This window comes from Microbacterium sp. NPDC058269 (assembly GCF_042881445.1).
Lineage (GTDB): Bacteria > Actinomycetota > Actinomycetes > Actinomycetales > Microbacteriaceae > Microbacterium.
The window spans coordinates 456,656-510,622 of record NZ_JBHVXT010000002.1 but is presented as its reverse complement, the minus strand read 5'-3'; the positions used below and the strand labels follow the sequence as shown (position 1 = coordinate 510,622).

Genomic DNA, 53,967 nt, shown 5'->3' with positions numbered 1-53,967 from the left:
GCGTCGCTGCGGTGGCCATGCGGGCGAGACTACCCGAGGGCCGGCGCGAACGCCGCGCACCTCGTCGGGATCTGACGACTCCGGCTAGCGGGAGACCGCCGCGGCCGCCGTGCGCTCGTCGTGGGCCCGGCTCCAGTTCACCAGCGGATGCAGCAGGGAGATCAGGCGTTGCCCCGACTCGGTGAGCGCGTAGCTGATGGTCACCGGGGTGGTCGGCTGCACGTCGCGCACGACGAGGCCCTCTCGCTCGAGTTCCTTGAGTCGCGCCGAGAGCAGCCGGTCGGAGATCCCGTCGATGAGGGCGTGGTACTCCGAGAACCGACGCGCGCCGCGGGCTCCGGCGAACAGGATCGCCGCGTTCCACTTGCGCCCGGCGAGTTCTGCCGATGCCTGGAACCGACGGCACTCCTCCTCGTCGATGTGGACGATCTCATCACGCATGAGGCTCCTAACCTTTCGTAAGCAGCTTACCGCCTGTTCGCATGAGGAGGGCGATCCTCGGAAGCTGGACTCAGACGCACGAGCGTCGACGCGAGCAGGAAGGCAGCCACCGTGGACAGGATCGGCATACTCGGAGCAGGCAGGGTAGGGACCGCGATCGCGCGCTCGGCGATCGCGGCCGGATACGACGTCGCCATCGCGGCTTCCGGCGCTGCGGCAGACATCGAGTTGCTCGTCGAAGTCGTGGCCCCCGGCGCGAAAGCCATGTCGGCATCGGACGCGGCCGCACACGGCGAAGTCGTCGTCGTCGCGGTGCCGTTGCACAAGTTCCGCTCCATCCCGCCGACCCTCCTCGACGGCAAGGTCGTCGTCGACACGATGAACCACTGGGAACCGACCGACGGGCACCTCGACGACGTCGCCGGCAGCCCGCAGGGAAGCAGCACCATCGTGCAGGAGCACTTCGCCGGCGCTCGCGTGGTGAAGACGCTGAACCACATCGGCTATCACTTCCTCGAGGTCGACGCCCGAGCCGAAGGCCACCCCGAGCGCCGCGCCCTCGGCATCGCCGGCGACGACGAACAGGCTGTGCAGACCGTCGCCGAGATGATCGACCGACTCGGCTTCGACCCCGTCGTCACGGGCGCACTCCACACGGGAACGGCGTTCCAGCCGGGGACCCCGATCTTCGGCGGACACCACGACGCCGATGCGCTCGGAGCCGAGGCCGCCCGACACCTCGACACCACATCCCTCACCGGCGCGACTCGCGCTTGACACCTCGACCAGACCCCGAAGGAGTTCCCATGCAGATCGGCGCCTACAGTTTCGGCGATACCCCCCTGAACGATGACGGCACCCCGCGCTCGACCGCGGAAGCCATCCGGAACCTGCACGAGGCGATCGTGCACTCCGATGCGGTCGGCCTCGATTACTTCGCGATCGGCGAGCACCACACCGTCAGCATGCCGGCCTCCTCCCCCGGCACGGTCATCGCCGCTGCAGCCGCGGCGACGAAGCGGATCGTCCTCGGGAGCGGTGCGAGCATCATCGGCACCGACGATCCGGTGCGCGTGTTCCAGCAGTTCGCGATCGCGGACGCCGTCTCCGGAGGCGGTCGTGTCGAGATCACCGCGGGGCGCGGGTCGTCCGTCGAGACGTTCCCCCTGTTCGGGTACGACCTCCGCGACTACGACGACCTCTACGCCCAGAAGCTCGATCTGCTGATGACTATCAACGAGAGCACCACGGAGGGGGTCACGTGGGCCGGCACCGTACGTCCCACGCTCGACGATCTCGCCGTCGTCCCGCGCCCGGTGCACGGCAAGCTGCCGATCTGGCTCGCGACCGGGGGGAACGCGTCATCCTCCGTCCGCGCCGGACGCCTGGGCCTGCCGATCGCGTACGGCATCATCGGCGGCGAGCCGCACCGGTTCGCGCCCCTCGCCGACCTCTACCGCCGCTCGGCCGCGCAGGCGGGTCACACCGGCGACGACGTGAAGGTGTCGGTCGGCGCTCTCGGGCTGATCGCTCCCACCAAGAAGGAGGCGATGGAGCGCTTCTACCCCGGGTGGCACAACCTGAACGTCGAGATGGGCCGACTCCGCGGATGGGCGCCACCTCAGCGGCGAGCCTTCGAGGCGCAGGCCCAGCCCGGCGGTGCCTTCTACGTGGGCGACCCCGACGAGATCGCGAACCGTATCGTGCACCTGCAGCAGCACATGGGGCACATGCGCCACTTCCTCCAGATGGACATCGGTGGCCTCCCCCAGGAGCACTTCCTCGAGTCGCTCACCCTGCTCGCGACCGAGGTCGCGCCACGTGTGGAGCGGCTGTTGGCCTGAGTTCCCGCCGCAATGGGATCCAGCCGGACCGGAGCCCATCCATACGCAGAAAACCCCCGCCTGAGCGGGGGTTTTTCTGCGGAGACGAGGGGATTTGAACCCCTGGTCCCCGTGAGGGGACTCCACCTTAGCAGGGTGGTGCACTCGGCCGGACTATGCGACGTCTCCAGGCATCCGACCCGAAAGCACGGATGCACCTAGCCATCATAACGGGTCGGACGAGTGGTGACGAACCGGCACCCATGACTCCCCTTCCGACCGACGCGCACCCGGGCTGCACGAGGAAGCGCACTCACGCTGGGATACTTGCCGCACATCGTGGGCACCCCGCGTCCACCGCACGGAAGAGGACCGACCATGCCCCGGACAGACACCGTGAACACGGAGCACGCCGACGCCCCCTCGCCTCGCGGACGCGACGGCCAGGCCCGCGGCTACGCCGTCATCCTCGGCCTGCTCGTCGTCTCGTACGGTTTCTGCGCGGCGCAGCCGAGCACCGACCCGAGCCCCTGGGCATTCCTCGCCATGCTGGCGACGGTCGCGATGGTGTTCTATGTGACCCGCGCCCGACACCTCGTGCAGCGCGTGTCGTGGGTGGTGCTCTCGGTCGCCGGTGCCGCCGCGGTCGTCGCTGCCCTCTTCGGCGTCGAGGGCCCGGTGCTGGCGATCCCGCTGTCCGCCGCGTCGATGGTCGCGCTGCTCGTCGCTCCGTGGGCGATCATCGCGCACCAGGTCAATCGGCGCGGCCTCGACCTGGAGGCGCTGCTGGCGGCGATCACCGCCTACATCCTGGTCGGGATGTTCTTCGCCTTCGTCTACAACCTGATCTCGCAGATCTCCCCCACTCCGATGTTCGGCGAGGAGCGCCTCGACACCCTCGGAAACCAGCTGTTCTTCTCCTTCACGGCGCTGACCACGACCGGGTACGGCAACCTGGTTCCGGTCGGCACCGTCGGGCAGGGGATCGCCATCGCCGAGGGGATCACCGGACAGCTGTTCCTGATCACGGCGGTCGCGCGGATCATGCGGGGTGCGAGCGCGAAGCGGGCTGGTGCACTCGACGCCTGATCCCCCGCTCCCCGGCATCGCCCGAAAGGGGTGATGCACCCGCCGTGATCGTGCTGCGGGGTGCGACGATGAGCGGTGCGACGCCGCCCGCACCCGGCCCGGGGTTCCTCCTCGGGGCTCCCGGCCCCGCGCCGTCGACCGACGGGTGCGAGGTGCGACATGGTGGAGAACGACATCGCCGAAGAGCGCGACGAGTTCGCCGCGCCGGATGCGGTCGCACCGGAGTTCGTCGTCCGGCGAAGTCGCGGACGTGACGCCCGTGCCCGGGCCCCTCGGTCGCGTCAGGGCCCCTGGCATCCCGGAGCGGGCCGTGCCGATCCGGTCGCGTTGCTCGACGAGCAGGCCACCAGGAGGGACCCCGACATCGTTCCGTTGAGATATGAGCGGATGTCGGTCTCGCCGTTCGCCTTCTTCCGCGGTGCGGCCCTGCTGATGGCCTCCGACCTCGCCACCGCACCGCGGACCGATATCACCGTGCAGCTGTGCGGTGATGCGCACCTGTCGAACTTCGGACTGTTCGGTACTCCGGAGCGCCGCCTCATCTTCGATATGAACGACTTCGACGAGACGTTTCCCGGCCCGTTCGAATGGGACCTGAAGCGTCTGGCGACGAGCTTCGCGGTGGCCGGACGCCATCGCGGCTTCACGACGGAGGAGATCAGCGCCTGTGTGCGCGCCGCGGTCGTCGGATACCGGAAGGCGATGCGACGCGCCGCCGACGCGCACGTCCTCGACGCCTGGTACGACCATTTCGATGCCGACAGCGCCCGCCGACGGATCCGCGCGGAGCGAGATCGGCGACGCGCGGACGACGAGACGGTCGCGCGGCTGGACGCCGCCGTGAAGAAGGCCCGTAAGCGCGACCGTATGCGATCGTTCGCGAAACTCGTGCACGTCGTCGACGGCCGACTGCGCATCATCGCGAACCCGCCCCTGGTCACCCCGGTCGAAGACCTGGTGCCGGAGGTCGGCACCCAGCTCGACGACCTCGCCATCATGCGCGAGCTCCTGGCCTCGTACCAGGACACTCTGCCGGGCGACCGGCATCCGATCTCCGAGTACCGCTACCGGCACATGGCGAGGAGCGTCGGCGGAATCGGCAGCGTCGGCACACGCGCCTGGGTCATCCTCCTCAGCGGCAGGGACGACAGCGATCCCCTGCTGCTTCAGGCGAAGACCGCGCAGCCATCCGTGCTCGAGCGGTTCCTCGGACCAGGAGGACAGGACAGCGAGGGAGAGCGGGTCGTGCGGGGGCAGCGGCTCATGCAGGCGGCCAGCGACATCTTCCTCGGCTGGCAGCGCGTGACCGGCGCCGACGGCATCACCCGCGACTTCTACGTGCGCCAGCTGCACGATTGGAAGGGCGGGATCGATCCCGACACCATGACCCCGCGCGGGGCGGCCCTCTACGCGCGCATCTGCGGCGAGACCCTCGCCCGCGCACACGCCAGAGGCGGAGATCGTCTCGAGATCGCGGGCTACCTCGGTCGAGGTCGAGCCTTCGAGGAGGCGATCTGCGCCTTCGCCGACACCTACGCCGACCAGAACGATCAGGACCTCGCGACGTTCCGCGACGCTCTCACCTCCGGGCGGCTGCCGTCCATGAGTACCACCCCGTCGACGGAGTCGTCGTGAAGCGCTGGGGTGTCATCGCCGTCCTCGGCTCTGCGCAGTTCGTGATGGTGCTCGACGGTACCGTGATGAACGTATCGATCTCGACGGTGGTGTCCGACCTCGACACCACCGTCGCCGCGATGCAGGGCGCCATCACCTTCTACACCCTCACGATGGCCGCGTTCATGCTGCTGGGGGCGAAGCTGGGGGATGTGTGGGGGCGCCGCAGGGCATTCGTGATCGGATCGTGCGTGTACGGGGTGGGCTCGCTGATCACGGCCGTCAGCCCGAACGTGCAGTTCCTCTTCCTCGGCTGGTCGATCGTCGAGGGGCTGGGCGCCGTTCTCGTCATCCCGGCGATCGCGGCCCTCGTCGCTGACAACTACCGCGGCCGCGAGCGCATCACGGCGTTCGCGATCATCGGCGCGGTCTCCGGTGCGGCGGTGGCGGCGGGGCCCCTGATCGGCGGATTCGTCACGACGTACTTCGACTGGCGCTACGTGTTCGCCGCCGAGGTGCTCATCATGATCGGCGTCGTGCTGTGCGCCCGGATCGTCACCGATCCGACACCGAGGCAGAGCGTTCGCATCGACCTCCTCAGCGTCGTACTCTCCTCGGTCGGTCTGGTGGCCGTCGTGTTCGGGATGCTGCAGAGCAAGACGTGGGGGTGGGTGCTTCCGCTGAACCCGCCCACGATCGGGGGTGTCGTCGTCGCGCCTCTCGGCATCTCTCCCGCCGCCTGGTTCATCGTGCTCGGCGTCGTTCTTCTCGCGCTGTTCTTCTCCCGCCAGCGCCTCCTCGAACGCCTCGGGCGCTCGCCGCTGATCCACGTCGGCATGTTCTCGATCACGTCGCTGCGCAGCGGCCTCTCCGTGCTCGGAGCGCAGTACACCGTGACGGCCGGACTCTTCTTCATGGTGCCGGTGTATCTGCAGATGACCCTCGGACTCGACGCCCTGGAGACCGGCATCCGGATCTTCCCCCTCTCGATCGCGCTCGTGCTGTTCTCGATCGTCGGCACCCGGCTCTCGCGCGCGCTCTCCCCGCGGACGATCGTTCGCATCGGGCAGGTGACCCTCGTCGTCAGTGCCCTCATCCTGCTCGGATCGGCGACCAGCGATCTGCGCAGCGGGTTCTTCGCGACCGGGATCTTCCTCGCCGGAGCTGCCCTCGGACTGCTGGCCTCGCAGCTGGGGAATGTGAACATGTCGAGCGTGACCGAGAAGGAGACCAGCGAGGTGGGCGGGCTGCAGGGCGTGTTCCAGAACCTCGGCTCGTCGCTGGGGACGGCGTTGATCGGTTCGATCCTCATCGGCGCCCTCTCGACCTCGTTCGCCTCGGGGGTCGCGGCGAGCGACCTGCCCGACACCACGAAGGCGACGGTGGCGAGCGAGACCCAGCACGGGGTCACGATCGTCCCCGCGGCCGACGTGGCCGCCATCGCGGAAGACGCCGGACTGAGCGACGCCGACGCCGACACCCTCGCCACGGTGTATCGCGACTCGCAGCTGTCCTCGCTGCGGATCGCGTTCTTCGGGCTGATCCTCATCAGCCTCCTGTCGCTGTTCTTCTCGAAGGGGATTCCCCGCGCGAGCGATGCCCGTCGTCGGCGTGCCGAGACGGCCGGGTGACCGGAGGCGGAGCGAGGGCCGAGGCCGCACGTCCGCGTCCGAATCCTCGCGGACGTCTCCCCCATCGACGAGGATGAGGAGCATGACGACCGTCTCCGCGCCGCGCATCGAGCACCACCGGGATCCGCTCGGCATCGGTGAGAGCCGCCCCCGCCTGAGCTGGATCACCACGGACGCCCCCGACGGCTGGCACCAGGAGCGCTATGCGGTCACCGTGGTGCGCGAGGAGGGCGAGGAGACCGTCGAGGTGGCGTCCGCCGCGCAGGTGCTGGTTCCGTGGCCGAGCCGTGCGCTCGACTCGCGCGAGCGGGTCGGTGTGCGCGTGGCGGTGCGGGGCCGCGACGGCGGCTGGTCGGCGGAGAGCCCGGAGACCTGGCTCGAGGCGGGCCTCCTCGACGTCGACGACTGGTCAGCGCGGCCGGTCGGGCTCGACCTCGACGAGGATCCGGAGAGCGACGCCCGCCGCGCCACCCTGGTTCGTCGGAGCTTCCGGGTCGACGGCGAGATCGCCCGCGCCCGCCTCTACGCCACCGCGCACGGCCTGTACGAAGCCGAGATCAACGGCGCGCGCGTCGGCTCCGACACGCTCTCGCCGGGGTGGACGGTCTACCGTGAGCGTCTGCGCTCCTACACCTACGACGTGACGGATCTGCTCGTCGACGGCGAGAACGCACTCGGGGCCTGGCTCGGCGACGGCTGGTACCGCGGCCGTCTGGGCTGGCGCGGCGGCCACCGCAACGTGTTCGGAAGCGATCTGTCGTTCCTCGGTCAGCTCGAGCTCACCTACGTCGACGGACGACGCGAGACCATCGCGACCGATGGCAGGTGGAAGGGCGCGCTCTCCCCCATCCTCAGAGCCGGCATCTACGACGGTGAGGACCACGACGCGCGCCAGGAGCACTCCGGCTGGACGACCGCGGCGTTCGACGACGCCGGATGGTGGCCGGTCGCCGTGCGCGAGCGCGACCCGCGCACCCTCGTCGCCCCGACCGCCCCGCCCGTGCGGGTGACGGAGGAGGTCGCACCGATCGCCGTGCTCACCTCGCCGAGTTGCGCGCGCATCCTCGACTTCGGGCAGAACCTCGTCGGAAGGGTCCGCATCCGCGTCACGGGGCCCCGCGGAGCCACGGTCACGCTGCGCACCGCGGAGGTCCTGCAGGAGGGCGAGATCTACACCCGCCCGTTGCGCAGCGCCCGCTCGAGCGACGCCTACACGCTCGCCGGACGCCCGGACGGCGAGGAGTGGGAGCCGCGATTCACGTTCCACGGCTTCCGATACGCCGAGGTCTCCGGCTGGCCGGGAGACCTCGATGCGGATGCCGCCGTCGGCGCTCTCGTCGCGCGTGTGCTGCACACCGACCTCGAGCGCACCGGATGGTTCGAGTGCTCCGATCCCCTGGTCGAGCAACTGCACCGCAACGTCGTCTGGGGCATGCGAGGGAACTTCGTCGACATCCCCACCGACTGCCCGCAGCGCGACGAGCGCGTGGGGTGGACGGGCGACGTGCAGGTGTTCGGCCCGACCGCGTCGACGCTGTTCGACGTCTCGGGGATGCTGTCGGGGTGGCTCCGTGACGTCGAGGCCGACCAGCTGCCCGATGGCACGGTGCCGTGGTTCGTGCCGGTGATCCCCTCGCACAAGGTGTGGTCCCCGATCCGCGCGGGCGCGGCCTGGGGCGACGTCGCCACGCTGCTGCCCTGGACCCTGTACCAGCGCTTCGGAGATGAGGGCGTTCTGGCGACGCAGTTCGAGAGCGCACGTCGGTGGGTCGACAAGGTGGAATCGCTGGCCGGACCCGACCGCCTGTGGAACGAGGGGTTCCAGCTCGGCGACTGGCTCGACCCCGCCGCTCCCCCGCAGGATCCCGCCGATGCCCGCACCGACCGGTACCTCGTCGCCACGGCCTACTTCGCCCGGTCGGCGAGAGCGGTCGCCGACATGGCTCGCGTCCTCGGGCGCCCTGCCGACGCGACTCGTTACGACACGCTCGCCACCGAGGTCGCCGCCGCGTTCCGGGGTGCGTATGTGAAGCCCGACGGCACGATGACCTCGGACGCTCAGACCGCTTACGCCCTGGCCATCGTCTTCGACCTGCTCGCCGACGAGACGCAGCGTGCGGTCGCGGGGACGCGCCTCGCCGCGCTCGTGCATGCCGCCGACAACCGCATCGCGACCGGCTTCGTGGGCACGCCGCTCGTCTGCGACGCGCTCACCCTCACCGGCCACACGGATGCCGCCTACGACCTTCTTCTCGAGCGGGGCTGCCCGTCGTGGCTGTACCAGGTCGTGCAGGGCGCGACCACGATCTGGGAGAGGTGGGATGCGATGCTTCCCGACGGCACCGTGAATCCCGGGACCATGACCTCGTTCAACCACTACGCACTGGGAGCGGTCGCCGACTGGCTGCACCGCAGCGTCGCCGGGCTCGCACCCGCGGAGCCGGGGTATCGTCGCATCCGCTTCGCCCCGCGTCCCGGCGGCGGGCTCACCCATGCCTCGGCGACCCAGCGCACACCCTACGGCGACGCCTCGATCGCGTGGCGCGTCGACGAGGACGAGCTGCACGTCGACCTCGTGGTCCCGGTCGGCGCGACGGCAGAACTCGACCTGCCCGGCCCGGTCCCTGAGGAGCTCGGGCACGGCGCGCACACGCGCGCCGTGCCTCTGCATCCGTGACGGATCAGCCGGCGGCGGGACCACCCGCGTTGGCCGCGGCGATCAGCTGCTCGATCTGCTCGAAGTCGACGGGGAGCCCGGGGAACCCGGCGAGACGTCCGATCGGGAAGGACGCCATCATCTTCTGCATCGCCTCGTCGTTCGGCATCATCGACGCGGCAGCCGCATCGCCGCCCGGCCCGCCCATCAAGCCGCCGAGCGCCTGCTGCACGATGGGGCCGGCGATCGGGTGCGAGATCAGGTCGCCGATGGAGGAGTTCATCGTGAGATCCTGGTGCACCTCGTCGCCCGAGATGTCGACGGACGCGGTCGAGCGGAGGTCACGGCTGGAGGCGGCCACATCGATCGTGTACTCGCCGCCCTCGACCACCCAGCGGTCGACGCGGATGTCCCAGTAGGCGAGGTCCTCACGACGCACGACGAGGTCGACCGTGCGGGTCTCCCCCGCGGCGAGCGCGACCGAGGCGAACGCCTTGAGTTCGCGGGGGGCGCGCTGCACGATCGACGTCGTCGGGGTGACGTAGACCTGCACGACCTCGCGGCCATCGCGGTCGCCGGAGTTGGTGACGTCGACGCGTACGACGATGTCACCGTCCGCTCCGGCCTCTGCCGACGCACTGCCGTACTCGAAGGTCGTGTACGAGAGTCCGTGGCCGAACGGGAAGGCCACGTCGAGATCCTTCGCGTCGTACCAGCGGTAGCCGACCAGCAGGCCCTCGCCGTAGCGCACATGTCCGAACTCGCCGGGGAAGTTGCCGAAGGAGGGGTTGTCCTCGAGCCGCACCGGCACGGTCTCGGTGAGCTTGCCCGAGGGGTTCACCGCGCCGTAGAGCACGTCGGCCACAGCGCTGCCGCCGGCCTGGCCGAGCAGCCAGCTCTCGACGATCGCCGGCACGCGGTCGGCGAAGGGCAGGGCGACTACACCGCCGTTGGACAGGACGACGACCACGCGAGGGTTCACCTCGAGCACGGCATCGAGCACGGCGAGCTGCTCGGCGGGGAGGTCGATGTGATCGCGGTCGAAACCCTCCGACTCCTCCGCGGCGGGGAGGCCGAGGAACAGCACGGCCACGTCCGCCGCGCCTGCGACGCCGACGGCCTCTGCCCGCAGGTCGTCGGCGGTCCGACCGGAAGTCGCGATGGTGCCGCCGTCGACGGCGAAGCCCGCAGCGTAGGAGACGTTCTCGCCACTGACTGCCCGCAGTTCATCGAGCGCGTTGTCGACGCGGGTGGGGTTGATCAGCGAAGACCCGGCTCCCTGGAACCGCGGTTCGGTCGCGAACGCACCGATCACGGCGACCTTCTGGTCGGCGGCGAGCGGCAGCAGAGCACCCTCGTTCTTCAGCAGCACGATCGAGCGGCCGGCCGCCTCCCGGGCGAGTGCATGGTGCGCCTCGACATCGAGCGGACCTGCCACGGTCGGACGCTGACCGGCCTTGCGCACGAGGTCGATGGCGCGGTTCGCCGCCGTGTCGAGCACGCTCTCCGCGAGCGTTCCCGCCCGCACGGCAGCGACGAGCTGCGCATCCGTGCGTCCACCCGAGGCCGGCATCTCCAGGTCGAGACCTGCGGCGACACCCACGACGCGGTCGTTCACGGCGCCCCAGTCGGAGACGACGAGGCCGTCGAAGCCCCAGTCGTCGCGCAGCACGCTGGTGAGCAGCCAGGGGTCCTCCGAGGTCCAGACGCCGTTGAGCTTGTTGTACGAGCACATGACGGTCCACGGCGAGGCGTCCTTCACGACGCGCTCGAACCCGCGCAGGTAGATCTCACGCAGCGGGCGGGGGTCGACGTCGGAGCTCGCACGCATGCGGTCGAACTCCTGGTTGTTCGCGGCGAAGTGCTTGAGCGAGGTGCCGACGCCCTTCGACTGGATGCCGCGGACCGAGGCGGCGCCGAGGATGCCGGAGACGATCGGGTCTTCCGAGAAGTACTCGAAGTTGCGGCCGCACAGCGGCGAACGCTTGATGTTGATGCCGGGGCCGAGCACGACGGCGACGTTCTCGATCGCGGCTTCCACGCCGATCGCGGCACCCACCCGCTCGATGATCTCCGGGTCCCACGACGATCCGATGCCCACCGCGGGCGGGAAGCAGGTGGCGGGGACGCTGCTGGCGAGACCGAGGTGGTCGGTGGCTCCCGACTGTTTGCGCAGACCGTGCGGACCGTCGGTCATCATCACCGACGGGATGCCTACGCGATCGATGGCCTTCGTGGTCCAGAAGTCCGCACCGCTGGTGAGCGACGCCTTCTCCTCGAGGGTGAGGTCGGAAGCCGAGTTCTCGGTCATGGTGTTCCTTTCGCGGGCGACGTCGATGTCCTTGCGAAAACCATATGCCCTTCAGTATTAGATTTCAAACGACATTCAGGATTAGGGTCGAGGCATGGCAACACGAGGTTCTTATGCGAAAGGTGTGGCGCGACGGGAAGAGATCCTCGAGAGCGCCCTCGACGTGATCGGGCGCAAGGGGTATCAGAACGCCTCGCTCAAGGAGATCGCCGAGGTCGTCGGCGTCACCCCCGCCGCCCTTCTGCACTACTTCGGCTCGAAGGAGGAGCTCTTCACCGAGGTGCTCCGCAAACGCGATGAGCACGACGGCCTCGATCCCGCAGGACTCAGCGACGCCGAGGCCCGGACCGCGTTCATCGATGTGATCCGCCACAACACCGAGGTCCCGGGTCTCGTCGCCCTGTTCTCACGCCTCTCGGTGGATGCCGCCGATCCGGAGCATCCGGCCCACGGCTACTTCCTCGACCGCAGCGCGCGCCTGCGCGAATCCATCGCCGACAGCTTCGGCACCGACGACCGGCGTTCCACCCTCGACCCCGACACTCTCGCGCGCGTGATCCAGGCAGCCTCCGACGGGCTTCAGCTGCAGTGGATGATCGATCCGACCGTCGATATGCCTGGCATCATGGGGGCTCTCATCGACGCCCTGTATCTGCCCGCATCTGCGGAGTGAAGTCTCCGTAGCTCATCGCCAGATGCCTCCAGTTGGCGAGTGCGCCCGCACGATTCACCTCAGCGGACGTTGCCGTTGGAGCAGGTCTGCTGCGCGGCGGAGTTGCCCTTGATCGAATCGGGGAGAGCCACGACGTTGTCGGGGGTCGCCGCGGGATCCGGCGTCGCCGCCGGATCGGTCGCCGGCTGCTCGACAGGTGCCGTCGGCTCCTGCACGACCACGCCGTCGTTCTTGTTGTTCTCGTGCGTGATCTGCAACTGGGCGTTCGCAGCGAGCGCGTCCCACAGCGCCGAGGCAGCGGTGTAGTTGGGGACCACCTTGTTGGGGTTCGCCGAGTCGGTGCCGTTCGGGTACTGCACGAAGACGATGTCCTCGAACGGTACCGACTTCACCGCGAGGGCGATCTGCACGAGCGTCATCGGGTTCGTGAGGGACTCGCTCGGTTCGAGGTTCTGGATCGCGGTGTTCGCGAGCTTCAGCATGACGGGGACGTTGCCGAGCACTTCGCCGCTGATCATCTTGCGGGCGAGGCTCGACATGTACTGCTGCTGGTTTCCGATGCGGCCCAGGTCGCTGCCGTCGCCGACGCCATGTCGCGTGCGCAGGAACTGGAGTGCCTGCAGTCCCTCGACCGTGTGCGTGCCCGCGGGCATGTCGAGACCCGTGTAACGGTCCCTGATCGGGTTGGCGAGGCAGACGTCGACGCCGCCGATCGCGTTGGTGATCTCGATCACACCGCCGAAGGTGACGCCGGCCGCGAACTGGATCTCCTGGTCGGTGAGTTCGGAGATGGTCTTCACGACGCAGTTCAGGCCGCCGTCCGTGTACGCCGTGTTGAGCGGCTGCTTGCTCATCGCGGAGGTCGCGTTGCCGTTCTTGTCGGTGCAGGCCGGGATCGGAACCATGAGGTCGCGAGGGAAGCTGACGACCGTGATGCGGCGCGGCTCCTGCGAGACATGGACGAGCAGGTTCACGTCGTTGAGCGTGCCCTCGGCGTCGGAACCGGAGCAGCGTGCCCCGAAGAGGTCCTTGTACTTCTCTTCGCAGGTGTCGACACCCGTGAGCACCATGTTGAAGCCGCCCTTGTACTCGCCGATGTCCGGCGGGATGGGCTCCTGTCCTTCGATCTCGACCGCATTCGCCGTGACCGTGCTGGTGAGATCGTAGAAGACGTAGGCGCCGACGCCGAGGCCGCTCACCAGGACCACGGCGAGACCGATCGCGATGAACTTCAAGAGTTGGCCGACGGTACCAGGAGTGCCCAGCTGACCGTGGCGCGCGATCGTGTGACGGCGTCGGGTGTTCTGGCTCACTCGGGTCCTTTCGGATTCAGCGACGGTGCGGGGGCACACCGTGCTCAAATGCGGAGGGTGTGGGATTCGAACCCACGAGACATCTCTGCCCACTGGTTTTCAAGACCAGCTCCATCGGCCGCTCGGACAACCCTCCCGACAGACGCTTCTGTCGACCAGGCGTGAGTCTAGCCGAGTTCTATTCTCCTGCGCTGACCTGGGCGGGGGCTGGAAGCGTGTCGAGTGCTCGTGCCAGGCCACCATCGGCGACATCGGCGGTGACCTCGCCGGCGGCCTCCTTCACCACGTCGGGCGCCTGCCCCATCGCCACGGCGCGACCCCCGAGAGAGCGGGCCCAGCCGAACATCCCGATGTCGTTGCGACCGTCGCCGGCGACGAGGATGCGTCCCTCCTCGAGCCCGAGCTCGGTGCGCACCTGCTCCAGGGCCGTGCCCTTGTCCACGCCCTGGGGCGCGATGTCGAGCCACGCCGTCCAGCCGATCGCGTACGACACCTCGTTGAGTCCGGCATCCGCCACCAGACGGTGGAAGTCGTCTTCATCGTGACCGGGAGAGACGACCACGATGCGCGACACGGGAAGCTCACCGAGTTCCTCGAAGTCGACCTGTCGCCCGCCGTCGAGCGTCCAGTCGTCGAGCTGCTCGGTGAAAAGCCGCTGCCCGGAGGCGAGCTCGACCATGTACCTGGCGTCGGGGAGACGCTCGCGCAGCAGGCCGAGAACCGGGGTCGGGTCGAACGTCTCCACGTTCCAGCGCTCCCAGTCGTCGCCCGCGCGGCGCATCGTCACGGCACCGTTGGAGCACACCACGTAGTCCGCGGTCAGCCCGAGCTCTTCGACGTAGCGCCGGGTCGCCATCCAGCTGCGTCCGGTCGCGATGGTGACCACATGCCCGCCGTCACGGATCCGGGCGATGGCTTCGGGAACACCGGGGCTCATCGTCTCGTCCTGCAGCAGGATCGTCCCGTCGACGTCGAGGCCGACCAGCCAGGGGCCCGTCATCGAGCGGACCTCCCGTCGGCGAGGGGCTCGATCACTTCGAGGCCGCCGAGGTAGGGGCGCAGGACCTCGGGGACGCGCACGGAGCCGTCGGCCTGCTGGTGCGTCTCGAGCAGGGCGACGATCCAGCGAGTCGTGGCGAGCGTGCCGTTCAGCGTGGCGACATGCTGCGTCTTCGCGGCGCCGGATGTCGCCGTATCCGTCGCGTCGACGGCCGGACGGAACCGCACGTCGAGGCGGCGCGCCTGGTAGGTCGTGCAGTTCGACGTCGAGGTGAGCTCGCGGAACGCGCCCTGGGTCGGCACCCAGGCCTCGATGTCGTACTTGCGGGCGGCACTGGAGCCGAGATCTCCCGCGGCGACGTCGATGACGCGGTACGCCAGGCCGAGCGAGGTCAGCATCTCCTCCTGCAGGGCGACCAGGCGCAGGTGCTCGGCTTCGGCCTCTTCTGCGGTCGTGTAGACGAACATCTCGAGCTTGTTGAACTGGTGCACCCGGATGATGCCGCGGGTGTCCTTGCCGTGCGAGCCTGCTTCGCGCCTGTAGCAGGTCGACCAGCCGGCGTAGCGGAGGGCGCCGTCGGCCAGGTCGACGATCTCATCTTTGTGGTACCCGGCGAGCGCGACCTCGCTGGTGCCCACCAGGTACAGGTCGTCGTCCTTGTCGAGGTGGTAGACCTCGTCGGCGTGCTCTCCGAGGAAGCCGGTGCCCTGCATGATCTCGGGGCGCACGAGCGTCGGGGTGATCAGGGGAACGAACCCGTTCTGCAGCGCCTTGTCGAGCGCGAGGTTCATCAGCGCGATCTCGAGGCGTGCGCCGATGCCGCGCAGGAAGTAGAAGCGCGCGCCCGAGACCTTGGCGCCGCGTTCCATGTCGATCGCTCCGAGGAGCTCGCCGAGCTCGAGGTGGTCCTTCGGTTCGAAGTCGAATGCCGGTACGGCACCGACGCGGCGCAGCTCGACGAAGTCGGCTTCGCCGCCCGCAGGCACGCCGTCGATCACGACGTTCTCGATCCGCGCGAGCGCGGCGGCCGCAGCTTCGGCAGCCTCGTTCGCCGCGTGCTGGGCCTGCTTGACCCGCTCGGCGAGGTCTTTCGCCTGTGCGACCAGGGCGGCCTTCTCGTCTTTGGGCGCCTTGGCGACGAGCTTGCCGAAGGCGTTCTGCTCGGCGCGCAGCTCTTCGAAGGCGGAGAGCGCGGACCTGCGCGATCGATCGGCATCGAGAGCGACGTCGACGGTGCTCTGGTCGTTCCCACGAGCAGCCTGCGAACGGCGGACGATCTCCGGATTGTCGCGGAGGAGTGCGAGGTCGATCATCCACCAAGTCTACGGTGAACGCCCCGACGTGCCGGCGGCGTCACCAGGGCGGAGTCGCCCTTCCGGATGAGGAGACCCGGACACTTCGCGGATTAGAGTAGCGCCATGGCATCCAGCGCACCCGTCCAGCGACAGGCAGCGCTCGTCTACAACCCCATCAAGGTCGACGGCAAGCATCTTCGAGCGCGGGTGCGCGACCTCTCACGCGAAGCCGGGTGGGAGCATCCGGCCTTCTACCCGACGACGATCGAGGATGCCGGGCAGCATGCCACGGCGCAGGCTCTCGAACGCGGGGTCGATGTCGTGCTGGTCGCAGGCGGCGACGGCACGGTGCGCGCGGTGTCCGAGGCGATCGCGAACAGTGGAGTGCCGTTGGCGATCCTGCCGAGCGGCACCGGGAACCTACTCGCCCGCAATCTCGGACTGCCCCTCGGCGACCCGACGGAGATGATCCGTGCAGCGCTGGGCGACTTCCGGCATCCGATCGACATCGGGTGGGCCCGCCTCACCCGCCAGGACGGTCAGGAGGCCGAGCACGCCTTCGTGGTACTGGCGGGTATGGGGCTCGATGCCGACATGATCGCGAACACTCGCTCCGACCTGAAGAAGTCCGTGGGGTGGATCGCGTACGTCGACGGCGCCGCGCGCTCATTGCCGCGCGCGAAGCCGTTCCGCGCGGTCTATCAGGTGGATGAGGGACGCCTGCACTCGCACCGCGCGTACAGCCTGCTCTTCGCGAACTGCGGCACCCTCCCCGCCGGCATCGCCCTGATCCCCGACGCGTCGATCACCGATGCCGCACTCGATGTCGCCGTCATCCAGCCGACCGGCATGTTCGGATGGTTCGGGGTCTGGCGGAAGATCTGGTGGGACAACTCCGTGCTGCACCGCTTCCGTGCCGGGCGCCGCGTGCTCGAGCACCGCGGCAAGAACGCCTCAGTGCACTACTTCCACGGCGCAGCCGCCGAGGCAGCAGCCCCCGACCCGATCCCGATCGAGCTCGACGGCGACGAGTTCGGCGAGGCCGTGCGCATCACCTGCTGGGCTGATCCGGGAGCTCTGCTGCTGGCGCTGCCCTCCGGCCACCCGGTGCACATGCTCTGACAGCCGGGGCTCCCCGGCCTCAGCGGACCTCGACCGTGCCGTCGAGGCCGCCGCCGACGAGGGTGAGAGCGAAGGTCGCGTCGTCGTCGACCGTGTCGTCGCCGAAGGAGAGCAGGGTCGCACGCGGCGCCATGTCCATCGTGCACACCTGCTCCGCGTCGGTCACGAACGTCGCCGTCCCGGCGTTGCCCGATCCCTCGAGCGACTCGACGACCGGCGCGCAGGACGAGGATCCCCAGGTGAGCAGAACGAGACCGCCGTCGTCGAACCAGCCGGCGGAGGGCAGGTACTCGGTCGCGCTTCCGGGCGTACCCGTGGCGGCGGGGTCACCGTCGAGGTCCACGTCATCGGTGATCTCGCCGTACGTGACGTTCAGGGTGATGTCGGCGGTGGGATCCACTCCTTCGGGAAAGGCTCCGATGCTCGCCCGAGGAGCGAGATCCTTGGTGCAGGGCTTCGCTGACTCACCCTCCGGGTCGACGAGGGTGACCGTGACGGTCTGTCCCTCGGCGGTGACCTGGTCGACCTGCGGCACACACGTGGATGAGCCGACCGTGACGACGGCGAACATGCGCCCGTCGTCGAGCAGCGCAGCCTCGATGTCGTTCTGGTCGTCGACGCCGCCCGCGCTCGGCGCAGGAGAGCTGGTCGGCGACTGCGCACCGGGCCCGGCGGTGCACCCCACGATGAGGAGGGCCGCGGCGGCGACACCGATGACGGAGGCGAGGGGACGAAGCGCGGAGGTCATGCTCACAGGGTAGCCCCCGCGAAGTTCGAGCGGATAGCCCGCATCACCTACTGCAGAGCGGAGGTGAGGCGGGCGAGGTTGTCGAGCACGGTCGAACGCAACGGCTGCTGCATCCATTCCTCCAGAGTCAGCTCACGACTGAGGGACCGGTACTTGTCTTCGACCTCGCGCATCTCGGCGACGAACTCTTCGCCGCGCACGAGCATCGAGACCTCGAGGTTCAGACCGAACGAGCGCATGTCCATGTTGCTCGACCCGACCACCGCGACCTCGTCGTCGATCGTCAGCGTCTTGGTGTGCAGGATGTAGGGCTTCCGGTACATCCAGATGCGCACCCCGGCTTTGAGCAGCACTTCGTAGTAGCTGCGCTGGGCGTGATAGACCATCGCCTGGTCGCCCTCTTCCGACACGAACAGCTCGACGTGCACACCGCGGTCGACCGCTGCCGTGACGGCGAGCAGTAGCGCCTCGTCGGGGACGAAGTACGGGCTGACGATCATGATCTTCTTCTTGGCCGCGTAGAGCAGCGCGAGGAAGAGGCGGAGATTGTTCTCGACTTCGAATCCCGGTCCGGACGGCACGACCTGGCAGTCGAGATCGCCGGAGCCGATATTCGCGTGGGCGATGTCGATGCCCTCGAGCACCGTGTCGGTCTCGCTGTACCAGTCGGCGACGAAGATCGCGTTGACGCTCAGCACCACGGGGCCGTCGAGGCGGACCATCAGATCGACCCAGTGCAGACCGCGCTTGATGTTCTTCGGCAGGTTGTAGGTCGAGTCGGTGATGTTCTGCGAACCGAGGAAGGCGATGTTGCCATCGACGACGAGGAGCTTGCGGTGATTGCGCAGATCGGGGCGCTGCATCTTGCCCTTGAGCGGCTGCACCGGGAGCATCAGATGCCAGTCGGCCCCCATCGCGTTGAGCCGCGCGATGGTCTGCTTGTAGCGGGGCTTGCCGCGGTTCGCCCAGTGGTCGAGCAGCACGCGGACCTCGACGCCTCGCGCGCAGACCTCTTCAAGCGCTCGGAAGAAGTTGTCGGTCGAGGTGTCCGACTGCAGGATGTAGAACTCGACGTGCACATACTCCTGCGCCGTGCGGATGGCCTCTGCCATCTCGTCGAGCGACTCCTGGTAGTCGGCGATGAGGTGGGCGCCGTTGTCGCCGGAGAGCGGCAGGGCGCCGAGCTTCTGGTTCATCTGCACGATCGGACCGAACCAGGCGGGAGCGTTCGGGCGGAGCGTGCCGAAGTGCAGATGCTCACTGGTCTCGGCGATGTACTCGTTGATCTGATCCTGCTTGCGCCGACGTGCCCGCGGCAGACGCGGGTTGCCGATCACGAGGAACAGGAAGACGCCGACGAACGGGATGAAGAAGACGGCCAGCAGCCATGCCATCGCGGCGGTGGGGCGGCGGTTGCGCGGGATGACGATGATCGCCGTGACGCGGATGATGATGTCGAGCACCAGGAGGAAGGCGGCGATCCACCATCCCCAGGACTCCGCAGTCATCGTGCCCCCTTGCCACCGCAGTGACCATCACAGCCGGTGCGCACCTGAGCAGGTGCGCTGGCTTCACAGTAGCCGATGGGTCGGACTCAGGCGCGCGGCGGAAGGCCCCGCGCGGCGCGCTCCTCGGCCTCGATCTGCGCGTGCACCTTGCGCTCGGTCCGGTCGAAACGGAGGATGCCGCGGACCACGAGGAAGAACACGACGCTCACCCCGACGGTCGGCAGAAGCGACCATGCCGCGGCGAGCCAGAAGTTGTCCATCACCCCATGGTACGCGAGCCACTGTTCGTGCACATTCCGGGTCTCTCAGAATCTGCGTCCACAGCGTCCGTTTCGGTCCCGGACGAGCCCCGCACTCGACGACACTCTCGGAATGACAACAGTTCTCCGTGCCACCGATTCCGCCGCCTTCCTCGGCATCGTGCCGTCTCTCGCGGGCTTCACTCCTCGTCGGAGCATCGTGCTCCTCCCGTTCCGGGGCACCCGCACCGACGGGGCGATGCGTCTGGACCTGCCCCACGAGGAGACCGACCTCGAGCTCTATGCCGATGCGGCGGTCGGACTCGTCGCCCGGGTGTCCGGGACGGATGCCGTCGCCCTCGTCGTGTACACCGACGAGGAGTCGCACCCCACGCGAGACGGTCTGATCCTCCCCCATGCGGTCGCCGTGGACGAGCTGCTGGGATGTGCGGAGGATGCGGGGCTCCGCGTGGTCGACGCTCTCTGCGTGACTCCGTCCGGATGGTCGAGCTACATCGACGACGCGCCCGAGCTCGGACCGCTGGCGGAGATCTGCACTCCTCCCGATCTGCCGCCGATGGCTGATGTCTCCGGGGACCAGAACGTGGGAGCAGACCTCCCGAACGTCGACCTCGCCGAGAAGGAGCGTGTGGGGAGCGCATCGATCGAACTCGCCGCGCTGCTCGATCGGAAAGGCAGAGGTCGGCTGACCGCTCGGCAGAATCCGCAGCTCATCGCCGCCCTCGTCCTGCTCGACGATGTTCCGGCCTTCTTCGAGTCGGTGCTGGCGGCCCCCGACGATCTCCCGCCGTTCGCGACGGCCGCGCTGCTGTGGTGCCTGGAACGTCCGCTGCTGCGCGACGTCGCCATCGCGCAGTGGGCGACCGACCTGGCGGGTGGCATCCGCACGCTCGATGCTCAGACCGCGTTCGCCGAGTCGGGAGTCATGGTCCCCGACGAGGTGGGCGAGGTGTTCCTCGGTCGCGGTCCCGCGCCTGACACCGAGCGCCTGCGATGTGCTCTCTCCGCCGTGCGCGAGGCCGCCGCACGGGCCCCACGGCACGCGCGACCCGCGCCGCTCACCGTCGCGGCGTGGTTGTCCTGGGCTCTGGGACGCGCCAGCCACGCGGGCCGATACCTCGAACTGGTGCGCGAGATCGACCCTCGCTATTCCCTCGCCGCGCTCCTGGAGACCATGATCGGCGGGGCGATGCTCCCGGAATGGGCGTTCCGACGTCGCCCGGCGGAATGAGCGCCGGGCGGATCGGACTACTTGACCAGGGGGAAGAGAATGGTCTCGCGGATGCCCAGGCCGGTGATGGCCATCAGCAGGCGGTCGATGCCCATGCCCATTCCGCCGGACGGCGGCATGCCGTGCTCGAGTGCCCGCAGGAACTCCTCATCGACAGGCATCGCCTCGACATCGCCGCGCGCGGCGAGCTTGGCCTGCTCGACAAAGCGCTCGCGCTGGATCACGGGGTCGACGAGCTCGGAGTATCCCGTCGCCAGCTCGAAACCGCGGATGTACAGATCCCACTTCTCCACGACACCCACGACCGAGCGGTGCTCACGGACCAGCGGCGACGTGTCGACCGGGAAGTCCATCACGAACGTCGGACGGACGAGGTCGCCCTTCACGAAGTGCTCCCACAGCTCCTCGACGAGCTTGCCGTGGGTGGCCTGCGGAGGCAGGTCGACATCATTCGCCTCGGCGAACGCGATCAGGTCGTCGACCGAGTCCTGCGGCGTCACGGTGCGACCGGATGCGGCGGACAGCGACTCATACATCGAGATGCGGTCCCACTCGCCGCCGAGCTCGTACTCGGTGCCGTCGGCCCAGGTCACAGTGGTGGAGCCGGCGACAGCGATCGCCGCGTTCTGCACGAGCTCCTGGGTGAGGGCGGCCATCTGGTTGTAGTCGCCGTATGCCTGGTAGGCCTCGAGCATCGCGAACTCGGGGCTGTGCGTGGAGTCGGCACCCTCGTTGCGGAAGTTGCGGTTGATCTCGTAGACCCGCTCGATACCGCCGACGACCGCCCGCTTGAGATACAGCTCCGGTGCGATGCGCAGGTACAGCTCGGTGTCGAACGCATTCGAGTGGGTGATGAACGGACGAGCGGAGGCCCCGCCGTGCTGCACCTGCAGCATCGGGGTTTCCACCTCGAGGTAGTCGTGACTCGTGAACGTCGAACGCAGGCTCGCGTTCACAGCGGCGCGAGCGCGGACAGTGTTTCGAGCCTGCTCCCGCACGATCAGGTCGAGGTAACGGCTGCGCACACGCCCCTCTTCGCTGAGCTCGGAGTACGCGTTGGGGAGCGGCAGGATCGCCTTCGCCGCGATGGTCCAGTCGTCGGCCATGATCGACAGCTCGCCGCGGCGGCTGGAGATGACCTCACCGTGCACGAAGACGTGGTCCCCCAGGTCGACGTACTCCTTCCAGTCCGCCAGCGACTCCTCGCCGACGTTGGCGAGAGAGATCATGGCCTGGATGCGCGATCCGTCGCCTGCCTGCAGCGTCGCGAAGCAGAGCTTGCCGGTGTTGCGGCTGAACACCACACGGCCCGCGACCCCGACGATGACACCGGTCTCGGCCCCCGCTTCGAGCTCGCCGTACTCGGCACGCAGCGCGGGAATCGTGTGCGTCACGGGCACGCCGACGGGGAATGCCCCGCCGCCCGCGTCGGCACGCCTCTCGATCAGACGCTCGCGCTTGGCGAGACGCACGGCCTTCTGCTCGTGGACGTCCTCTTCGAGAGAAGGGTCGGTCGAGGCCGATTCGGGCGCGGAGGACGCGTCAGTCATGTGGGGGGCTCCTTGGAAGTCCCTCCCAGTTTACCGAGGCGGCGCGCCGCCCTCGGGCGCATGCTGGGTAGCCTCGAAGAATGGCCCACACACGGATCCTCCGCGCGTTCGCTGCACTCTTCTTCTCGATGGTGGCCGTCCACACCCCGGTCGCCGCCCTCGCCGCGTCCGACGAGTCCGCACCGGCCGCAGCCACGACCGATGTCGATGACTTCTCCTACAGCTCATGGGATGCCGTATACGAGATCGGTCTCGACGATGAGGGCCGTGCCCGCATGCATGTGACCGAGACCCTCGTGGCACGCTTCCCGGACGTCGACCAGAACCACGGCATCGTCCGCGGACTCGCAACCTCGTATGAGGGCGCCAGCACGGAGACGACGATCCTGTCGGTCACCGATGAGAACGGCGCGGACGTTGCCTACGAGACGGATGAGGAGGACGGCCTCCTCTACGTGCTCACGGGCAATGACGACGACTTCGTGCAGGGGCTCACCACCTACGTGATCGAGTATGAGATGCGCGATGTGGTCCTCGCGACGGAACCCTCAGCCGGATCGTCCGCTCCCCCGGTCGACGAGTTCTACTGGGACCTGCTCCCCCTCGACAGCACGCAGCCCATCGACCGCTTCCGTGCCGACGTCACGTTCGACCCCGCGATGAGCGCTGCGCTCGACGGAGCCACCCGCTGCTACACCGGACCTTCCGGCTCGAGAGACGAGTGCCAGCTGGACGGCCCCACCGCCTACGGTGGTTCGGCGACCTTCCACGTCGAGTCGGGAGCGCGCCCGGCCGGCGACGGGGTGACCGTCGCCATCGGCTTCGACCCGGGCACCGTGACGCAGCCCCTCGCCCGCACGCCGGATCCGGCCGCCGACATCACCCCGATCGTCGCGGCGGCCGGAGCACTCGGACTCTCCGTCGGCAGCTGGGTGGCCGTGTCGACCTTCGTGCGCAGACGGCGGACCGCCACGGGTATCGTGGTCGCCCAGTACGACGTGCCGGATTCGCTGCCGCCGTTGCTCGCCGCCGCGATCGTTCCCGGCGCCAAGGATGTGATCCCCGCCGAGATCGTGCACCTCGCCGTCCGCGGGACGTTGCGCATCGAAGAGGGAACCGAAGAGGAACAACCGCGGTTGCGGCGTCGTGCCGGAGCGCGCGTCCCCGACCAATTGGACATCGACGCCCTCGAAACTCTCTTCATGGACGCGGACGACGACGACACGGTCGACCTCCCCACCGCCGACGAAGGTTTCGCCGCTCGTATGACCGCGCTCCAGCAGCGCGGAACGGACGAGGCGCAGAGCCGCGGCCTGACCGAGAAGGTCCGCAGCCGGGGCGCCGTGATCCTGCAGTGGTGTGCGATCGGCATCGCGATCGCGGGCCTGGCTTTCGGGATCTGGAGCGCGGCCAGCGGACGCCTCTCCGCGATCCCCGCGCTCGTCGTCATCTCCTTCGGCGCCTTCCTCGTGCTGCTCTCCAGCCTCTATGCGTTCTCGAAGCACATGGTTCTCACCGCCGAAGGCGCTCGCACCTACGAGTACCTCCAGGGGGTGAAGGAGTTCATCCGCGTCGCGGACGCTGATCGCCTGCGCATGCTGCAGTCGTACAGCGGGGCAGAGCGTCGCGCAGACGGCGCCGCCGACGTGATCCACGTATACGAGAGACTGCTCCCCTACGCCATCCTGTTCGGCCTGGAGGACGAATGGGGTGACGTGCTCGAGAAGGCCTACGCGAACGCACAGCGGGGCGCGTCCTGGATCGGCGATCCCGCATCGTTCGCGCTTCGGGCTCAGCTCGCCACCTTCGTGGCGACATCCCACTCGTCCGCGACCTACTCGGCCCCCTCCGCGGGTTCCTCGTCGAGTGCCGGCGGGTCGTTCGGCGGCGGGTTCTCCGGCGGCGGCGGAGGAGGAGGGTTCTCCGGCGGGCGCTGAGCCCACGGCAGCCGGGCGCGCAGCGCGGGCCGACGACAGAACCCCTCAGATCAGCGGCGGCACGTCGGAGGCCTCGCGCAGAGCGCGCTCGACGGTCGACTGCACCAGCGCCGAGAGGTAGCCACCGGGGTTCTCCACACCGATCTCTCGCAGTCGTGCGGTCGACTGTCCGATGATCGACCGCGAGAACTCCGTGGCCGTCGCGATAGCATCCGAGTACGCCGGACGATCCGCCTCGGCGATCACGACCGGTTCGCACCCCATCTCCACGGCGAGCGCCTGCGCGATCGGGAGCACGGCCGCCGGGGCGGTCACCGCGGCGAACCCGGCCTGCAACTGTCGGAGATCGATCGAGGTCCCGGTGAAGGTGATCGCCGGGTGAACGGCGAGGGGAATCGCGCCGCGTTCGGCCGCCGGGCGCAGCACCTCGATTCCGTACGCCGGATCGGTGTGGAGCACGAGCTGACCGATCTGCCAGCCGCCCACCTCTGCGATGCCGGCGACCAGGGAAGGCAGCTGCTCGGAGGGAACGGCGATGATCACCAGCTCGGCGCGACGCACCACCTCCAGGGCATCGAGCACCGGCACATCCGGCAGCACGGCGGAGGCACGCTCGTCATCGGATCCGCTGGTGATCCCGATCACGGCATGCCCTGCACCGCCGAGCGCCGCACCGACGACCGGCCCGACCCGGCCTGCCCCGATGATGCCGACGCCGAGGCGGCCGTCACGCGCCATCGTCGCGCCGTCTCCGACGGAGCTGCGGCGGTGCGGGCGGAGCGTCCGGAGCCACCGGAGGGACGGTCGGCGGCACCGGAGGAGCCACAGGGACCTGATCCGACGGCGCAGGCGCAGGAGCAACAGGCGGCGCCGCGGGCATGACCGGAGGCACAGGAGGAGCCGCCGGCGGAGCAGGAGGCAGCACCGGAGCGCTCGCCGGCGGAGCAGGCGGAAGCACGGGAGGCGCAGGCGGAAGCACGGGAGGTGCAGCCGGAGCCATCTGCCCTGAGACCGGGAAGACCGGCGGCGGTCCGGTGTACGCCGGCGGGGCCGGAGGCGCTGGCGACGGCACCTCGGCCGTGTGCGCGCTCCATCGGTGGGTGGTGTCGCGGGACGCCGCCTCCGCAGCGGCCCGGCTGACATCGTTGATCAGCGCCAGCGCGTCGGTGCGTTCCAGACCCGACAGGTATCCGGTGATGGGACCCGGAACGGTGTGCACCTGAGCGCCGGAGACGCGTTGCTTCCGATCGATCGGCCCCTGGCTGAGTGATACGCCCTGCAGACGCGCCAGCGGGAACACCGCGAGCTTGCGCCAGACGTTCCCGCGTCGCAACAGCAGACCGAAGTCGGCGACCAGGTAGCCGTGGCGCTTCCAGGAGAACGGACGCCGCCACCACGCGCGACGCGGCATCCTGCGATAGGTGTCTCCGTCCGTGGGGCCGACGACTCCCTGGTCCCAGAGGAACGGGATGCTCTCCGCCGGCACGTCCGGAAGCACCAGGGCGAGCACGCGTTCGACGTCGGCGCGCTTGCCGACGGGCAGCACGACGTTGAACTGCTGCCCGCTTCCTGAAGACTGCTGGGCCGCGCTCTTGCCGCTCATGCGGTTGATCTTGATCGTCCACCAGCCGAACGGACGCCACAGCAGGGACTGCGACACCTCCACCGCGAAGATGCGTCCTGGTGGGAGCGTCTCGGTCACGGTCGTGAGCAGACCGTAGGTGATGCGCACCCCGTCCGGAGTCGGAGCGATCGAGTAGCGAAGGGACTTCGAGATCTGCGCCCAGGTGATACCGACCACGGCGATGACCATGGGTACCCCCATGCCGAGGCCCAGTCCGAGGATCACGACCCCGCCGTCCGTGATGCCATCGGCCAGCATGCCGATCAACGCGCTGCCGATCGCGATCGCGAAGATCGCTCCGAAGAACACGAACCACAACAGACCTGAGATCAGCTGCGACCCCACCAGCCGTCCGGTCGGGATCTTGACGACGCTCTCGGGAACGACATCGGCGAGATCGACGCCCGCGATGAGGCCGTTGACGCCGGCGTTCATCGAACCGACCAGCTGCGCACGTGCGGATGTCGGCGCCGCAACTGCCGCCGCCGGGTTCAGCGCGGCGTCGCGCGCCGCACGGGCCCCGGACGCCAGACGCAGGATGTCGGCGCGCACCGACTCGGCGCGCGGAGTCGCGAGGTACTCGAGCTCGACATTCGCGTCGTTTCCGGCGCCGACCACCTCGAGCTTCGCCAGACCGATGATGCGCGCGGGGAACGGACGGGTGAGGTTGACGCCCTGAACGCGGTCGAGCGGTGCGCGGCGGTGGGAGCGGAAGATGATGCCCTTGCGGACCTCGACGTGGTCGCCGGTGATCCGGAACTGCTGGAAGCGCCAGACGAACCAGAAGATCATCACCAGCACGATCACGAGCCCCAGCACGCTGAGCAGCGCGACCAGGATCAGATTGTTCGAGAGTACCCAGTCGACAGGATCGGCGCCGGCGTAGTCGCCGTAGTGCGCCTCTTCGGGAGTGAACAACGCCACGGCCCAGGCGATGAGGCGGTCCCGCATGTTCGCGATGACGATACCCGCGATGATGATCAGTGCCAGCCCGCCCTTGAAGAGCGGGGTGAGCGGGTGCATCCGGTGCCACTCGCCGTTCGCGAGCGTCGTGGAGTCCTCGCCGACGGAGACCTGAGCGCTCGGCGCGAGAGGCGGCTGCTGCTCGCTCACAGGCCGGTCCGGCGGGTCTCGGCGACCTGGATGAGGGTGTCGCGCAGCGCCTCGGCCGCGTCCTGGGTCAGTCCGGGGATCTGCACGCCGGTCGTGGCCGCAGCCGTGACCATCTTGAGCTGGGCGATGCCGAACGCCCGATCGAGCGGGCCCTGCGTGATGTCGACCAGCTGCATGCGACCGTAGGGCACGGCGATCATGCGCTGCCAGAGGATCCCCTTGCGGAAGACGATGTCGTCGGCGCGGAGCATGTAGCCGATCGCTCGCGCCTGGCGCGGAAGGATGATGAGCGCGAACACGGTGATGAGAAGGATGATCCCGGCGGGGATCCACACCCACTGCTGGTGCAGCACGACGTTCAGCACGATGGCGGCAACGGCGACGATCACGATGAAGATCACGTTCTGCACGATCTGCGAGACGACATAGCGCGGTGAGATCTGGTGCCACGTGCCGTCGAGCTCGAGGCGGGCCTCGTTGCGCGCCGTGCGCAGTTGTGTGTACGTCCCCTGGTCGAGGGCGTCGAGGTCAGTGCCCTCCGCCGGGTTCAGTGGCGCGGTCTCTGGGTTCTGAGTCATCAGGATCCTTCGGCAGGGTGCAGAACTGCTCGGCGACGAGCGCGGCGATCACGAGGACGATCGCGCTTCCGATCAGGGCCAGCATGGCCACAGTCGACCCTACCTGCGGAACGACGGGACGCGACAGGAGGAACACGAGCAACCCCGCTCCGAACCCCGCCATGATGGCGCCGAGCAGGCTCGAGGCGCGTGCGAGGGTCGCCGCTCTGAGCGCACGGAACGGATCGATGCGGATGCCCGAGCGCACGCTGCGTCGCACCGGCCAGGCGACGCCGAGCGATGCGGCGGCGATCAGCAGCAGCAGCACGGGCAGCAGGAGAGAGGGAGTGAACGTGACGCGCCCCGACGCCGTCAGCAGGTGCTCGAGCAGGAAGCCTCCACCGCCGGCGAGCAGCGCGAGGACGACGAGCACGCCTGCAGACGTGTGCCTCATCCCTCACCCCGGGCCCGGAGCTCGGCAGCGAGGTCGGCGACCCTGCCCCGACCGAGAAGCACCGCGTCGTGGTCGACATCCAGCCAGGGGTCGAGCACGAAGAGACGCTCGGCGGCACGCGGGTGCGGCAGCTGCAGACGCGGTTCATCGGAGACGACGTCGCCGTACGCGATGAGGTCGAGGTCGAGGGTGCGGTCACCCCAACGCTCACGGCGTTCCCGACCGTTCTCGTCCTCGATGGCGTGCAGCATCCCGAGCAGGATCTCGGGGGCGAGGCGCGTGGTGACCAGTGCCACGGCATTGACGTATCCCGGCGCCTCGGGGTCGGGGCCGTCGAGGCGAAGCGCGACGGTCTCGAACAACTGGGAGAGTCGAACGTCGCTGACCAACGGCAGCCGGGCGATCCTCTCGGCGGCAGCCCTGATGGTGTCGTGGCGATCCCCGAGGTTCGCGCCCAGAGCGACGACTGCTGTGGTCTCCGGCCGCCCGGGGCGTGGCCCGGGCATCTCGGGCGGGTTCGCGAGGTTGCGGCTCATACGGTCGTGTCCTCCAGCGCGTCAGGCGTCCGACGGCGATGCACGGTGACCGCCACATCGGCGAAGTTCAGGGGAATCGGGGCGTGCGGCTTGTGCACGGTCACGACGACGTCCTGCACTCGTCGGTCCTCGAGACCGACCACGGCGATGCGTTCCGCGAGCGTCTCGATCAGATTCACCGGCTCCCCGGCCACGACGGCAGCCACCTTCTCGGCCAGCTCGCCGTAGTGCACCGTGTCCGTCACATCGTCAGAGGCGGCGGCCCGCGCGAGCGACAGCCCCAGACGGAGGTCGATCGTGAACTCCTGACCGTCCCGGCGCTCGTGGTCGAAGACACCGTGATGACCGAACACGGTCAGACCTGTGAGGACGATCTCGTCGAGGGGCTCCATGCCTCTAGCGTACGGGGCCGCCCCGTCACGCCCTCAGCCCTCCCAGGCGCGCGCGATCGCGAGCGCGTCACGCGTGGCCGCCACGTCGTGCACACGCACGGCCCAGACGCCTGCCCTGAGTGCGAGAGCACTCGTGACGGCAGTGGCCAGGTCGCGTCGAGACTCCGACACCTCGTCGTCGGAACCGGTCTCCTGACGCAGCGCCTCGGCGAGGAACCGTTTGCGCGAAGTACCTATGAGCACCCGCGGGCCCAGGGCGACGATCTCGTCGAGCCCCCGCAGCACGTCCCAGTTCTGTGCGCCCGCCTTGGCGAATCCGATGCCCGGATCGATGATCAGACGCGACGGCGCGATTCCGGACGCCGCGGCCTCCCCGATGCGCTCCTGCAGCTCGCCGGCGACCTCGCGCGCGACGCGGCGGTACTCGGCGTTGGCGTACATGTCAGCGGAGAAGCCGCGCCAGTGCCCGATCACGAAATCGGCTCCGGATTCCGCGACCGCGGCCCGCATGTCGGGGTCGGCCAGTCCTCCGGAGACGTCGTTCACGACCCTGGCGCCTGCCCGCACGGCAGCAGCAGCAGTCGAGGCGCTGAGCGTGTCGATGCTGACGGGGATTCCTGCCGCGGCCAGCTGCTCGACCACGGGGATCACCCGCTGCTGCTCGACCACGTCACCGACGCGGTCGGCGCCCGGCCTGGTCGACTCTCCGCCCACGTCGAGGACTGCTGCTCCTTCCGTCCGCAGCCGCATTCCATGGGCGACAGCCCGATCGATGTCGAGATAGCGACCGCCGTCGCTGAAGGAATCGGGAGTGATGTTGAGGATGCCCCAGATGCCGGTCATCCGTGCGTCACCCCGGAGCCTGCCGCCCCGATCAGGGTGATCAGCTCCGCCCTGGCGACGGCGTCCGTGTACTCGCCGCGCGCCGCGATCGTGAGGGTCGATGCCTCGGTCTGCCGGCCGCCGCGCATCGTGACGCACCCGTGGGAGGCATCGAGCACGACCAGCACGCCCCGGGTGTCGAGGTGCTCCGCGATGGTGTCGGCGATCTGCTCGCCGAGGCGCTCCTGCACCTGGGGGCGCGCAGCGAGGATCTCGACGACGCGCACGAGCGCTCCGAGCCCCACGACCTGCTCGCCGGGGAGGTAGGCGATGTGCGCATGCCCGGCGAACGGCAGCAGGTGATGCTCGCAGACGGAACGGAAGCGGATGTCGCGCAGCAGCACCGCACCGGAGGGCAGGGTGTCGGGGGCGGGACCGCGCGAGACGCTGATGGTGCGAGCGAGCGGCTCGGCCGGGTCTTCACCGACGCCCGAGAAGAACTCGGAATACAGCTCTGCCATGCGCGACGGGGTCTGCTTCAGCCCCGGTCGGTCCGGGTCCTCGCCGATCGCCTCGAGCAGCTCTCTCGTGAGCCGTTCGACACGCTGCCTGTCTACCGTCACGTCACGCCGTCGCGGGCCGCGGGTTCCCGGCTCCCGCCGAACCCTGCTGCGTGCGCGGCGCGCTGGCCGGAGCCTCGACGGATGCCGCGAGCGAGACGTCCTTCTTCGGCACCTCGATCGGAGGGCGCTCGGACACCGGGCGTCTTTCGCTCGAAAGCCACAGCGGGCGCTCGGGGAGCTTCTTGATCTCGGTGAAGATCTCCGCGATCTGGTTGTGGTCGAGGGTCTCCTCCTCGAGCAGCGCGAGGGCGAGCTTGTCGAGGATGTCGCGGTTCGCGCTGATGACCTCGTACGCCTCGTTGTGGGCCTGTTCGATGAGCGCGCGGACCTGGGTGTCGACCCGCTCGGCGATCGTCTCGGAGTACTCACGGCCTCGACCCATGTCGCGGCCGGCGAAGGGCTCGCCGCCTTCCGTCCCCAGCTTGACCGGACCGAGTTCGGCGGTCATGCCGTACTCGATGACCATCTTGCGGGCGATCGAGGTGGCCTTCTCGATGTCGTTCGAGGCCCCGGTGGTCGGATCGTGGAACACGATCTCCTCCGCGACGCGGCCACCCATCGCGTAGGTCAACTGGTCCTGGAGCTCGTTGCGGGTGACGGAGTACTTGTCGTCCAGCGGCAGCACCATCGTGTAGCCGAGGGCCTTGCCGCGCGGCAGGATCGTGATCTTGGTCACGGGGTCGGTGTAGTTCATCGCAGCGGCGGCGAGCGCGTGACCGCCCTCGTGGTACGCCGTGATCAGCTTCTCCTTGTCCCGCATCACGCGGGTGCGGCGCTGCGGGCCGGCGATCACACGGTCGATGGCCTCATCGAGGGCACGGTTGTCGACCAGTTGCGCGTTCGAGCGCGCGGTGAGCAGAGCGGCTTCGTTGAGCACGTTCGCGAGGTCGGCACCCGTGAATCCGGGGGTCTTGCGGGCGACGACCTCGAGGTCGACGCTCTTCGCCAGGGGCTTGCCCTTGCTGTGCACCTCGAGGATCTTCTGACGACCCTTGAGGTCGGGCGCGTCGACGCCGATCTGACGGTCGAAGCGACCGGGGCGCAGCAGTGCGGGGTCGAGGATGTCCGGGCGGTTGGTCGCCGCGATCACGATGACGTTCGCGTTCGGGTCGAAGCCGTCCATCTCCACCAGCATCTGGTTGAGGGTCTGCTCGCGCTCGTCGTTGCCGCCGCCCATGCCGGCGCCACGGTGACGACCGACGGCGTCGATCTCATCGATGAAGATGATGGCCGGAGCGTTCTCCTTGGCCTGGCCGAAGAGGTCGCGCACGCGCGAGGCACCGACGCCGACGAACATCTCGACGAAGTCGGAACCGGAGATCGAGTAGAAGGGGGCTCCGGCCTCGCCGGCGACGGCGCGGGCGAGGAGCGTCTTGCCGGTTCCGGGAGGGCCGTACAGCAGCACGCCCTTCGGGATGCGGGCTCCGATGGCCTGGAACTTCGCGGGGTCCTGGAGGAACTCCTTGATCTCATGGAGCTCTTCGATGGCCTCGTCGGCACCGGCCACGTCGGCGAAGGTGACGGTGGGGGTCTCCTTGTTGACGAGCTTGGCCTTGGACTTGCCGAACTGCATGACCTTGCCGCCACCGCCCTGCATCGACGACAGGAGCCACCAGAACAGCAGACCCAGCAGCACGAGGGGAAGGAGGAGCGAGAGGAAGCCGTCGAACCAGGTCGCACGCGGGACGGCGTCGTTGAAGCCGTCCTTCGGAGCTGCCTCGTTGATCGCGGTGACCACCTCGTCGGCGCGCGCGTCGACGTAGTAGAACTGCACGTTCTCCGAGCCCTGGAACGGCTTGGAGAGCGTCATGTCCACGCGCTGATCGCCATCGGTGTTCACGACCTCGGTGACCGTGGTGCCGGAGAGGAGCTTGAGCCCCTCCTGCGTCGTGATCTGCTTGGGCGCGCCCAGATTCGAGATCAGCAGGAAACCGCCGAACAGGAGCACGCCGATCAGCGCGACGTAGATCAGCGGATTCCGGGTGAGCTTCTTCACATCCATGATCGGATCAGCGTATCGCGCGCGCCCTAGGGGGCCGCTGTGCGTTCACCCACGGCGTAGCGTGGCGACGGCGTCAGCTGTAGACGTGCGGCGCGAGCACCGCGACATCGCGCAGGTTGCGGTAACGCTCGTCGTAGTCGAGGCCGTATCCGACGACGAAATCGGTGGGGATGTCGAAGCCCACGTACTTGCAGTCGATGACGACCTTCGCGGCCTCGGGCTTGCGCAGGAGCGCCAGCACCTCGATCGACTCGGCTCCGCGGGATCCGAAGTTCTCCAGCAGCCAGCTGAGGGTCAGGCCGGAGTCGATGATGTCCTCCACGATCAGCACGTGCTTGCCGTTCAGGTCGGTGTCGAGGTCCTTGCGGATCTGCACCACGCCGCTCGACTTCGTGCTCGCGCCGTAGCTCGACACGGCCATCCAGTCCATCGGCGCGTGGAACGGCAGCGCCCGTGCGAAGTCGGCCATGACCATGACCGCTCCCTTGAGCACCCCCACGAGCACGAGGTCCTTGCCCTCGTAGTCCTCGGCGACCTGCGCCGCGAGCTGGTCGAGCTTGGCGAGGATCTCCTCCTCTGTGACGAGGATCTGTGCAAGGTCGTCCTGGATCTCCGCGGCGCGCATGGATCGATTTTAGGCGACGCGATCGGATGCTCGGTCCCAGGTCCGCCGATCGGGAGGGCATCTCCCCCTCGCGAAGCATCCGCACTACTGTGAGCGGTGATGCGGGCGGACGCCCCGACGGAAGGATTCACCATGGCTCTTGACGACATCCTCACGCAGGTGCCGATCGACGACATCGCCGAGAAGCTGGGCGTCTCACGCGACGAGGCCAAGGTCGCGATCGAGCAGGGCGGCGCGGTGCTGCTCGGCGGCCTCGCCAAGAACGCGCGGACGGATGAGGGGTCCGCCGCGATCCAGAACGCGCTGAAGAAGCACGAGGGCAGTGCCGGCGCCTCGAAGATCGACGAGATCGACCAGGCAGACGGCGGCAAGATCGTCGCGCACATCCTCGGATCGAAGGAGAAAGAGGTCACGAAGGAGCTCACGGACTCGAAGGCGACGCCCGGAATCGACTTCGGCAAGCTCCTCCCGATCCTCGCCCCCATCGTGATGGGTCTCATCGCGAACGCGAACAAGGACAAGCCCGCGAAGGCGGATTCCGAGGCCGAGGGCTCCGGCGGCATCGGCGACATCATCGGTGGCATCCTCGGCGGCGGTAACAGCAGCGGCGGCTCGTCCGGCGGCATCGGCGACGTGATCGGCGGCCTCCTCGGCGGCGGCAACAGCGGCGGTTCCGGCGGCGGGATCGACCTCGGCGGGATTCTCGGCGGCCTCTTCGGCGGCAAGAAGTAGGACGTCACCCATCGCATCCGGTCCTCGAGCGGGGGCCCGAAGAGTTCGAGACGGCCGCGCTCAGCGACCGGATGCGGTGAAGACGATGCGCCCGCCCTGGCGCACAGCCGCACACCCTGGGAGGTCGATGGGCCCCTGACCGCTCCAGTCGGTCACTAGGCGCGCGACCTCGATCGTCTGAGCCCTCGTCAGGCTCACGCCGAACTCACTGTCGACGACGAGGCGGATGATCCTGTTGCGCAGCGCCGCCGGGTTCGCGGCGAGCGCCGCCACACTGACGGAGATCCCGGCTTCCGCGTGCTCGACGATGTCCTCGATCGTCTCGTGGATCATCTCGTCGAATGCCGCGGCGTCCTCCCGCAGCTGCTCGGCCGTGCGGACGAGAGCCTCCGCGATTCCCGGCCCGAGCTCGGCCTCGAGAACGGGGAGCACGCGCTCACGCACCCGGACCCTCGCGTAACGGTCATCGAGGTTGTGCGGATCGTTCCACGGCGTCAGAGCGGATGCGACGCAGAAGGCGCGCGTCGTCTCCCGACGCACGCCCAGGAGCGGACGCGCCCACCGCACGCCGTCGTCGTCTTCACGCACAGGCGCCATCCCCTGCAGGCTCGCAGCGCCGGATCCGCGCGCGAGTCCGAGCAGCACGGTCTCCGCCTGGTCGTCGAGCGTATGCCCCAGGAGCACGGCGGCGGCGTGGACATCCGCGGCCGCATCGCGCAGCACCCCGTAGCGGGCCTCACGGGCAGCGGCCTCAGGTCCCCCCTCTCCCGTCACGTCGACCCGAACGATCAACGGGTCGAGGCCCAGCTCGGCAGCCGCACGTGCTGCCCGGGAGGCGACCTCCGCGGAATCACCCTGCATACCGTGATCGACCGTCAACGATGCCGCACGAAGACCGAGCTTGGGTGCTTCGAAGGCGGTGGCCGCAGCGAGCGCGAGCGAGTCCGCTCCTCCGGAGAGAGCGACGATCACGGTCGATCCCTCGGGGAAATCGGCGAGCGCGGTGCGCACGGCGAGGCGGATCTCGGCGATGGCGGGAGGAAGTGACGGCACCCGTCCACGCTAGAGCACTCCCCCGGGGTGGGCGCGCCCGATCTGCGCCCCCGAGACCGTGAGGATCGGGCGTGCGGAGCTATCCTGACGCCGTGACCGAAAACACGCGCGCACGGCCGTTCCGCACCGAGAGGTTCAAGGCATTCGTCGACGCCGTCGTCGCGATCGCCATGACGCTGCTCATCCTCCCGCTGATGGAGTCGGTCTCCGAGGCCGCGTCCGGTCACATGAGCACGGCCGAATTCCTCGACGAGCATTCGGGCCAGCTGCTCAGTTTCGGACTGAGCTTCCTGCTCATCGCGACGTTCTGGATGGGGCACCACCGCCAGTACCGCGATGTGGAGTGGATCACCGGGCCGCTCCTGTGGATCAACGTCGCGTGGATGGCCACGATCGTCTGGTTGCCGGTCCCTACCGCGATGATCGGCCAGATGGACACCGACGCCCTGCAGGCCGTCGTCTACATCGGCACACTGATCATGACGCAGGTCACCACCCTGGCCGGTTGGCTCTACCTGGCTCGACATCGCGAGCTCAGCACGATCTCGACCGAGACGATCCGTCTGGGGGCGATCGGCGATCTCGCTGCGATCATCCTGTTCTCCGTGGCTCTCGCGATCGCTGTCGCCGCTTCTCCGAACGGGTACACCGGACTCTTCCTCCTGCTTCTGAGCGATCCGATGAGTCGAGTGCTGAACCGTCTGTTCCGCAGACGCTCCGGCGAGGAGGGGGCTCCGACGGTCGACGCGGGGTCCTGAGCCATCACCGCCCACGGACGCGCAGGCGCCGCAGGTAGGCTAGTCCGCGGCATCCAACCGAACTTTTCCTGAGGAGCACACGCATGGGCGCACACGACGCCGTCATCGAGATTCCGCGCGGCAGCCGCGTGAAGTACGAGGTCGATCACGAGACCGGGCGAGTTCACCTCGACCGCGTGCTCTACACGACCTTCGGATACCCGGCGGACTACGGCTACTTCGACAACACGCTCGGCGAGGACGGCGACCCGCTCGACGTGCTCGTGCTGCTCGACCACGCCATCTACCCCGGCGTGGTCGTCGAGGTGCGTCCCGTGGCCGTGCTGAAGATGAGCGACGAGGCCGGCGGCGACGACAAACTCGTCGCCGTGCTCTCGAAGGACCCGCGCTGGGCGCACATCCAGGACATCGACGACATCGCCGAGTACACGAAGAAGGAGATCTCGCACTTCTTCGAGCACTACAAGGACCTCGAGCCCAACAAGTGGGTCAAGGTCGACGAGTGGGGCGATGCCGCTGAGGCGCAGCGCATCCTCGACGAGGCGATCGTCCGTTTCGGCGAGCAGGGTCACTGATCCCTCCGCACTCATGAAGAAGACCCCCGGCTCCGCTCAGCGGCCGGGGGTCTTCTTCATGTCAGAGACGGACGATGCTCAGGCGGACACTCCGCGATCGCCGAGGAAGGCCACAGGGTTCACCGCGCTGCCGTTGACGTACACCTCGAAATGCAGATGGCAGCCGAACGACCGTCCCGTGTTGCCCGCATAAGCGATCAACTGGCCGGAGTTCACCCGCTGACCCGATCGGACGAGGATGCCGCCGTCACGGATGTGCGCGTAGCCGGTTCCGATCCCGCCACCGTGTTGGATCCGGATGTAGTTGCCGTAACCGCCGTTGCCGCCGGCGTAGTCGACCGTGCCAGCGTTCGCCGCGTAGATTCCCGCCCCACAGCCGTTGGCGAAGTCGGTCCCGTAGTGGAACGACGAGGAGCAACCCTTCGGGCCACACTGCACGGACCGGGGACCATAGCCCGAGCTCTTTCCACCGCCGTGCGGTCGAGCCCAGCCACCGGTGCCCTGGCCGCCGCCGCCACCACCACCACCGCCGCCGCCGCCGCCGGCAGCCGCAGCAGCGGCCGCAGCCGCGCGCTCTGCAGCCTCGCGTTCGCGACGGGCCTTCGCTTCGGCCTCGACGCCCGCCTGGTAGCCGGCGACCGTCTGGGTCGTCGCATCCTTGAGAGCCGCGAGCTGCGCCTGCATGGTGGCGAGGTTCGCAGACTGTTCGTCCAAAGCGGCCTGAGCGGCGTCTGCCGCCTGCTGGGCCGCGACCATCTTCTCTTCGGCGATCTTCTGCAGCCGGTCGCGCTCGTTTCGTGCGACGACGGCCTGATCGCTCAGGGACTGCGCGGAGTTGCGTGCCGCGACTGCCTTGTCGTACACGGACTGGTTGTACTCGAGGAGCTTGTCCATCGTGCCGAGGCGCGCGAGCAGCTCATCGGCATTGTCCGCCGAGCCCGCGAAGAACAGCTCCATCGACGTGTCATCGCCGCCGTTGCGGTAGAGCTGTGCGGCAACCTGCCCCGCCTTGCGCGCCGAGCTGTCGGCGACGGCCGCCTGCTCGTCGGCTTTCGCCTGCATGGAATCGGCTTCGGTGGCCGCCGCGAAGTATGCCTGCTGGGCAGCGTAGAACTCATCGGACGCGACCTTGGCCGCAGCCTGGGTCTCGGCGACCTTCTGGGTGAGGGACTGGATCAGCCCCTCGATGCGCGAGACCTCAGCGGCCTTCGCCGCCTCATTGCTCTTCGCGCGTTGCACATCGTCCCAACTCGGGTACGTGGCGGCGTAGGCAGCGGACACACCGTTGGTGATACCGAAGGCGCTGAGCGCGACGACACCGAGCGCGCCGATGCCGAGGGCACCGCGACGGCTGATGCCGGTCTTGCCGAACGCGCGGCGTTCTGTCGGGCTGGGCGCGCAGCCGCAGTCCTCGGACGCCGCAGCAACTGCAGCATCCAGTGTGATCTTGTCGTTCACACGGCCCCTTCCGCCGGTTTCACAGTTGCCACACTAACAACAACCTTCACATCCGCACCAGGGGGCATCACGGCGTCTCGGCCCGCTCCCGACACCTCGATCCTGGCCCCGGAACACGCCCGGGGTGCGGCGCCGCGCCCTCGATTCGCGATTTGCCCGAAACATCCCTTATGCTTGAGCGTCGGCAAGGAAGTCCCCCGGGACTGACTCGGCCCCATCGTTTAGCGGCCTAGGACGCCGCCCTTTCACGGCGGTAGCACGGGTTCGAATCCCGTTGGGGTCACACCTTCCGATATAATTGAAAACAAGTATGGCCCTGTAGCGCAGTTGGTTAGCGTGCCGCCCTGTCACGGCGGAGGTCGCGGGTTCAAGTCCCGTCAGGGTCGCTCCGTGCGATGAGCTCTTTCTTCGGAGAGGGCTCTTCGTCTAGGACGCGACAGGTTCGCCGGTCGCGCGGCTCTGTAGCTCAGTTGGTAGAGCGTTCGACTGAAAATCGAGAGGTCACGGGATCGACGCCCGTCGGAGCCACACGAGTGATCGTTACAATCACTCCAGAAACCCTCGCCTAGCTTCTACATGGCGGGGGTTTTGCCTTTCCCGCCCGATCCTATCGGCCGAGGGGTGCAACCGAAGGTGCAACCATCTTCCAGCGTCGACATGCAGCGCAATGGCCGCGTTCAGATGTCATCCATCCACGCTTCGTAACGCGGCTCGCTGCTGCGATACCCGCAGAGGATGGCTCCTTCTGGCAGAGGCCCGTCGTAGATCTCGAGGAACTCTTCAGGGCGCACGGGATGCTCCGTGACTAGCGGGCGCCCGTCCTTGCGCACGCGCATCTCTTCGCTCATGCCGCAACCCTCGCCGCTCGAGCGGTTGCACGCCGGCTGGCGCGTTCGCGGATCATGCGCGCGGTCGTAGGATCGGCCGCAATCCCCTCAGCGGATCGTGCAGCCCTAGCGAGAAGCACGTAGTACCGGACTTCTGTGATCCCGAGCTCGTGGCGGATCCGTGCCGCCTTGGTGGGCGTGTGGCGTGGATGTTGAGCCTCGAAGGCGAGTAGCTGGGCGTGGGTCATGAGCCCTAGATTGCTCGCGGGTTCCGACATCCACCCCGAACCAGACGCCGTGATCGGCTCCACGCGCGGGTGGACCGCTGAGACGATCGACGCCTGGAACGCCGCGCGACCAGGGAAGGGTGTCGGAGCGCGACAGAAGACAGATACCTAGGCGTCAGTCGCGAAGAACGCAGCAGGACGTCAAGAACTGCTTGTCTTCCATGCCTCGTGGCGAGGGGGCGACAGACAGCTCCTTGAAGCCTGCCGGGGCGTAAAGCGACTCGAAGACCGGCCGTTGAGAGTCGACCACGACGAAGCGTCCCGCAACCAGACTGCGGGCACTCTCGATAACGCTCAGCGCGTGGCGCAGAATCACGGGTCCTGGAAGGCTGGCGGCGGAGTACCTGTCCGACCGCGCAAGCTCTGCGATCGAGTATGCCCCCGTCTGGTCCATGGAAAACTCGCCACTGAGCTTGTTCTTCTGGCTTCTGCTCGCCTTGGTCAGATCTAGGCTCGCCATACCCACGGTAAAGAAGGCCGCAACGTCGATACCCTCGGAGCCTTCGGGCGTGATCATTACATACGTCCGGCTATGCCCGTGTGCTTCACGCCTGTGCACCTCGCCTCGAGCGAAGTTCTGGAGGTGGGTGGAGCGACTGCAGTCAAACTCGCCGAGGCGCTGCATGACGGCGTCACGGAGATCCTGGTACCGATCGTCGTTCAGGCTCGAAAGCGCCACCACATCGATCGGGATGGACGCCTCTGCAACGGTCAACTCTTGGATGAGTCGTGACGGATCATCGACTGCAGGCGAGTCAACCGCTCAGTACTGGGCGCGCTGTAGGCAGGCACGCAGGCCCCCGAAGTGGATGCGCTGTCACTAATCGCGACGAGTTGCGCCACACCCTCGTGGGTCAAGCGGTACGCCGAACCGAGCGACTCAGAAGCCACAGTGATCACCCCATAATTGGTTCCCGGCGTCTCCAGGAACCCCACAGCAACGGAACGACGTGGATAGTTCGTTTCCGTATAGCAAAATCTATGGTAGCCCAACCGTCAGGTCAACTCCTCCTAACGCCCTCAGGTTGGCGATAAGTCTCCGGCACAGGGTACCGCCCTGTCACCGTCGCCCGTTCGGCGGTCCGCTGTGCACGTCGTCCTGTTGCTTCCGGTGTGCTGCGTAGAGGCGCTCGCACGCGTGGGACAGCGTGTTTGCCCAGCCGATCGTTTCGCCGCGCAGGGTGACCTTGTAGCGGACAACACCTGACGCACGTCGCAGCTCGATCCGTCCGAACGCTTCCACCTCGTGGGGGGCTTTCATGACCCACAGGCCGGGTTGGGGCTCTTCGGTCCAGAAGATCGGGTGCCACGAAGTCATGCAGTCCAGGATGCCACACGGCTCGCTCTCTTGTACTACCAATACACTCCCGCCGTTCCTCTAATATTCGAACGTATCTTCGAATTTCTTGCTACAGTGTTGAGGACGAAGACGAGCAAAGGAGGGCTGATGAGTCTTGCTTATCGGCATCCGTTCACCGAAAGCTGGTTCGTGCCGGCGGAAGGTGAATGGGGCAACAGGGCGTCGTGGCGTAGCTACCCGCCACACGCTGGGGTGGACTACAACATCTCGGGCGGATCGGCGGGGAAAACCATTCGTGCGATCGCGGACGGATACATCCGCGGCAAGGGTGTCCACACCAACTACGGGAACCGCGTCTACATCGAGCACGACGACGGCATGTGGTCCCACTACGCACACATGCAAAACCCGTCCCCGAAGAACAACGGCGACCGAGTAACCCTCGGAACCCCGATCGGGAACGTCGGCAACACAGGCCTGTCATTCGGCGCCCATCTCCACCTCGAGATGGCGACCACCGCAGGGCGATGCCACGACGGCAACACCTCGATCGACCCGATCACATTCATCAACAACAACCCCGGCACGCCCACACCTGGCCCCGGGAAATCGGAGGAAAACATGGAAGCAATCGTCAAGGTTCCCAACGGCACCATCGTCCACCTGCGCTACGGAGGTAAGACCGACTTCTCCAGCGTGGAGCAGTACAACACCTTCCGTCAGCAGGTCGACACGCTTCGCTCCCTCGGTGCGACCGACGTCATGGCACTGCCTGAGCTCTCCAAGGTTCCCGGTGTGGCATGGGACACGTTCTCGTTCCTCGCGGGCTACATCGGTGCCCCCGCGTCCTAACCCGTAAGGACGACGAAATCCCCCACCCGGCCGTATGGCTAGGTGGGGTTTTTCGTTCCGGAGCGCTCGTGGGATCTGGTGTCAGCGATGGCGACCATGGAGAAGGCCGGGGCGATGCGATCCGTCGAGGGGAAGTTCCAGCGACGCGACGGGCTCCGGGAGGTCCAAGCCGAGAACATGGACGCACTACAGGCGAAGGTTCCCGAAGGCTGGCAGCTCCTCTCCGTCCGCACAGCCTGAAACGACAGAAGACCCCCACCATGCTCCGGGGGAAGCATGGTGGGGGTCGGATCGGGAGACCTCAGCGAAGGTCGCGGCGAAGCATCGCGCGCGGCGTCGGCACGTTCGGCACTGTGACCGCGAGGCCGAAGAGGCTCGACAGGTACAGGTAGCCGGCCGTGATCGGGCCGGTGTACTCGGTGAGGTCGAACGCAGGCGCTGCACCGTCGACGACGACGACGGTGCCGAGGGCGATGCCTACGGCGCCGAGGACGATGCCTGCGACCTTGCGGACGTTGGGGTTCTGCACGACGACGTTCGGTGTCTCGGTGGGATTGCTCATGGGGTTACTCCTTCGGATGGTGCGGTAGGCAGACAGACGGTCGCCTGTCTGCGCGAGAACGTGCCGAACTGGGAGTCGGCGACAGAAAGCCACACGGTGGTCGCGGTGGAACCGTCTGGACACGTCGGCCCTGCTGGTCCGGGGCCGCCGGCTGGGCCGGGGACAGTGGAGTCTGCACCAGGTGCGCCGTTCGTCCCGTTGGTGCCGTTCGTGCCGTTTGTGCCCGCAGGGCCAACGCATCGGCCGTCAGCACAGTAGGCGGCAACCGCTGCGGCGATTTGGTCCGCGTCGACGCCCTTGCCTGGGACACCATCAGTGCCGTCTTTGCCCGGTCGACCGGTCGGCCCTACTGGTCCTGGTGCGCCCGGCTCGCCCTGTTCAGCGACCGGGGCGTCCTGGGCGACGTCGGAGGGGTCAGGGGCCTGCGGCTCCTCCCCCGTCGATACGGTGAACTCGTCGTACAGGCTCACGTACTCGTCTTGCCAGTGCAGAGCCTGATCACGCCATGAGTCGCCGCGCGAACGCTCGAGCAGCCATGCCGTCCCGAGCGTCCCGGCGACGACCAGCAACAGGACCGTGAACAGCGCGGACAGTCGCCGGCGCTCTCGCACGGACGCTTTCAGCAGTGCGTCGGTGTCAGTCATGCTTCTCCTCCGCGAGAATTCCGGTACGTGTCGGCCATGGCGGGTACTCGCCTCGCTCGACACCGCTCATGAGTTGGGCCTCGCGTCGCTCCCAGGCGACGTCTCGGCGCTGGTACCAGACCAGGGCAGGTTCAAGCGCATCGAGGCGTGATTCCAACGTCTCGATACGCTCCTGCTGCTGGTCGATCATCTGGTGTTCGAGCGATCCCTTCTTCGGGAACAGGGACACGATCGCGGCAATGACCGCCGTGAGAATCGCGACCACCCACCCGCCGATCGCTCCCAGTTCCGGCATCAGCCCTGCTTGGCGAGGATGCGCTCGACCTCAGCGAGTGGCCAGTCGACGGCACCGGCACCCATGGCGATGAGCTGATCCACCGTCTGCTGGTACGCAATCGGGGTGAGGATGCCGCCCGCCCAGACGTAGCGTGTTCCGTCGCCACCGAGGACGTTCACGATGACGTCCTCGCTCTTGCGGCCTCCGACGATGGCGTTGATGCGTGCGTGGACGACCTTCGAGCACACGAGCTTGCCGGGTGTGATCTGGATGGATCCGACTTCTTCGGCGTTCGCGAGCGGGATGATGTATCCGCCGATCTCCAGTGACTGACCGCCATCGGACGTGATGAATGTGGGCATGTCGTCCTCCCAGGACGGTGTCGGTGTTGCAGGGGGTGGAGTGGTGGTGCCGCCGGTTGCGGGCTGACCGATGTACCGATCGCGCCCTGCCGAGTACTCGTAGTGCCACGGCTCGACGAGGGTGTACTTACCGTTCACCCACCGATAGACGGTGTGGAACCAGCCATGCCGGTTCAACACCTCAGTGCGGCGTTCGTCGGTATCGATCGCCAGCCCCGACTCATGCAGGCTGGTGCCGGGACGGTTCGCGATCGGCTTGCCGTACTTCTGGTAGTGATCCCAGTGGGCTTTCTGTTGGGCGTAGGTGCGACCGGATTCCGTAATCTGCAGCGGGTGCCCGATCTCAACGTCGACCCGCGCGAGAGACGCGGCGGCGTCAGCGCGAAGCCATCCGCGCCCGTTGCTCAAGGAGGTGGTCTCCATCGCTCCCCCTATCGGCCGATGTATCGGATCCCGAACCACGACTGGTTCGGGATGGTGTTGTCCCACGCGGCGGACGCGGGCAGTGAGGCGCCGAACATGCGGATCACGTCACCCGCGTTCAGGCGCAGTGTCTTCACGGCTTGTGGGAGCGCGACGTTCGCGGCGCTCTTGAATCCCTGCGCGTACCCTGCGATGTCCGCGAAGGTCGCCACCGACGACTTGTTCACGCTGATGTACAGGTCAACGGCTTCGCTGAACTGTCCACCGATCTCGACCTGCCAGTCCCCCGTCGCGGGGATCGTCCACCCGTTGTTGTACGCAGCGATGGAAGAGTCGCGCCAGTCCTCAACCCACAGGTTGTTCGCCGACAGGTCCTGGTTGATGGTCGTGTTGGTGATCGACTTCGCGACGTTCGAGCGCTTCATCCGCGCCGACAGCGAACCCATCACGAGCGCCCATGTACCACCGCGGCGCTGGTATCCGCGCCCGGTGTCAGACTCGAGGAAGAGCATCCCGTCGCGGATCTGCCCCGCAGTGAGCGCGCCCCTCTGCGCGGCTGTGCCACGCCGGACATTCGCGAAGGTGTCCGCGAAGTCAGCGATCGCCTGCATGTCGACGACGGTCTGTGTGGGAGTCGGCGAAATGACCGGCTTCCCGTACGTGTTGAGCGTGTTCCCCATGGGGCTACCTCCGTGTGCTTTGTCGGAGGCAGGCGATAGCATAGAAACGGCCCTCAAAGAGTGGTGGAACACTCCCGAGGGCCTGACCGAACACCTTGACAAGAAGGAGTTGACGGCTATGAATCAGCCTACCGAAAATTGGTTGCCCATCCCTGGTTGGGAAGGGCTCTACGAGGTCAGCGACCTCGGGCGCGTACGGTCTCTTGACCGCCTATCTCCCGTGCGGGGTGGCTCCCTGGCGCTGAGGAAGGGGCGAGTTCGTAGCCTTGGCACCGACCGATACGGGCGCAGGTGCATTCCGCTATCGCGTAACGGTGTCCAGACGATGAAACAGGTCCACAGGTTGGTGCTCGAAGCATTCGTCGGCCCCTGTCCCGCTGGGCAGGAAGCCTGCCACTGGGACGGCGACCCCACGAACAACAAGCTGGAGAATCTGAGGTGGGACTCGCACACCGCTAACGAGGCGGACAAGCTACGGATCGGTCCTCACTACGAGACTCTCCGAGCCGAATGCCGCCGCGGGCACCCGCTCGCCGAGCCGAACCTCGTCACTTCGGCTCTCGCAAAGGGCAAGCGGTCATGCCTAGCCTGCGCGCGAGCTCTCGCTCACGCGCATCGCCGGGGCATCCCCGTCGGCCAGGACCTTGCCGACGAGTACTTCGCCGCGATCAGCGCCACTTGATTCGAAGGGCGAAACTCAGACCGTCTTGAGCGAGGGAGCTGAACTTGTTGAACCCACCTTGATTGAGGCCGATGCCCCAGTACGGCCCGCCTGCGATCAGCGACCCGAACCATCCGTTGTTGGGGACGGCGTTCCACCCGTTAGGAGGGTCCCATGCCACATACGCCGACATGCCAGGGATTCCCGCCTTCCACCCATCCGTGTGGAGCGTGAAACGCGGTGCATCGCCGGAGTCCTGCACGCGGTTGATGTAGATCTCCATCGACACGAGCTGCGCGCTTGCCGGGATCGTGTCCTTGATCTGCGAACCGTAGAAGGCTGCGCCGAAGGTCGTGTTCGACGCCCACGGCTGTGCTTGCCACCACCGCGCAGAACCGCGGTCGGTAGAACCTGCGTCGATGGCGCGGAAGATGGCCTCTTTGATCGTCGAGCCGCCTCCACCCGGGTCGGGCGGCGGTGTTGGTGCCACAGGAGTTGTCGCGAGCTTGAGCCCGGTCACAGGGCCGTCCTCGGTCCAATCGATCAGCACGCGGTCACCAGACGAGGGGGCCGCGCCCCCAATGATCGCGACCACCTTGCCGATCGAGGTGTCGACCGTCACGCGCGGCGAGGACAGCGTCAGGACCGTGCCGACACGGGGCTTGCCCGTCGTCGGACCGAGCAGGAACCACTGTCCATCGACGGACCAGACATGCACAGGCTCGTTCACAGTCGGGATGTAGCCGGTGAGGAACGCGGCCGGGAATCGCGACTCGTCGATATCGATCATCGCCTGGCCACTGGTCACGCCGACGAACTTCCCGATCCTCAGGCCGACCTTTGATTTCTCCCCAATGAGACGCAGGAGACGTTCGGTGTCATTCATCGGGCACCTCCACCGTCATCCGCGTAGTCGCATCCGAGTGGGCAACGGTGAGCACGCGCACCAACCCGTCCTTGAAGCGGAGAACGTCCCCCACCTCGCGCAGCGGATTGAACCGTTCCGTCACCTCACGGACAACACCACGGATACGGGAGACGCGCGGGAGGAGCTCGTCCGCATAGGCGTCAACCTGATCCTGTGCGGTGAGGTACTCCGACGAGTACCCGTAGGTCGCGACACCGAACGGCGACTTCGACCCGTCCGTGTTCCGCGCCCTCAGGAACCCCTCTTCCACGAAGCGGACGCCGTAGATCGGCTCACCGCTCTGGTTCTTCCCCTCGACCACAACCTGGTTGTAGGTCTTGTCTGCCGTCAGCGTTCGCGGGGCCGACACGACGCCCTCGCCGAGCTCGTCAACGGGGTCTGGCCATGCCTTCGGCCGCGCCATGAGAACACCGGAAGGGCTCAGCATCGGCCATGCGCCGAGACGGTCAAACAGCTTCGACGTCGCCTTGTCCTTGTCCTCGTCGTGAGTGACCGGCGTCGCGATCGTCTGATCCGGCACGTTCCGCACCACTGGGAGCCCGGTAACGGCTTGGATCTCATCCCACACGGAGGTCGATCGTGAAGCGGTGGGGAACGCGAACCGGTCCCGGATGATGCGCTGCAGCCCGTCCTTCAAGTCGAGGCGGAACGTCTCACCGGGATGGATGATCCGTTCTTGCCAGAGCATCTCCGACTCGGTTGCTTCGGGGACTGATTCGATCATGAACCGGCCCATCGGCACCCGTTCAGCGAAGACGCCCGACCCGATCACACAGTCGATCTGCAGCTCTGCGCCGAACGGGGCGAACCAGTCCCCGATTTGCTTCGGGATCTTGGACGACCCGTGGTCATCAGCCCACACGATCGCGCACGACCCCGAGCCCGACACGAACCGGTTCCCGTTCCACTCGAGTTGAACATCGGAGACGTCGAGATTGGCGAGGCGTCGCTCGTTGTCGTACATGAGGTCAGCGACCCACACACGATCGAAGCCTCCACCACGAATCAGCCCCCGGGTCCGCTCAGCAACTTCACGCACGCGGCACCCCCAGAATCAGCCAGCAGCCCCCGCAAGGGAGTAGTCACGGTCACGGATGTCATACGAGGCGTACGCGGCATCCATGGCCGTATACGACGCGTAGGACACATCGAGGTCGTCGTACGACAACAGGGAGATGACGAGCGCTGCTGCAGGCGGGTTCACCTCGTCGACCGTGGCCGAATATCCGATGATGTCGCCGCCGTAACCGGAACGATCGGTCTCCGTCAACGCGGGCACATGGCAGAAGAACACGGTTGGCCACCGGACGTCCGTGGAACGGATCAACCAGATCGGCAGCTGCTGGGTGTTATACGTCCCCAGGGTGGCCTGGAGTGTTTCCTGATCAGCCTCACCGACCTCGAAGACCAGGACGACGCCCTGAAGAGAACGCCGTGGCCCGAAGCCCACATAGTCAGGAGCCACTGCCCCCGACGAGAACACCAGACCACCCGGAGTCGTGCGAGTCAGGTCTGTCGCGGTCCCCCAGTTCAGCTGCACTTCGACAGCCAGAGACGGATCCAACGGCTGTTGGATCACCGTTCCGCCCGTCCAGGTCATCGACGTGGAGCCCAGCGCCACCCGACCCAACGAGGTCGAACCCGCCCAGCACTCCGCCTGATAGATCAGCAGGCCGCGAAGATCGGGTTCCACATCGACCAGGCTCACGGACGAGATGACCACACGGTCGATGCCGTCACGAACCTTGAACTCACGCCCATTCGCCACACGCCACACCGTGACGCGATCGGTCCCCGCGGGGAGATCAGCCGCATCGAAGCTGATCTCCACGCGAGGAACCGGCGCCATCGTGTTACGGGGGGTCAGAACTACCGTCATGCCGACACCTGCCCCCCGCTATAAGCAACCGAATCGGACTGAGCCTTCGCTCGAACAACGCCATCCGCGATCTCCGCCGTCTTCGCCAGCAGGTACTCACCCGTCACCGGAGACTGAATGTAGATCGGCGGCAACTGCGGCGCGGCCTGCGGTCGAGACTGTGTGAACCCCATGCGGTCACCGATGGTCTGCCACACGCCCTCTGACTGCTTACGTCGGCCGGGCGCCAAGGACACGTAGCCCTCTGCGTCCTCTTCAGCGAACTTGTGGATCCCGCCCGGCGTGTACGGGTAGATGCCAGGCTCGAACCCACCACCGGCAAAGGCCTTCACGCCGCCCTCGTAGTACCCGCCTGCGGCGTTCGGCGTGACGTCGAACTTCCCGACAGAGAAGGATTCGAGCGTGATCCGCTTGTACCCGGGAATCGCGTCGAGGCGGGCCTTGACCTCAGCAAGCTTCTGCTCGGCCTGTTCCGCCTCAACCCGATACTTCGTCTCGCGGTTCTCGGGAAGGTTCAGCCACGCCTGATGGACATTGCCCAGGGCGGCGGTCACTTCGGCCGCAGAACCAAGGTTCTGGTCAGCCCACGCGGTCGCCGTGGTGATGTCTTCACCCTTCGCGACACGCATGTCGATGACTTTCTGCCGACCCTTCTCCCATTCCTCCGTGGCTGCGGCGAGAGTTCCACCGTTGTTGATGATCGCCGTTGCGGAATCGAGGTGCGACTGCTCCACCTCGCGCATGGAATCACGCAACCGAATGGAGGCATCGTTGGTCCCGTTGAGGGCCGCGCCTTCCTCCTCCGCAGCCTTGACCAGCGAGTTGATCGACGACAAGGCGCGATCGCTCGCGTCTCCCATCGACATCGCCGCATCCCCGACATCGGTCAGCGCGGCCGCGGTCCCCTGCAGCGCCTCGTCGGCCTCCGCAGCCTCGGTCTTCATCTCCGCGAGAGCGGCCTCAGCCTCAGCCGAAGATCCCGGGAGCTCACCCATAGCAAGCTGCAGGAACTCGGTGCTGTCGGCGGCGATGTCCTGACCGGCAGCGAGCTTCAGAATCTCGTCCCGATACGCGGGCATCTCGTTCAAGAGCTGGCGCGTCTGTGCAGCAGTGAGCTCGTTCTCATCTCGCAGGGCACGGAATGCCAGCTGCGCCTTGGGAAGATCGGATGACGCCATCTCCGCGAGCGCTCCGCCGTAGCGCTTCAGTGAGTCATACGCACCACGCTGCGAAACGGTAGTGGACAACGCATCCGCCCAGTTGGACTGAGCGTCGATCGCGTGATCGAGCAGTCCGGGAAGATCCTTCAGCTCTGCCGCATAGTCGCCGGACATGAACGTCTCGAGCGACCCGCGCTCAAACGCGGCGTTGAGACCTTCAGCTGCACTGGCGGAGGTCTTGATCGCGTTCATGATGTCCGCCTGGGCGGGCACGCCATCTTCAATCTGCTTGTTGAACAGCGCGACTGCCGCCGTCGCCGCGAACAGAGCAACACCCCACGGTCCGCCCAGGAACGACGAGATCCCACCCAGACCAGAGCGAACAGCGTTCGTGACACTCGGAAGTGACTGCATGGCGACCTTGAACGCCACCACCTTCGGGATGGCGACGAGCGCGGCGCCACCAACGAGAGCTGTGACGCCAACCACGCCAGTCAGGACACCGATGATCCCCTGAACGGGCTCGGGGATGTCGGCGAGGAATCCCGCGAACTGTTTCAGCCCGCCCGCAGCTTCAGCGACGGCAGGCAGGAACACCGAGCCGAAGGAAATAGCCGCATCGTTGACCGCGTTGCCCGCGATCGCCATCTGAGACTCAACCGTGGCATAGCGCTTTTCAGCCTCGGTGAGCAGCGCGTTGTTCTTCTCGAACTCGCTGTTACCCATGCCCATCGCGCCAGCGAACATGTCGGCCGCGGAGGCGGAGCGCAGGAGCGCGTCACGCATCCGAACCTCTGTGATTCCGAGCTCGGCCAGAACTCCGAGAGTGGATGAACCCTGCGACTCTGCGTTCGACAGTCCCTTCACAAACAGGGAGAGGGCTGCAGCCGGGTCGGACTTCCACTTCGCTGCGAACGAGTCTGCCGACGTGCCGGCCGTCTTGGCGAACAGCTCAAGGCGCGAGCCACCCTCTTCGACAGAGGCGGCGATGTCGATCATGACCTTGGACATGGCCGAACCGCCAGCCTCAGCCTCGATACCCACCGATGAGAGCGCGGTAGAGAGTCCGAGAACCTGGCCTTCGGTGAGGCCAACCTGCTTGCCCGCACCGGCGAGACGCATGGCCATTTCCATGATCTCGGCCTCGGTGGTGGCGTAGTTGTTGCCCAGGCCGACGATCGCAGATCCGAGCTTGCCGACGTCACCCTGAGCGGTGCCCATAATGTTCATGAACCGCGCGAGAGACGTAGCCGCCTCGTTCGCCGAGAGGTTCGTCGTCTCGCCGAGGTCGATCATCGTGCGCGTGAACGCGACAACGTTCGGCGTCTGGATGCCGAGCTGTCCCGCAGCCTCAGCGACCGCGGCGATCTCCTCATGGGATGCCGGAAGCACGGAAGTGAGGCCACGCAGCCCGTCCTCCACAGCCGAAAGCTGTGCAGGGGTGCCGTCAACAGTCTTCGTGACGCCAGCCCACGCGGATTCCCAGCCGATCGCGGCCTTGATGGAAAGGGCCGTCATCGCCGTCATCGCGGCGCCGACACCGAGAGCGACCGTTCCGAGCTGGTTGAAGGCCTCGCGCTTCTGCGCGAGTTGCTCTGAAGCAGTGCCGACCTTGCGGGTCTCGCTCGCCGCCTCCTCCATTCCCCGCTTGAAATCGGCGACCTCGGCAAGTAGCCGGACTTTGACGACGCGATCGGCCATGCGAACACCCCCACAACTTGGTGACGAGCCGCTACCATCAGGGGATGAGCAAGAAACTCGGTGCCGCGCGGTTCACCTTCGCGGTGTACGTGCTCTTCGGCGCGCTCGCACTGCTGTGCATCCCTGTCGCGGTCGTCTTCTTCTTCTTCGCCCCGATGGGCGGATTCGTGTTTCTGATCGCGGCGGCAGTCCTGTGGGCTCTTTCGGCCTCGGTCGGACGCTCCTACAAGGAACTCGTCAGTGAGAGCTAGTCGCCCAGTTCGACTCGGAAGCTGAGGTACTTCAGCATCTGTTCGCCGTACTTCTTCTCGGCGGCTTCCATGCCCTCGACCTGCGCTTTCAGCGCGAAATCGGTGAGGGGATCGCTCAGCTTGAAGCGGCCCATGTTTTTCTTGTCCGTGGCCTCGGAGAGCTTCCAGCCGGTGCGGCTGCGCGGCTCGTTCGCTGCACGCCGAGCAGCGAGCAGCGACCCCACCTCAGCGGGCGTGAACCGCGACTCGGCAAAGGAGACCGACAGCAGAGTCCCGTCAGGGCTGTACGTGCGCGTCTCGGTAGCGTGACCGTGCAACTCGCGCACCGTCACGCCGAGCTCAAGGGCCAGCTGCGCTAGTTCCGCGGCGAGCCCGTCTGTGCTTTTCCCGCCGTCTTCAACGCCTCCTGGTACCAGGAGTCATGGATCATCCACAGCGCGAAGGCGAGGTTCTCGCGGTCCTGACGGGATAGGGAGTCGTACACCTCGGGCCAGCGGTAGACCGTCTCGCCATCCTGGTTCTTGGAGAGCAGATCGTCGGACTCGTCGCCATCGACCAGGACGACGCCCTCGTACTCACGGACGGCTGAGTCGAGGTTCGTGGACGCGTTCATATCCAGGCGGACAGAAGCGCGCGGCGGGTGCATGAGCGTGTACGCACGCCACTCATCGTCGGTCATCGCAGTCATCTTGACGCCGATCTGCGCGTCGTTGAAGATTACCGGCTGGGTGACAGTCTCACGCTTCTCAGCACGTGCGCGTGCCTTCGCGATACCCGCGTCGATGTCGATCATTCGGTGACCTCCGTTGCCAGGCGTGCTTCGAGCTCGTCGACCTTCTTGGCCCACTTCTCGCGGCCTTCCTTGAGCCCGTCGAGGCGGGCGGACAGATCACGCCCGCGGGGTGTGCGACGAGCTTCGCGGTTCATGGCCCCGTACTCGTCCAGCTGCGCGATGAACTGTGCCAGCAGCAGTCGGGCCGTGGTCAGCTGCGCCTTCACTGGGCGCTCAGTTGCGACATCCATCAGACTTACTCCTCACCATCCTCACCAGAAGAGAGATGACCGGGGGTGGAGCCTGGTGAGGGAAACCCCACCCCCGGAGTTGGGGATCATGCCGCGACGACAGCGACTTCCTGCTCGACACGACCCGTGATCGACGGCATGGTCTGCTTGTGCGCATCCGTGTTCGCGGTCGCCGGCACATCGACCGACGTCGCCGTGCGGATCGGCACGACGTCGTTGATCTTGTCGCCCGCCGCGAACACGTGACCGGACTCGTAGCCGAGCGCGTGGACGATGTAGCCGGCGACACCCTTGGTGCCGAGGATCGTCTCGACCTCGGTCGGCGTCTCACGGTTGTACACGTACAGAAGCGTGAGCTTGTACTTCTTCGTGCCCTCAGACGAGAGTTCCTGCTCGAGCGTGTACCGCGTCGAGGTGCGCTCGTTGATGGTCGTCTCCAGCGCGTACCCGGTCGGGCCGTACAGCCCATACGTGATCGGGGTTCCGGCCGCGAGCTCCGCAGCGGTCGGCGCCGCCGGGTTCGCGATCGTGGTGCAGTACAGCACCACACCCATCCCGTCGTAGCCGAAAGACTCCTGCACTTCCTCGGTTGCCATTAGTTCTCCTCAGGGGTAAGCCCCTCGGAGGGGGCGTTCGAATCCTCACCAGGACTGGTCGCCTGCTTCTTCACAGACTTCGCACGCTTGGGACGTGCGGAACTCTTCGCCGGCAACGTGCCGGGAAAGTGAGAAGCCGGTCGCTGTGTAGCAACCGGCTCCGAATCGATGACCTCATATCGGTCTGGGTGACGTTCAACCCACGACAGGGGAACGTCCACCTCATGCAGTGGTCCACCAGGGACAGCGCTGCGCACGCGGACGAAGTCAGCCACGGTCACGCACCACCCGGATGCTGATCTGGATGGTCTCGAGGTCTCGCAGCGCCTTGCGCAGCTTCCGCGCATGCTTCGCCGCACGCTTCATCGCTGGTTCGTAGTCCGTCACATCAGCGACGAGCTTGACTCGCACTTCACGTTCAGCCATCAGGTGGCCCTCCTTGAAACGAATTCGAACGACAGGTCGAGGTAGTGGAGGTCGGTGACCGGATCGAACCGGCCCTTCCCCTCTTCCACCCCGGGAACAAGCGAAACTGGATCACACCGACGCCCAGACACAACCGGGATCTTCCCGATCACCGTCATCACCGCGTCGGCGAGCTCCAGGAGTCCGTCAGCGGTCGTCGCGACGATCCGTACGTCGTACCGCCACTTCGAACGGGAATCGGCCCTCTGACGGGACGTGAACCTGTTGTCACCCAGCTCGGCGGGCGCGTCAGGGAAGAGGACGATGTAGTTCGCCCGGACGGGGTTGCCGTCGACGCGGCGAACGTTGTCGTAGACCTTCCCCACCAGGACGGCCACGGCGAGCAGTAGGGCGCGGAATGCGACGAAGTGGGCGAGCATCACTCCTCCAGCTCTTCGGCCAGCGCCTCGAAGGCTGCGTGCTCGAGTCCTTCGTAGAACTCGGGTTCGTTGGCTTCGAGGGCATCGCGGCCGGCGTGGTGAACAGGGCCGTCGATTCCTGCCGTGCTCTTCGGGTCGTCGAGGAATCCAGCCGAGGCACCGGGCGTGCTTCCCAGGACCGGGCCGATCTCGCTTTCGATCCCTCCGAGCGGGAACTTGATGTCGAAGCTGATGGCCGCGGCGTAGGTGTCCGCGTAGCCGTCCGAGATCTCGGCGCCTTGCCTCCAGTCTTCTTTCATGCGGAGGCTGGTGCGCTTGATGGACTTCTCAATGAGTCGGTTGGCCGTTGCGGGCACTCGGCGGAGGTCGGCTTCGAGACGGCCGATCTCGGAGGCATCGTCAGCCATCAGCTCAACTCCTCCAACGGGTAGCGATACGCGGTGACCTGTCCCCCACCGGCGGCGCCTGCGATTTTGAACCGTCGACCGACCAACAGAGGATCCAGCGAAGCGTTGCACTCCACCTCGTCGTCGGTGAAGAACCGTGCCGTTCCGAACGGGACGGACAGATACGGTTCCTGCATCGCTACCGGGGAGCCTGTCGCCTGGGAGTTAGACACCTCGCGCGACCCCCAGCGGATGCGCCCCTTTCCCGAGTACCGCTCGGTCTCGAGTACTCGGGTGGCGTCCTTCGTTTCGGGATCGATTCCGTCTCGGAACTTGCCGACGAGCACTGTCTCGGACATGCGAGAGTCGGCCATGTGCTGGCCTCGGATGAGCATCCGTGCACCTCGCATGATGCCTCCTAGTACCAGGGGAAGAACACGTCGGGTGTATCGGTGGGCACCCAACCCGAGACGGCCGGCGTTTCCCTGCGCGTCGTCGATACGACGGCGAGTCCGCCGGATCCGGCCTCGCGGAACGGGGCAAGCATGCGCTTCTCCGATGCCGTGAGGTACGCGCCAGCCTCGTCGACCTTCCACCCTTCGGTGAAGTCGTCGATCCCCCCACGGATCTGCGCCTCCCGGTTGTCGAACACCCGCGAGGCGCAGTACAGGGTGACCATGATGACGTCTTCAGGGAGCGGATCGACGAGCTCCCCGGTGTCGGAGAGCCACGTCCGCCCTGATTCCTTTCGGACCAGGGCGGACGCGGCACGGAGGCACATGGCGGCCCGTCGCTCC

The 53,967-nt window shown here is 67.2% G+C and carries 61 protein-coding genes and 5 tRNA genes (2 of these 66 only partly in view); 20 read left to right on the top strand and 46 right to left on the bottom strand.

Features of this window, described 5'->3' with window-relative positions; genetic code table 11:
- Both ACFVWL_RS10765 and ACFVWL_RS10760 read right to left on the bottom strand, forming a co-directional pair.
- Positions 1–19: the 5' portion of a sodium-dependent transporter gene (locus ACFVWL_RS10765; RefSeq protein ID WP_387182209.1), read on the bottom strand. It extends 1,601 nt beyond the left edge of the window; only the first 19 of its 1,620 coding nucleotides appear in the window; it begins with the start codon at positions 17–19; its stop codon lies beyond the left edge, outside the window.
- Between the two features lie 65 nt (positions 20–84).
- Complete coding sequence (locus ACFVWL_RS10760) at positions 85–441, bottom strand: winged helix-turn-helix transcriptional regulator (RefSeq protein WP_387182206.1); 357 nt, start codon at positions 439–441, stop codon at positions 85–87.
- Between the two features lie 111 nt (positions 442–552).
- Between ACFVWL_RS10760 and ACFVWL_RS10755 the strand changes: the two genes are divergently transcribed.
- Both ACFVWL_RS10755 and ACFVWL_RS10750 read left to right on the top strand, forming a co-directional pair.
- Entirely contained in the window at positions 553–1,218 is a 666-nt protein-coding gene (locus tag ACFVWL_RS10755) for an NADPH-dependent F420 reductase (protein ID WP_387182204.1), read from the top strand.
- A gap of 29 nt (positions 1,219–1,247) precedes the next feature.
- On the top strand, positions 1,248–2,285 hold the full coding sequence (locus ACFVWL_RS10750) for an LLM class flavin-dependent oxidoreductase (protein WP_387182203.1): 1,038 nt from the start codon (positions 1,248–1,250) through the stop codon (positions 2,283–2,285).
- Positions 2,286–2,364: 79 nt separating this feature from the next.
- On the opposite strand, the gene ACFVWL_RS10745 is transcribed toward ACFVWL_RS10750, so the two are convergent.
- Positions 2,365–2,453 (bottom strand) — tRNA-Ser (locus tag ACFVWL_RS10745).
- 189 nt (positions 2,454–2,642) lie between these two features.
- Between ACFVWL_RS10745 and ACFVWL_RS10740 the strand changes: the two genes are divergently transcribed.
- The 4 genes from ACFVWL_RS10740 (at position 2,643) to ACFVWL_RS10725 (ending at position 9,275) form a co-directional block, all read left to right on the top strand.
- Positions 2,643–3,353 (top strand): potassium channel family protein, encoded by a 711-nt coding sequence (locus ACFVWL_RS10740; RefSeq protein WP_387182200.1) that lies wholly within the window; start codon positions 2,643–2,645, stop codon positions 3,351–3,353.
- A gap of 159 nt (positions 3,354–3,512) precedes the next feature.
- Positions 3,513–4,988 carry a DUF2252 domain-containing protein gene (locus tag ACFVWL_RS10735; RefSeq protein WP_387182198.1) on the top strand — a complete coding sequence of 492 codons (1,476 nt, stop codon included), beginning with the start codon at positions 3,513–3,515 and terminating at the stop codon, positions 4,986–4,988.
- A complete protein-coding gene (locus ACFVWL_RS10730) occupies positions 4,985–6,598 on the top strand; it encodes an MFS transporter (RefSeq protein WP_387182197.1) in 1,614 nt (537 codons plus the stop codon). Before ACFVWL_RS10735 ends, ACFVWL_RS10730 begins: the two co-directional genes overlap by 4 nt.
- A gap of 82 nt (positions 6,599–6,680) precedes the next feature.
- Positions 6,681–9,275 carry a family 78 glycoside hydrolase catalytic domain gene (locus tag ACFVWL_RS10725; protein ID WP_387182194.1) on the top strand — a complete coding sequence of 865 codons (2,595 nt, stop codon included), beginning with the start codon at positions 6,681–6,683 and terminating at the stop codon, positions 9,273–9,275.
- Positions 9,276–9,279: 4 nt separating this feature from the next.
- Here the strand turns inward: ACFVWL_RS10725 and ACFVWL_RS10720 are convergent, their stop codons facing one another.
- The gene (locus ACFVWL_RS10720; RefSeq protein WP_387182192.1) at positions 9,280–11,565 is read right to left on the bottom strand and encodes a glycoside hydrolase family 3 C-terminal domain-containing protein; all 2,286 of its coding nucleotides are present in this window, start codon (positions 11,563–11,565) and stop codon (positions 9,280–9,282) included.
- A 94-nt stretch (positions 11,566–11,659) separates the two neighbouring features.
- Between ACFVWL_RS10720 and ACFVWL_RS10715 the strand changes: the two genes are divergently transcribed.
- On the top strand, positions 11,660–12,238 hold the full coding sequence (locus ACFVWL_RS10715; protein ID WP_387182190.1) for a TetR/AcrR family transcriptional regulator: 579 nt from the start codon (positions 11,660–11,662) through the stop codon (positions 12,236–12,238).
- A gap of 59 nt (positions 12,239–12,297) precedes the next feature.
- Here ACFVWL_RS10715 and ACFVWL_RS10710 read toward each other — a convergent pair whose 3' ends face one another.
- The 4 genes from ACFVWL_RS10710 to serS form a co-directional block, all read right to left on the bottom strand.
- On the bottom strand, positions 12,298–13,551 hold the full coding sequence (locus ACFVWL_RS10710) for an LCP family protein (RefSeq protein WP_387182187.1): 1,254 nt from the start codon (positions 13,549–13,551) through the stop codon (positions 12,298–12,300).
- Positions 13,552–13,602: 51 nt separating this feature from the next.
- A tRNA-Ser gene (locus tag ACFVWL_RS10705) sits at positions 13,603–13,687 on the bottom strand.
- A 42-nt stretch (positions 13,688–13,729) separates the two neighbouring features.
- Entirely contained in the window at positions 13,730–14,551 is an 822-nt protein-coding gene (locus tag ACFVWL_RS10700) for an HAD family hydrolase (protein ID WP_387182184.1), read from the bottom strand.
- Positions 14,548–15,864: a serine--tRNA ligase gene (serS, locus tag ACFVWL_RS10695; protein WP_387182182.1), complete on the bottom strand. Its 1,317-nt coding sequence runs from the start codon at positions 15,862–15,864 to the stop codon at positions 14,548–14,550. Before serS ends, ACFVWL_RS10700 begins: the two co-directional genes overlap by 4 nt.
- Before the next feature lie 105 nt (positions 15,865–15,969).
- On the opposite strand from serS, the gene ACFVWL_RS10690 reads away from it, so the two are divergent.
- Positions 15,970–16,968, top strand: coding sequence for a diacylglycerol/lipid kinase family protein (locus ACFVWL_RS10690; RefSeq protein ID WP_387182180.1), 999 nt, complete (start codon positions 15,970–15,972; stop codon positions 16,966–16,968).
- Between the two features lie 19 nt (positions 16,969–16,987).
- On the opposite strand, the gene ACFVWL_RS10685 is transcribed toward ACFVWL_RS10690, so the two are convergent.
- The 3 genes from ACFVWL_RS10685 to ACFVWL_RS10675 form a co-directional block, all read right to left on the bottom strand.
- Positions 16,988–17,716: a hypothetical protein gene (locus ACFVWL_RS10685; protein ID WP_387182178.1), complete on the bottom strand. Its 729-nt coding sequence runs from the start codon at positions 17,714–17,716 to the stop codon at positions 16,988–16,990.
- A gap of 47 nt (positions 17,717–17,763) precedes the next feature.
- Positions 17,764–19,224, bottom strand: coding sequence for a cardiolipin synthase (gene cls / locus ACFVWL_RS10680; protein ID WP_387182175.1), 1,461 nt, complete (start codon positions 19,222–19,224; stop codon positions 17,764–17,766).
- A gap of 86 nt (positions 19,225–19,310) precedes the next feature.
- Positions 19,311–19,484: a hypothetical protein gene (locus ACFVWL_RS10675; RefSeq protein WP_387182172.1), complete on the bottom strand. Its 174-nt coding sequence runs from the start codon at positions 19,482–19,484 to the stop codon at positions 19,311–19,313.
- Positions 19,485–19,596: 112 nt separating this feature from the next.
- On the opposite strand from ACFVWL_RS10675, the gene ACFVWL_RS10670 reads away from it, so the two are divergent.
- Positions 19,597–20,715: a DUF4192 family protein gene (locus ACFVWL_RS10670; RefSeq protein ID WP_387182169.1), complete on the top strand. Its 1,119-nt coding sequence runs from the start codon at positions 19,597–19,599 to the stop codon at positions 20,713–20,715.
- A gap of 17 nt (positions 20,716–20,732) precedes the next feature.
- On the opposite strand, the gene lysS is transcribed toward ACFVWL_RS10670, so the two are convergent.
- Positions 20,733–22,265, bottom strand: a complete 1,533-nt coding sequence (gene lysS, locus ACFVWL_RS10665; RefSeq protein WP_387182166.1) for a lysine--tRNA ligase — start codon at positions 22,263–22,265, stop codon at positions 20,733–20,735.
- Positions 22,266–22,345: 80 nt separating this feature from the next.
- Between lysS and ACFVWL_RS10660 the strand changes: the two genes are divergently transcribed.
- Positions 22,346–24,202: a DUF2207 domain-containing protein gene (locus tag ACFVWL_RS10660; RefSeq protein WP_387182162.1), complete on the top strand. Its 1,857-nt coding sequence runs from the start codon at positions 22,346–22,348 to the stop codon at positions 24,200–24,202.
- Positions 24,203–24,247: 45 nt separating this feature from the next.
- On the opposite strand, the gene ACFVWL_RS10655 is transcribed toward ACFVWL_RS10660, so the two are convergent.
- The 10 genes from ACFVWL_RS10655 to hpt all read right to left on the bottom strand — a co-directional run bounded on the left by ACFVWL_RS10655 (position 24,248) and on the right by hpt (position 32,950).
- Complete coding sequence (locus ACFVWL_RS10655; protein WP_387182159.1) at positions 24,248–24,940, bottom strand: DUF2520 domain-containing protein; 693 nt, start codon at positions 24,938–24,940, stop codon at positions 24,248–24,250.
- The gene (locus tag ACFVWL_RS10650) at positions 24,930–26,939 is read right to left on the bottom strand and encodes a PH domain-containing protein (RefSeq protein ID WP_387182156.1); all 2,010 of its coding nucleotides are present in this window, start codon (positions 26,937–26,939) and stop codon (positions 24,930–24,932) included. Before ACFVWL_RS10650 ends, ACFVWL_RS10655 begins: the two co-directional genes overlap by 11 nt.
- Positions 26,936–27,517, bottom strand: coding sequence for a PH domain-containing protein (locus ACFVWL_RS10645; protein WP_387182154.1), 582 nt, complete (start codon positions 27,515–27,517; stop codon positions 26,936–26,938). The genes ACFVWL_RS10650 and ACFVWL_RS10645 overlap by 4 nt, the downstream gene beginning before the upstream one ends.
- A complete protein-coding gene (locus ACFVWL_RS10640) occupies positions 27,468–27,950 on the bottom strand; it encodes a DUF3180 domain-containing protein (RefSeq protein ID WP_387182153.1) in 483 nt (160 codons plus the stop codon). The genes ACFVWL_RS10645 and ACFVWL_RS10640 overlap by 50 nt, the downstream gene beginning before the upstream one ends.
- The gene (gene folK, locus ACFVWL_RS10635) at positions 27,947–28,486 is read right to left on the bottom strand and encodes a 2-amino-4-hydroxy-6-hydroxymethyldihydropteridine diphosphokinase (protein WP_387182151.1); all 540 of its coding nucleotides are present in this window, start codon (positions 28,484–28,486) and stop codon (positions 27,947–27,949) included. Before folK ends, ACFVWL_RS10640 begins: the two co-directional genes overlap by 4 nt.
- On the bottom strand, positions 28,483–28,878 hold the full coding sequence (gene folB, locus ACFVWL_RS10630; RefSeq protein WP_387182149.1) for a dihydroneopterin aldolase: 396 nt from the start codon (positions 28,876–28,878) through the stop codon (positions 28,483–28,485). The genes folK and folB overlap by 4 nt, the downstream gene beginning before the upstream one ends.
- A gap of 33 nt (positions 28,879–28,911) precedes the next feature.
- On the bottom strand, positions 28,912–29,721 hold the full coding sequence (gene folP / locus ACFVWL_RS10625; RefSeq protein WP_387182146.1) for a dihydropteroate synthase: 810 nt from the start codon (positions 29,719–29,721) through the stop codon (positions 28,912–28,914).
- A complete protein-coding gene (gene folE / locus ACFVWL_RS10620; RefSeq protein ID WP_387182144.1) occupies positions 29,718–30,323 on the bottom strand; it encodes a GTP cyclohydrolase I in 606 nt (201 codons plus the stop codon). Before folE ends, folP begins: the two co-directional genes overlap by 4 nt.
- Before the next feature lies 1 nt (position 30,324).
- A complete protein-coding gene (ftsH, locus tag ACFVWL_RS10615) occupies positions 30,325–32,325 on the bottom strand; it encodes an ATP-dependent zinc metalloprotease FtsH (RefSeq protein WP_055876837.1) in 2,001 nt (666 codons plus the stop codon).
- A gap of 73 nt (positions 32,326–32,398) precedes the next feature.
- Entirely contained in the window at positions 32,399–32,950 is a 552-nt protein-coding gene (hpt, locus tag ACFVWL_RS10610; protein ID WP_017831480.1) for a hypoxanthine phosphoribosyltransferase, read from the bottom strand.
- A 132-nt stretch (positions 32,951–33,082) separates the two neighbouring features.
- Here hpt and ACFVWL_RS10605 point away from each other — a divergent pair, with 132 nt between their 5' ends.
- Positions 33,083–33,682: a DUF937 domain-containing protein gene (locus tag ACFVWL_RS10605; protein WP_387182140.1), complete on the top strand. Its 600-nt coding sequence runs from the start codon at positions 33,083–33,085 to the stop codon at positions 33,680–33,682.
- Between the two features lie 60 nt (positions 33,683–33,742).
- Here the strand turns inward: ACFVWL_RS10605 and tilS are convergent, their stop codons facing one another.
- Entirely contained in the window at positions 33,743–34,735 is a 993-nt protein-coding gene (gene tilS / locus ACFVWL_RS10600; RefSeq protein ID WP_387182137.1) for a tRNA lysidine(34) synthetase TilS, read from the bottom strand.
- Positions 34,736–34,827: 92 nt separating this feature from the next.
- On the opposite strand from tilS, the gene ACFVWL_RS10595 reads away from it, so the two are divergent.
- Together ACFVWL_RS10595 and ACFVWL_RS10590 are read left to right on the top strand one after the other, a co-directional pair.
- On the top strand, positions 34,828–35,493 hold the full coding sequence (locus tag ACFVWL_RS10595; protein WP_387182134.1) for a TMEM175 family protein: 666 nt from the start codon (positions 34,828–34,830) through the stop codon (positions 35,491–35,493).
- Positions 35,494–35,576: 83 nt separating this feature from the next.
- Positions 35,577–36,068 carry an inorganic diphosphatase gene (locus ACFVWL_RS10590; protein WP_215168831.1) on the top strand — a complete coding sequence of 164 codons (492 nt, stop codon included), beginning with the start codon at positions 35,577–35,579 and terminating at the stop codon, positions 36,066–36,068.
- Positions 36,069–36,146: 78 nt separating this feature from the next.
- On the opposite strand, the gene ACFVWL_RS10585 is transcribed toward ACFVWL_RS10590, so the two are convergent.
- Positions 36,147–37,526, bottom strand: coding sequence for a M23 family metallopeptidase (locus ACFVWL_RS10585; RefSeq protein ID WP_387182131.1), 1,380 nt, complete (start codon positions 37,524–37,526; stop codon positions 36,147–36,149).
- 210 nt (positions 37,527–37,736) lie between these two features.
- Here ACFVWL_RS10585 and ACFVWL_RS10580 point away from each other — a divergent pair.
- The 3 genes from ACFVWL_RS10580 (at position 37,737) to ACFVWL_RS10570 (ending at position 38,054) form a co-directional block, all read left to right on the top strand.
- Positions 37,737–37,809, top strand: a tRNA-Glu gene (locus ACFVWL_RS10580).
- Between the two features lie 29 nt (positions 37,810–37,838).
- Positions 37,839–37,912 (top strand) — tRNA-Asp (locus tag ACFVWL_RS10575).
- 69 nt (positions 37,913–37,981) lie between these two features.
- Positions 37,982–38,054: transfer RNA gene (locus ACFVWL_RS10570), tRNA-Phe, on the top strand.
- 149 nt (positions 38,055–38,203) lie between these two features.
- Here ACFVWL_RS10570 and ACFVWL_RS10565 read toward each other — a convergent pair.
- From ACFVWL_RS10565 to ACFVWL_RS10550, 4 genes are all read right to left on the bottom strand, one after another.
- Positions 38,204–38,374, bottom strand: a complete 171-nt coding sequence (locus ACFVWL_RS10565; protein ID WP_387182129.1) for a hypothetical protein — start codon at positions 38,372–38,374, stop codon at positions 38,204–38,206.
- Positions 38,371–38,601: a DUF3263 domain-containing protein gene (locus tag ACFVWL_RS10560; protein ID WP_387182127.1), complete on the bottom strand. Its 231-nt coding sequence runs from the start codon at positions 38,599–38,601 to the stop codon at positions 38,371–38,373. The genes ACFVWL_RS10565 and ACFVWL_RS10560 overlap by 4 nt, the downstream gene beginning before the upstream one ends.
- Before the next feature lie 154 nt (positions 38,602–38,755).
- Entirely contained in the window at positions 38,756–39,355 is a 600-nt protein-coding gene (locus tag ACFVWL_RS10555; RefSeq protein WP_387182124.1) for a hypothetical protein, read from the bottom strand.
- Between the two features lie 345 nt (positions 39,356–39,700).
- Entirely contained in the window at positions 39,701–39,958 is a 258-nt protein-coding gene (locus ACFVWL_RS10550) for a hypothetical protein (RefSeq protein ID WP_387182122.1), read from the bottom strand.
- 129 nt (positions 39,959–40,087) lie between these two features.
- Between ACFVWL_RS10550 and ACFVWL_RS10545 the strand changes: the two genes are divergently transcribed.
- Positions 40,088–40,792 carry a M23 family metallopeptidase gene (locus ACFVWL_RS10545; RefSeq protein ID WP_387182119.1) on the top strand — a complete coding sequence of 235 codons (705 nt, stop codon included), beginning with the start codon at positions 40,088–40,090 and terminating at the stop codon, positions 40,790–40,792.
- A gap of 42 nt (positions 40,793–40,834) precedes the next feature.
- Complete coding sequence (locus ACFVWL_RS10540; protein ID WP_387182118.1) at positions 40,835–41,032, top strand: hypothetical protein; 198 nt, start codon at positions 40,835–40,837, stop codon at positions 41,030–41,032.
- Positions 41,033–41,093: 61 nt separating this feature from the next.
- Here ACFVWL_RS10540 and ACFVWL_RS10535 read toward each other — a convergent pair whose 3' ends face one another.
- Genes ACFVWL_RS10535 through ACFVWL_RS10515 form a run of 5 tightly spaced genes read right to left on the bottom strand, consistent with a single transcriptional unit; the run spans position 41,094 to position 43,740 of the window.
- Positions 41,094–41,354, bottom strand: coding sequence for a hypothetical protein (locus tag ACFVWL_RS10535; RefSeq protein ID WP_387182116.1), 261 nt, complete (start codon positions 41,352–41,354; stop codon positions 41,094–41,096).
- On the bottom strand, positions 41,351–41,998 hold the full coding sequence (locus ACFVWL_RS10530) for a hypothetical protein (protein ID WP_387182114.1): 648 nt from the start codon (positions 41,996–41,998) through the stop codon (positions 41,351–41,353). Before ACFVWL_RS10530 ends, ACFVWL_RS10535 begins: the two co-directional genes overlap by 4 nt.
- Positions 41,991–42,293, bottom strand: a complete 303-nt coding sequence (locus ACFVWL_RS10525; protein ID WP_387182112.1) for a hypothetical protein — start codon at positions 42,291–42,293, stop codon at positions 41,991–41,993. The genes ACFVWL_RS10530 and ACFVWL_RS10525 overlap by 8 nt, the downstream gene beginning before the upstream one ends.
- A complete protein-coding gene (locus ACFVWL_RS10520) occupies positions 42,293–43,060 on the bottom strand; it encodes a M15 family metallopeptidase (RefSeq protein ID WP_387182110.1) in 768 nt (255 codons plus the stop codon). Before ACFVWL_RS10520 ends, ACFVWL_RS10525 begins: the two co-directional genes overlap by 1 nt.
- Positions 43,061–43,068: 8 nt before the next feature.
- Positions 43,069–43,740, bottom strand: coding sequence for a hypothetical protein (locus tag ACFVWL_RS10515; protein ID WP_387183643.1), 672 nt, complete (start codon positions 43,738–43,740; stop codon positions 43,069–43,071).
- Here ACFVWL_RS10515 and ACFVWL_RS10510 point away from each other — a divergent pair.
- A complete protein-coding gene (locus ACFVWL_RS10510) occupies positions 43,670–44,422 on the top strand; it encodes an NUMOD4 motif-containing HNH endonuclease (protein WP_387182107.1) in 753 nt (250 codons plus the stop codon). The two genes, ACFVWL_RS10515 and ACFVWL_RS10510, sit on opposite strands and share 71 nt — an antisense overlap.
- On the opposite strand, the gene ACFVWL_RS10505 is transcribed toward ACFVWL_RS10510, so the two are convergent.
- The 4 genes from ACFVWL_RS10505 to ACFVWL_RS10490 form a co-directional block, all read right to left on the bottom strand.
- Entirely contained in the window at positions 44,409–45,287 is an 879-nt protein-coding gene (locus ACFVWL_RS10505) for a hypothetical protein (protein WP_387182105.1), read from the bottom strand. The genes ACFVWL_RS10510 and ACFVWL_RS10505 overlap by 14 nt on opposite strands.
- Complete coding sequence (locus ACFVWL_RS10500; protein ID WP_387182102.1) at positions 45,280–46,311, bottom strand: hypothetical protein; 1,032 nt, start codon at positions 46,309–46,311, stop codon at positions 45,280–45,282. Before ACFVWL_RS10500 ends, ACFVWL_RS10505 begins: the two co-directional genes overlap by 8 nt.
- Positions 46,312–46,383: 72 nt before the next feature.
- On the bottom strand, positions 46,384–47,208 hold the full coding sequence (locus tag ACFVWL_RS10495; protein WP_387182099.1) for a hypothetical protein: 825 nt from the start codon (positions 47,206–47,208) through the stop codon (positions 46,384–46,386).
- Entirely contained in the window at positions 47,205–50,069 is a 2,865-nt protein-coding gene (locus ACFVWL_RS10490; protein ID WP_387182097.1) for a phage tail tape measure protein, read from the bottom strand. The genes ACFVWL_RS10495 and ACFVWL_RS10490 overlap by 4 nt, the downstream gene beginning before the upstream one ends.
- A 44-nt stretch (positions 50,070–50,113) precedes the next feature.
- Between ACFVWL_RS10490 and ACFVWL_RS10485 the strand changes: the two genes are divergently transcribed.
- Positions 50,114–50,320: a hypothetical protein gene (locus ACFVWL_RS10485; RefSeq protein ID WP_387182094.1), complete on the top strand. Its 207-nt coding sequence runs from the start codon at positions 50,114–50,116 to the stop codon at positions 50,318–50,320.
- Here ACFVWL_RS10485 and ACFVWL_RS10480 read toward each other — a convergent pair.
- The 9 genes from ACFVWL_RS10480 to ACFVWL_RS10440 all read right to left on the bottom strand — a co-directional run.
- Positions 50,317–50,652 (bottom strand): hypothetical protein, encoded by a 336-nt coding sequence (locus ACFVWL_RS10480; RefSeq protein WP_387182092.1) that lies wholly within the window; start codon positions 50,650–50,652, stop codon positions 50,317–50,319. The genes ACFVWL_RS10485 and ACFVWL_RS10480 overlap by 4 nt on opposite strands.
- Positions 50,653–50,675: 23 nt before the next feature.
- On the bottom strand, positions 50,676–51,113 hold the full coding sequence (locus ACFVWL_RS10475; RefSeq protein WP_387182089.1) for a hypothetical protein: 438 nt from the start codon (positions 51,111–51,113) through the stop codon (positions 50,676–50,678).
- Positions 51,110–51,343 (bottom strand): hypothetical protein, encoded by a 234-nt coding sequence (locus ACFVWL_RS10470; protein WP_387182086.1) that lies wholly within the window; start codon positions 51,341–51,343, stop codon positions 51,110–51,112. The genes ACFVWL_RS10475 and ACFVWL_RS10470 overlap by 4 nt, the downstream gene beginning before the upstream one ends.
- An 86-nt stretch (positions 51,344–51,429) precedes the next feature.
- Entirely contained in the window at positions 51,430–51,939 is a 510-nt protein-coding gene (locus ACFVWL_RS10465; RefSeq protein WP_387182084.1) for a hypothetical protein, read from the bottom strand.
- A gap of 267 nt (positions 51,940–52,206) precedes the next feature.
- On the bottom strand, positions 52,207–52,365 hold the full coding sequence (locus ACFVWL_RS10460; RefSeq protein WP_387182081.1) for a hypothetical protein: 159 nt from the start codon (positions 52,363–52,365) through the stop codon (positions 52,207–52,209).
- Complete coding sequence (locus ACFVWL_RS10455; protein ID WP_387182079.1) at positions 52,365–52,784, bottom strand: hypothetical protein; 420 nt, start codon at positions 52,782–52,784, stop codon at positions 52,365–52,367. The genes ACFVWL_RS10460 and ACFVWL_RS10455 overlap by 1 nt, the downstream gene beginning before the upstream one ends.
- Positions 52,784–53,191 (bottom strand): hypothetical protein, encoded by a 408-nt coding sequence (locus tag ACFVWL_RS10450; protein ID WP_387182076.1) that lies wholly within the window; start codon positions 53,189–53,191, stop codon positions 52,784–52,786. The genes ACFVWL_RS10455 and ACFVWL_RS10450 overlap by 1 nt, the downstream gene beginning before the upstream one ends.
- Positions 53,191–53,544 carry a DUF6093 family protein gene (locus ACFVWL_RS10445; RefSeq protein ID WP_387182073.1) on the bottom strand — a complete coding sequence of 118 codons (354 nt, stop codon included), beginning with the start codon at positions 53,542–53,544 and terminating at the stop codon, positions 53,191–53,193. The genes ACFVWL_RS10450 and ACFVWL_RS10445 overlap by 1 nt, the downstream gene beginning before the upstream one ends.
- 44 nt (positions 53,545–53,588) lie before the next feature.
- Positions 53,589–53,967, bottom strand: partial view of a hypothetical protein gene (locus ACFVWL_RS10440; RefSeq protein ID WP_387182070.1) — the 3' portion only. It continues 80 nt past the right edge of the window; only the last 379 of its 459 coding nucleotides appear in the window; the start codon falls outside the window, past its right edge; its stop codon occupies positions 53,589–53,591.

Coding starts and splice junctions, on each gene's coding strand:
- ACFVWL_RS10760 (WP_387182206.1), bottom strand. CDS start 441: ATGCGTGATGAGATCGTCCACATCGACGAGGAGGAGTGCCGTCGGTTC.
- ACFVWL_RS10750 (WP_387182203.1), top strand. CDS start 1,248: ATGCAGATCGGCGCCTACAGTTTCGGCGATACCCCCCTGAACGATGAC.
- ACFVWL_RS10740 (WP_387182200.1), top strand. CDS start 2,643: ATGCCCCGGACAGACACCGTGAACACGGAGCACGCCGACGCCCCCTCG.
- ACFVWL_RS10735 (WP_387182198.1), top strand. CDS start 3,513: ATGGTGGAGAACGACATCGCCGAAGAGCGCGACGAGTTCGCCGCGCCG.
- ACFVWL_RS10725 (WP_387182194.1), top strand. CDS start 6,681: ATGACGACCGTCTCCGCGCCGCGCATCGAGCACCACCGGGATCCGCTC.
- ACFVWL_RS10720 (WP_387182192.1), bottom strand. CDS start 11,565: ATGACCGAGAACTCGGCTTCCGACCTCACCCTCGAGGAGAAGGCGTCG.
- ACFVWL_RS10715 (WP_387182190.1), top strand. CDS start 11,660: ATGGCAACACGAGGTTCTTATGCGAAAGGTGTGGCGCGACGGGAAGAG.
- ACFVWL_RS10700 (WP_387182184.1), bottom strand. CDS start 14,551: ATGACGGGCCCCTGGCTGGTCGGCCTCGACGTCGACGGGACGATCCTG.
- serS (WP_387182182.1), bottom strand. CDS start 15,864: ATGATCGACCTCGCACTCCTCCGCGACAATCCGGAGATCGTCCGCCGT.
- ACFVWL_RS10690 (WP_387182180.1), top strand. CDS start 15,970: ATGGCATCCAGCGCACCCGTCCAGCGACAGGCAGCGCTCGTCTACAAC.
- ACFVWL_RS10685 (WP_387182178.1), bottom strand. CDS start 17,716: ATGACCTCCGCGCTTCGTCCCCTCGCCTCCGTCATCGGTGTCGCCGCC.
- cls (WP_387182175.1), bottom strand. CDS start 19,224: ATGACTGCGGAGTCCTGGGGATGGTGGATCGCCGCCTTCCTCCTGGTG.
- ACFVWL_RS10675 (WP_387182172.1), bottom strand. CDS start 19,484: ATGGACAACTTCTGGCTCGCCGCGGCATGGTCGCTTCTGCCGACCGTC.
- ACFVWL_RS10670 (WP_387182169.1), top strand. CDS start 19,597: ATGACAACAGTTCTCCGTGCCACCGATTCCGCCGCCTTCCTCGGCATC.
- lysS (WP_387182166.1), bottom strand. CDS start 22,265: ATGACTGACGCGTCCTCCGCGCCCGAATCGGCCTCGACCGACCCTTCT.
- ACFVWL_RS10660 (WP_387182162.1), top strand. CDS start 22,346: ATGGCCCACACACGGATCCTCCGCGCGTTCGCTGCACTCTTCTTCTCG.
- ACFVWL_RS10655 (WP_387182159.1), bottom strand. CDS start 24,940: ATGGCGCGTGACGGCCGCCTCGGCGTCGGCATCATCGGGGCAGGCCGG.
- ACFVWL_RS10645 (WP_387182154.1), bottom strand. CDS start 27,517: ATGACTCAGAACCCAGAGACCGCGCCACTGAACCCGGCGGAGGGCACT.
- ACFVWL_RS10640 (WP_387182153.1), bottom strand. CDS start 27,950: ATGAGGCACACGTCTGCAGGCGTGCTCGTCGTCCTCGCGCTGCTCGCC.
- folK (WP_387182151.1), bottom strand. CDS start 28,486: ATGAGCCGCAACCTCGCGAACCCGCCCGAGATGCCCGGGCCACGCCCC.
- folB (WP_387182149.1), bottom strand. CDS start 28,878: ATGGAGCCCCTCGACGAGATCGTCCTCACAGGTCTGACCGTGTTCGGT.
- folP (WP_387182146.1), bottom strand. CDS start 29,721: ATGACCGGCATCTGGGGCATCCTCAACATCACTCCCGATTCCTTCAGC.
- ftsH (WP_055876837.1), bottom strand. CDS start 32,325: ATGGATGTGAAGAAGCTCACCCGGAATCCGCTGATCTACGTCGCGCTG.
- hpt (WP_017831480.1), bottom strand. CDS start 32,950: ATGCGCGCCGCGGAGATCCAGGACGACCTTGCACAGATCCTCGTCACA.
- ACFVWL_RS10605 (WP_387182140.1), top strand. CDS start 33,083: ATGGCTCTTGACGACATCCTCACGCAGGTGCCGATCGACGACATCGCC.
- ACFVWL_RS10590 (WP_215168831.1), top strand. CDS start 35,577: ATGGGCGCACACGACGCCGTCATCGAGATTCCGCGCGGCAGCCGCGTG.
- ACFVWL_RS10565 (WP_387182129.1), bottom strand. CDS start 38,374: ATGAGCGAAGAGATGCGCGTGCGCAAGGACGGGCGCCCGCTAGTCACG.
- ACFVWL_RS10560 (WP_387182127.1), bottom strand. CDS start 38,601: ATGACCCACGCCCAGCTACTCGCCTTCGAGGCTCAACATCCACGCCAC.
- ACFVWL_RS10550 (WP_387182122.1), bottom strand. CDS start 39,958: ATGACTTCGTGGCACCCGATCTTCTGGACCGAAGAGCCCCAACCCGGC.
- ACFVWL_RS10545 (WP_387182119.1), top strand. CDS start 40,088: ATGAGTCTTGCTTATCGGCATCCGTTCACCGAAAGCTGGTTCGTGCCG.
- ACFVWL_RS10535 (WP_387182116.1), bottom strand. CDS start 41,354: ATGAGCAATCCCACCGAGACACCGAACGTCGTCGTGCAGAACCCCAAC.
- ACFVWL_RS10530 (WP_387182114.1), bottom strand. CDS start 41,998: ATGACTGACACCGACGCACTGCTGAAAGCGTCCGTGCGAGAGCGCCGG.
- ACFVWL_RS10525 (WP_387182112.1), bottom strand. CDS start 42,293: ATGCCGGAACTGGGAGCGATCGGCGGGTGGGTGGTCGCGATTCTCACG.
- ACFVWL_RS10520 (WP_387182110.1), bottom strand. CDS start 43,060: ATGGAGACCACCTCCTTGAGCAACGGGCGCGGATGGCTTCGCGCTGAC.
- ACFVWL_RS10510 (WP_387182107.1), top strand. CDS start 43,670: ATGTCGACGACGGTCTGTGTGGGAGTCGGCGAAATGACCGGCTTCCCG.
- ACFVWL_RS10515 (WP_387183643.1), bottom strand. CDS start 43,740: ATGGGGAACACGCTCAACACGTACGGGAAGCCGGTCATTTCGCCGACT.
- ACFVWL_RS10505 (WP_387182105.1), bottom strand. CDS start 45,287: ATGAATGACACCGAACGTCTCCTGCGTCTCATTGGGGAGAAATCAAAG.
- ACFVWL_RS10495 (WP_387182099.1), bottom strand. CDS start 47,208: ATGACGGTAGTTCTGACCCCCCGTAACACGATGGCGCCGGTTCCTCGC.
- ACFVWL_RS10490 (WP_387182097.1), bottom strand. CDS start 50,069: ATGGCCGATCGCGTCGTCAAAGTCCGGCTACTTGCCGAGGTCGCCGAT.
- ACFVWL_RS10485 (WP_387182094.1), top strand. CDS start 50,114: ATGAGCAAGAAACTCGGTGCCGCGCGGTTCACCTTCGCGGTGTACGTG.
- ACFVWL_RS10475 (WP_387182089.1), bottom strand. CDS start 51,113: ATGATCGACATCGACGCGGGTATCGCGAAGGCACGCGCACGTGCTGAG.
- ACFVWL_RS10470 (WP_387182086.1), bottom strand. CDS start 51,343: ATGGATGTCGCAACTGAGCGCCCAGTGAAGGCGCAGCTGACCACGGCC.
- ACFVWL_RS10465 (WP_387182084.1), bottom strand. CDS start 51,939: ATGGCAACCGAGGAAGTGCAGGAGTCTTTCGGCTACGACGGGATGGGT.
- ACFVWL_RS10460 (WP_387182081.1), bottom strand. CDS start 52,365: ATGGCTGAACGTGAAGTGCGAGTCAAGCTCGTCGCTGATGTGACGGAC.
- ACFVWL_RS10455 (WP_387182079.1), bottom strand. CDS start 52,784: ATGCTCGCCCACTTCGTCGCATTCCGCGCCCTACTGCTCGCCGTGGCC.
- ACFVWL_RS10450 (WP_387182076.1), bottom strand. CDS start 53,191: ATGGCTGACGATGCCTCCGAGATCGGCCGTCTCGAAGCCGACCTCCGC.
- ACFVWL_RS10445 (WP_387182073.1), bottom strand. CDS start 53,544: ATGGCCGACTCTCGCATGTCCGAGACAGTGCTCGTCGGCAAGTTCCGA.